Annotated in this window: 48 protein-coding genes and 2 pseudogenes (2 of these 50 only partly in view); 18 read left to right on the top strand and 32 right to left on the bottom strand. The window is 72.4% G+C overall.

Features of this window, described 5'->3' with window-relative positions; genetic code table 11:
* On the bottom strand, nucleotides 1-1154 hold the 5' portion of the coding sequence (locus tag RM590_RS24995) for a helix-turn-helix domain-containing protein (protein WP_311706954.1). The gene continues 622 nt to the left of window position 1, outside the view; 1154 of the gene's 1776 nt are visible here — the first part of the coding sequence; its start codon is at nucleotides 1152-1154; the stop codon falls past the left edge of the window.
* A gap of 464 nt (nucleotides 1155-1618) precedes the next feature.
* Entirely contained in the window at nucleotides 1619-3313 is a 1695-nt protein-coding gene (locus RM590_RS24990) for an MFS transporter (protein WP_311706953.1), read from the bottom strand.
* A 207-nt stretch (nucleotides 3314-3520) separates the two neighbouring features.
* On the opposite strand from RM590_RS24990, the gene RM590_RS24985 reads away from it, so the two are divergent.
* The gene (locus tag RM590_RS24985; RefSeq protein ID WP_311706952.1) at nucleotides 3521-3967 is read left to right on the top strand and encodes a MarR family winged helix-turn-helix transcriptional regulator; all 447 of its coding nucleotides are present in this window, start codon (nucleotides 3521-3523) and stop codon (nucleotides 3965-3967) included.
* A gap of 80 nt (nucleotides 3968-4047) precedes the next feature.
* Here RM590_RS24985 and RM590_RS24980 read toward each other — a convergent pair whose 3' ends face one another.
* The 9 genes from RM590_RS24980 to RM590_RS24940 all read right to left on the bottom strand — a co-directional run bounded on the left by RM590_RS24980 (nucleotide 4048) and on the right by RM590_RS24940 (nucleotide 15196).
* The gene (locus tag RM590_RS24980) at nucleotides 4048-5250 is read right to left on the bottom strand and encodes an IS701 family transposase (protein ID WP_311706951.1); all 1203 of its coding nucleotides are present in this window, start codon (nucleotides 5248-5250) and stop codon (nucleotides 4048-4050) included.
* A gap of 360 nt (nucleotides 5251-5610) precedes the next feature.
* The gene (locus RM590_RS24975; RefSeq protein WP_311706950.1) at nucleotides 5611-6636 is read right to left on the bottom strand and encodes a Gfo/Idh/MocA family protein; all 1026 of its coding nucleotides are present in this window, start codon (nucleotides 6634-6636) and stop codon (nucleotides 5611-5613) included.
* Nucleotides 6637-6673: 37 nt separating this feature from the next.
* Nucleotides 6674-7474 (bottom strand): arylamine N-acetyltransferase family protein, encoded by an 801-nt coding sequence (locus tag RM590_RS24970; protein ID WP_311706949.1) that lies wholly within the window; start codon nucleotides 7472-7474, stop codon nucleotides 6674-6676.
* 14 nt (nucleotides 7475-7488) lie between these two features.
* Entirely contained in the window at nucleotides 7489-8505 is a 1017-nt protein-coding gene (locus RM590_RS24965) for a 3-oxoacyl-ACP synthase III family protein (RefSeq protein WP_311706948.1), read from the bottom strand.
* Between the two features lie 137 nt (nucleotides 8506-8642).
* A complete protein-coding gene (locus tag RM590_RS24960; protein ID WP_311706947.1) occupies nucleotides 8643-10565 on the bottom strand; it encodes an anthranilate synthase family protein in 1923 nt (640 codons plus the stop codon).
* Nucleotides 10562-11254: an isochorismatase family protein gene (locus tag RM590_RS24955; protein ID WP_311706946.1), complete on the bottom strand. Its 693-nt coding sequence runs from the start codon at nucleotides 11252-11254 to the stop codon at nucleotides 10562-10564. The genes RM590_RS24960 and RM590_RS24955 overlap by 4 nt, the downstream gene beginning before the upstream one ends.
* A gap of 203 nt (nucleotides 11255-11457) precedes the next feature.
* Nucleotides 11458-12228, bottom strand: a complete 771-nt coding sequence (locus RM590_RS24950) for a 2,3-dihydro-2,3-dihydroxybenzoate dehydrogenase (protein WP_311706945.1) — start codon at nucleotides 12226-12228, stop codon at nucleotides 11458-11460.
* Between the two features lie 197 nt (nucleotides 12229-12425).
* On the bottom strand, nucleotides 12426-13598 hold the full coding sequence (locus RM590_RS24945; RefSeq protein WP_311706944.1) for a 3-deoxy-7-phosphoheptulonate synthase: 1173 nt from the start codon (nucleotides 13596-13598) through the stop codon (nucleotides 12426-12428).
* A 53-nt stretch (nucleotides 13599-13651) separates the two neighbouring features.
* Nucleotides 13652-15196 carry a carboxylesterase family protein gene (locus RM590_RS24940; RefSeq protein ID WP_311706943.1) on the bottom strand — a complete coding sequence of 515 codons (1545 nt, stop codon included), beginning with the start codon at nucleotides 15194-15196 and terminating at the stop codon, nucleotides 13652-13654.
* A gap of 257 nt (nucleotides 15197-15453) precedes the next feature.
* Here RM590_RS24940 and RM590_RS24935 point away from each other — a divergent pair, with 257 nt between their 5' ends.
* The 4 genes from RM590_RS24935 (at nucleotide 15454) to RM590_RS24920 (ending at nucleotide 20095) form a co-directional block, all read left to right on the top strand.
* A complete protein-coding gene (locus tag RM590_RS24935) occupies nucleotides 15454-16314 on the top strand; it encodes an arylamine N-acetyltransferase family protein (RefSeq protein ID WP_311706942.1) in 861 nt (286 codons plus the stop codon).
* A gap of 63 nt (nucleotides 16315-16377) precedes the next feature.
* A complete protein-coding gene (locus tag RM590_RS24930; protein WP_311706941.1) occupies nucleotides 16378-17955 on the top strand; it encodes a class I adenylate-forming enzyme family protein in 1578 nt (525 codons plus the stop codon).
* Nucleotides 17952-19526 carry an FAD-dependent oxidoreductase gene (locus tag RM590_RS24925; protein ID WP_311706940.1) on the top strand — a complete coding sequence of 525 codons (1575 nt, stop codon included), beginning with the start codon at nucleotides 17952-17954 and terminating at the stop codon, nucleotides 19524-19526. Before RM590_RS24930 ends, RM590_RS24925 begins: the two co-directional genes overlap by 4 nt.
* Nucleotides 19523-20095 (top strand): flavodoxin family protein, encoded by a 573-nt coding sequence (locus RM590_RS24920; RefSeq protein WP_311706939.1) that lies wholly within the window; start codon nucleotides 19523-19525, stop codon nucleotides 20093-20095. Before RM590_RS24925 ends, RM590_RS24920 begins: the two co-directional genes overlap by 4 nt.
* A gap of 65 nt (nucleotides 20096-20160) precedes the next feature.
* On the opposite strand, the gene RM590_RS24915 is transcribed toward RM590_RS24920, so the two are convergent.
* From RM590_RS24915 to RM590_RS24895, 5 genes are all read right to left on the bottom strand, one after another.
* Nucleotides 20161-21318, bottom strand: a complete 1158-nt coding sequence (locus RM590_RS24915; RefSeq protein WP_311706938.1) for a methyltransferase domain-containing protein — start codon at nucleotides 21316-21318, stop codon at nucleotides 20161-20163.
* A complete protein-coding gene (gene tgmB, locus RM590_RS24910; RefSeq protein ID WP_311706937.1) occupies nucleotides 21315-22280 on the bottom strand; it encodes an ATP-grasp ribosomal peptide maturase in 966 nt (321 codons plus the stop codon). The genes RM590_RS24915 and tgmB overlap by 4 nt, the downstream gene beginning before the upstream one ends.
* 21 nt (nucleotides 22281-22301) lie before the next feature.
* Complete coding sequence (tgmA, locus tag RM590_RS24905) at nucleotides 22302-22556, bottom strand: putative ATP-grasp-modified RiPP (RefSeq protein WP_311706936.1); 255 nt, start codon at nucleotides 22554-22556, stop codon at nucleotides 22302-22304.
* A gap of 118 nt (nucleotides 22557-22674) precedes the next feature.
* On the bottom strand, nucleotides 22675-22932 hold the full coding sequence (locus RM590_RS24900; protein ID WP_311706935.1) for a hypothetical protein: 258 nt from the start codon (nucleotides 22930-22932) through the stop codon (nucleotides 22675-22677).
* Between the two features lie 112 nt (nucleotides 22933-23044).
* Nucleotides 23045-23557 (bottom strand): ATP-binding protein, encoded by a 513-nt coding sequence (locus RM590_RS24895; protein WP_311706934.1) that lies wholly within the window; start codon nucleotides 23555-23557, stop codon nucleotides 23045-23047.
* Nucleotides 23558-23915: 358 nt separating this feature from the next.
* Between RM590_RS24895 and RM590_RS24890 the strand changes: the two genes are divergently transcribed.
* Nucleotides 23916-25400, top strand: a complete 1485-nt coding sequence (locus tag RM590_RS24890) for a hypothetical protein (protein ID WP_311706933.1) — start codon at nucleotides 23916-23918, stop codon at nucleotides 25398-25400.
* On the opposite strand, the gene RM590_RS24885 is transcribed toward RM590_RS24890, so the two are convergent.
* The 7 genes from RM590_RS24885 to RM590_RS24855 all read right to left on the bottom strand — a co-directional run bounded on the left by RM590_RS24885 (nucleotide 25393) and on the right by RM590_RS24855 (nucleotide 33655).
* Complete coding sequence (locus tag RM590_RS24885; protein ID WP_311706932.1) at nucleotides 25393-25971, bottom strand: HAD family hydrolase; 579 nt, start codon at nucleotides 25969-25971, stop codon at nucleotides 25393-25395. The genes RM590_RS24890 and RM590_RS24885 overlap by 8 nt on opposite strands.
* Nucleotides 25972-26220: 249 nt before the next feature.
* Complete coding sequence (locus RM590_RS24880) at nucleotides 26221-27450, bottom strand: NAD(P)/FAD-dependent oxidoreductase (protein ID WP_311706931.1); 1230 nt, start codon at nucleotides 27448-27450, stop codon at nucleotides 26221-26223.
* Entirely contained in the window at nucleotides 27447-28757 is a 1311-nt protein-coding gene (locus RM590_RS24875; RefSeq protein ID WP_311706930.1) for an FAD-dependent oxidoreductase, read from the bottom strand. Before RM590_RS24875 ends, RM590_RS24880 begins: the two co-directional genes overlap by 4 nt.
* Entirely contained in the window at nucleotides 28754-30847 is a 2094-nt protein-coding gene (locus tag RM590_RS24870) for a molybdopterin oxidoreductase family protein (protein ID WP_311706929.1), read from the bottom strand. Before RM590_RS24870 ends, RM590_RS24875 begins: the two co-directional genes overlap by 4 nt.
* A 79-nt stretch (nucleotides 30848-30926) precedes the next feature.
* On the bottom strand, nucleotides 30927-31457 hold the full coding sequence (locus tag RM590_RS24865; protein ID WP_311706928.1) for an SRPBCC family protein: 531 nt from the start codon (nucleotides 31455-31457) through the stop codon (nucleotides 30927-30929).
* Nucleotides 31458-31475: 18 nt separating this feature from the next.
* Nucleotides 31476-32657, bottom strand: coding sequence for a 3-hydroxybenzoate 6-monooxygenase (locus tag RM590_RS24860; RefSeq protein WP_311706927.1), 1182 nt, complete (start codon nucleotides 32655-32657; stop codon nucleotides 31476-31478).
* Between the two features lie 11 nt (nucleotides 32658-32668).
* Entirely contained in the window at nucleotides 32669-33655 is a 987-nt protein-coding gene (locus tag RM590_RS24855) for an NADPH:quinone reductase (RefSeq protein WP_311706926.1), read from the bottom strand.
* Nucleotides 33656-33827: 172 nt separating this feature from the next.
* Here RM590_RS24855 and RM590_RS24850 point away from each other — a divergent pair, with 172 nt between their 5' ends.
* Nucleotides 33828-35816 (top strand): FAD/NAD(P)-binding protein, encoded by a 1989-nt coding sequence (locus tag RM590_RS24850; RefSeq protein ID WP_311706925.1) that lies wholly within the window; start codon nucleotides 33828-33830, stop codon nucleotides 35814-35816.
* Complete coding sequence (pcaB, locus tag RM590_RS24845) at nucleotides 35813-37225, top strand: 3-carboxy-cis,cis-muconate cycloisomerase (RefSeq protein WP_311706924.1); 1413 nt, start codon at nucleotides 35813-35815, stop codon at nucleotides 37223-37225. The genes RM590_RS24850 and pcaB overlap by 4 nt, the downstream gene beginning before the upstream one ends.
* 60 nt (nucleotides 37226-37285) lie before the next feature.
* On the opposite strand, the gene RM590_RS24840 is transcribed toward pcaB, so the two are convergent.
* A complete protein-coding gene (locus RM590_RS24840; protein WP_311706923.1) occupies nucleotides 37286-38170 on the bottom strand; it encodes an SAM-dependent methyltransferase in 885 nt (294 codons plus the stop codon).
* An 85-nt stretch (nucleotides 38171-38255) separates the two neighbouring features.
* Nucleotides 38256-39104 (bottom strand): methyltransferase domain-containing protein, encoded by an 849-nt coding sequence (locus tag RM590_RS24835; protein WP_311706922.1) that lies wholly within the window; start codon nucleotides 39102-39104, stop codon nucleotides 38256-38258.
* A gap of 29 nt (nucleotides 39105-39133) precedes the next feature.
* Between RM590_RS24835 and pdxR the strand changes: the two genes are divergently transcribed.
* From pdxR to RM590_RS24810, 5 genes are all read left to right on the top strand, one after another.
* A complete protein-coding gene (gene pdxR, locus RM590_RS24830; RefSeq protein WP_311706921.1) occupies nucleotides 39134-40624 on the top strand; it encodes a MocR-like pyridoxine biosynthesis transcription factor PdxR in 1491 nt (496 codons plus the stop codon).
* Between the two features lie 264 nt (nucleotides 40625-40888).
* Nucleotides 40889-41422, top strand: a complete 534-nt coding sequence (locus RM590_RS24825; RefSeq protein WP_311707003.1) for a sugar O-acetyltransferase — start codon at nucleotides 40889-40891, stop codon at nucleotides 41420-41422.
* 39 nt (nucleotides 41423-41461) lie between these two features.
* Nucleotides 41462-42694 (top strand): MFS transporter, encoded by a 1233-nt coding sequence (locus RM590_RS24820; RefSeq protein ID WP_311706920.1) that lies wholly within the window; start codon nucleotides 41462-41464, stop codon nucleotides 42692-42694.
* Between the two features lie 64 nt (nucleotides 42695-42758).
* A complete protein-coding gene (locus tag RM590_RS24815) occupies nucleotides 42759-43688 on the top strand; it encodes a dihydrodipicolinate synthase family protein (RefSeq protein WP_311706919.1) in 930 nt (309 codons plus the stop codon).
* Between the two features lie 513 nt (nucleotides 43689-44201).
* Nucleotides 44202-45569 (top strand): acetamidase/formamidase family protein, encoded by a 1368-nt coding sequence (locus RM590_RS24810; RefSeq protein ID WP_311706918.1) that lies wholly within the window; start codon nucleotides 44202-44204, stop codon nucleotides 45567-45569.
* 25 nt (nucleotides 45570-45594) lie between these two features.
* Here RM590_RS24810 and RM590_RS24805 read toward each other — a convergent pair whose 3' ends face one another.
* A complete protein-coding gene (locus tag RM590_RS24805) occupies nucleotides 45595-46005 on the bottom strand; it encodes a peptidase inhibitor family I36 protein (RefSeq protein WP_311706917.1) in 411 nt (136 codons plus the stop codon).
* Between the two features lie 65 nt (nucleotides 46006-46070).
* Here RM590_RS24805 and RM590_RS24800 point away from each other — a divergent pair, with 65 nt between their 5' ends.
* Nucleotides 46071-46733, top strand: coding sequence for an AAA family ATPase (locus tag RM590_RS24800; protein WP_394813966.1), 663 nt, complete (start codon nucleotides 46071-46073; stop codon nucleotides 46731-46733).
* A 109-nt stretch (nucleotides 46734-46842) separates the two neighbouring features.
* On the top strand, nucleotides 46843-47964 hold the full coding sequence (locus tag RM590_RS24795) for a sensor histidine kinase (RefSeq protein WP_311706915.1): 1122 nt from the start codon (nucleotides 46843-46845) through the stop codon (nucleotides 47962-47964).
* On the opposite strand, the gene RM590_RS24790 is transcribed toward RM590_RS24795, so the two are convergent.
* From RM590_RS24790 to RM590_RS24780, 3 genes and pseudogenes are all read right to left on the bottom strand, one after another.
* On the bottom strand, nucleotides 47884-48981 hold the full coding sequence (locus RM590_RS24790; protein ID WP_311706914.1) for an alpha/beta hydrolase: 1098 nt from the start codon (nucleotides 48979-48981) through the stop codon (nucleotides 47884-47886). The two genes, RM590_RS24795 and RM590_RS24790, sit on opposite strands and share 81 nt — an antisense overlap.
* A 75-nt stretch (nucleotides 48982-49056) precedes the next feature.
* Nucleotides 49057-50112, bottom strand: a pseudogene (locus RM590_RS24785) (N-acetylmuramoyl-L-alanine amidase); the annotation flags it as partial.
* A gap of 304 nt (nucleotides 50113-50416) precedes the next feature.
* Nucleotides 50417-51199 (bottom strand): annotated as a pseudogene (locus tag RM590_RS24780) (putative protein N(5)-glutamine methyltransferase); the annotation flags it as partial.
* A gap of 454 nt (nucleotides 51200-51653) precedes the next feature.
* Between RM590_RS24780 and RM590_RS24775 the strand changes: the two are divergent.
* Entirely contained in the window at nucleotides 51654-52154 is a 501-nt protein-coding gene (locus RM590_RS24775; RefSeq protein ID WP_311706913.1) for a methylated-DNA--[protein]-cysteine S-methyltransferase, read from the top strand.
* Nucleotides 52155-52186: 32 nt separating this feature from the next.
* Here RM590_RS24775 and RM590_RS24770 read toward each other — a convergent pair whose 3' ends face one another.
* The 3 genes from RM590_RS24770 to RM590_RS24760 all read right to left on the bottom strand — a co-directional run bounded on the left by RM590_RS24770 (nucleotide 52187) and on the right by RM590_RS24760 (nucleotide 54923).
* Complete coding sequence (locus tag RM590_RS24770) at nucleotides 52187-53317, bottom strand: Gfo/Idh/MocA family protein (protein ID WP_311706912.1); 1131 nt, start codon at nucleotides 53315-53317, stop codon at nucleotides 52187-52189.
* Nucleotides 53302-53976, bottom strand: a complete 675-nt coding sequence (locus RM590_RS24765; RefSeq protein ID WP_311706911.1) for a ThuA domain-containing protein — start codon at nucleotides 53974-53976, stop codon at nucleotides 53302-53304. Before RM590_RS24765 ends, RM590_RS24770 begins: the two co-directional genes overlap by 16 nt.
* 362 nt (nucleotides 53977-54338) lie before the next feature.
* Nucleotides 54339-54923: a TetR/AcrR family transcriptional regulator gene (locus tag RM590_RS24760; protein WP_311706910.1), complete on the bottom strand. Its 585-nt coding sequence runs from the start codon at nucleotides 54921-54923 to the stop codon at nucleotides 54339-54341.
* 136 nt (nucleotides 54924-55059) lie between these two features.
* Here RM590_RS24760 and RM590_RS24755 point away from each other — a divergent pair, with 136 nt between their 5' ends.
* The gene (locus RM590_RS24755) at nucleotides 55060-56001 is read left to right on the top strand and encodes an SDR family NAD(P)-dependent oxidoreductase (protein ID WP_311706909.1); all 942 of its coding nucleotides are present in this window, start codon (nucleotides 55060-55062) and stop codon (nucleotides 55999-56001) included.
* Nucleotides 56002-56231: 230 nt separating this feature from the next.
* Nucleotides 56232-56326 carry the 5' end (the start) of a LacI family DNA-binding transcriptional regulator gene (locus RM590_RS24750; RefSeq protein ID WP_311706908.1) on the top strand. 934 nt of this gene lie beyond the right edge of the window, so 95 of the gene's 1029 nt are visible here — the first part of the coding sequence; it begins with the start codon at nucleotides 56232-56234; its stop codon lies beyond the right edge, outside the window.

The following is a 56326-nucleotide window of genomic DNA, read 5'->3' as shown; positions in this document are numbered from 1 at the left end:
CGGGCCCGCTGACCGCCGTCCGCCTGGGCGACGACGATGACATGGGGCTGCCCCAGGTCCAGGCCGAGCCGCTGGGTCCACTGCGCGGTGCGGTAACGTTCCCGCGGCGAGGCGTTGAGCAGCTCCTCCAGCGTCTCGTCCCGCACCTGCGCGTCGGTGGACACCGAGTTGCGGCTGAGCAGGGCGAGCACCGCCGTCGCCCGCGCGACATGGTGCAGAACCGTCCGGTCCGCCTCGGCGAACGACTGGCGGCAGCGCAGGATCAGCGCTCCCAGGTCCTCGCTGCCCGCCCGGACGGGCACGACAGTGATGTCCTCGCCGACGGTGACGACCGCCCGCTCCGCGCGTGCCTCCAGGATCGCCTTGTCCAACTCGTTGCAGTCGTCGGGAATTTCACCGCACTGGGCGATCGTCAGGTCGTTCTCGTCCCGGATCGCCACCGCTCCCCCGAGCACCCCCGCCGTCTCTGCCGCCAGTGCCTGGGCGTCCGCACCGCCCAGCACGAAGTCCACCATGCGGTGGCCGGCGTTGGTGGCCTGCTGCTCCGCCTGCATCTGCGCGCGTAACCTGTCGTAGGCCACCGTCGTGTACGCCACGCGAGCCCGGGCCTCCTCCAGTGCGCGGGACTGCTCCAGCGACGAGGAGGCGTAGTCGGCCAGCGCCGTCATCATGGCCACCTCGTCCGCCGTGTAGGAACGCACATCGCGCTGTCCCGCGTAGAGAACGCCGACGATCCCGTCCATCCCCCGCAGCGGAACCGCCAGCAGCGAGGACAGCCCTTCCGCACGCACCAGATCGTCCAGCGGCGCGGCGCGCGGGAACCGCTCGTCCGCGAAGTAGTCGGAGGTCCACACGGCCGCCCGGCTCCGGGTCGCCTCGGCCCCCGGGCCCGCCCCGCCCGGTAAGAGCAGGTCCGCCGGCACCGCGGAGATCGCGCCGTCGCTGGCGCGCACGGCCGCCACGCCCTGGTCGTCGCACAGGCTGACGAGGGTCACGTCGGCGTGCAGCAGCAGCCGCGCACGGCGGGCGATGGTGGTGAGCAGGGCGTCGAAGCTGCGCTGTTCCCCGAGGTCGCGCACGGTGTCCATCAGAGCGGCGGACGCGTTCTTGCGGCTGTCGAGCTGTCTGAGGCGTTCGTCTATGTGGAGCGCCATCTCCTTGGCTCTTTCCACTTCTTCGAGGGGACGGTGTCCTGGGCCGGTACGGCGCGCCCTCAGCAGCGCATCTTCGAACTCCCCGGGAGATGCTTTTGCTACGAGAAGTTCCAAGAAGGTCTGTTCATAGGGCTGCGCGGCAGTTTCTGGTGACATCACTCTCCGTGCGGGGCAGAGAAATCGACGTGGTCAGAGTCGACGACGGTGATGAGCAAGCGGGGCGCCCCTGCGCCATTCGCGCCAGCATACATCGCGAGCCATGAAATCTCATGAAATATAAGGACTGTGCAGGGGTTTTGTAAAGCCCTTATCGGCGACTGCATACATTCCGGCTCGAAGTGTCGGTCAAGGCCGCCCCGGTGAGGCGGCGCTCTACGTGCGGCACAACCCGCGGGCGTGCTGACGGCGACGGGGGGCACCGTCAGTCCGCGCCGCGGGTTGGCCAGTTCAGGGATTTGCGCTAGCTACACCTCCTGGGGTCGCGCAAATTTCGGCATCATCACCATGAGCAGCGTGACGAGCACGAACAGTCCGGCGATGGCGTACATCCCGATCCGGAAAGCCCGGGAGAACGTCTCCGCCTGCACGTCCGGCGTGTGTTCCTGGATGATTCGCTCGACATCCGCGGCCTGGGCCGCGGAGACCCCCGAGGGCGGCCCGGCCAGGCAGCTCTCGGGTACGACGGTCGGGTCCGTCTCCTCGGCCCGCTCCTCGGCGCATACCCGATACCCGGCCAGGATGTCGTCCTGCACCTGCTCGGTGATGCCGACCGCCGCGAAGTCCTGGCGGATGCCCGGCTCGGCGAAGTCCACACCGGCGCTCGACTGGCCGGGCAGCGCGGAGAGGAAGATGACGCCGATGATGGCGATACCGACCGAGTTCCCGAGCTGCTGCGTGGTGTTGAACGCGCCGGACCCGGCGCCCGCGTGCTCGTGCGGCACGTCGGACAGGGCGAAGTCGATCACCGTGGCGATGACGTATCCCATGCCGAGGCCGATGACGAACAGCGGCGCGATCATGTGGGCGGACGAGATGTCCGTGCCGTACCGGTCGCTGACGAACACGAACAGCAGCGAGCCCAGGATCATCAGGAAGCCGCCGGCGAACAGGACGTTGCGCCCGAACTTCGGCGTCAGCATCTGCACGGCCATGCCGGCGGCCGCGGCCATGCCCACGAAGAAGGGGATGCCCGTGAGCCCGGCGTGGATCGCGGACCAGCCGAGGCCGATCTGCATGAAGAGCGTCCACATGAGGAAGAACGCGCCGAAGCCGACGTTGAACAGCAGGTTGACGCTGAACCCGCCCGTGAAGGAGCGGGAGTTGAACAGGCTCAGCACGATCAGCGGCGAGCCGCCGCGGGCGGTGAGCATGCGCTCGTAGGCGATGAAGACGACGAACAGCACCAGGGAGCCGGCCAGCATGACGAACGCCCAGGCGGGCCAGTCCAGTTCGTGGCCCTGCACCAGCGGGTAGACGAACATCCCGATGGTGGCCGAGGCCAGGATCACGCCGACGACGTCGGGGCGCATCGGGTTGGGCGACTTCGACTCGCGGATGACCGCCAGCGCGGTGAAGATACCGAGGATGCCGATGGGCACGTTGACGAGGAAGATCGGGCGCCAGTCCAGGCCGAAGAGGTCGGCGTCGATGAAGATGCCGCCCAGGATCGGCCCGGAGACCAGCGCCAGACCGCCGATGGCGCCGTAGACGCCGAGGACCTTCCCGCGCTCGTGGGCCGGGAAGGTGACGTGGATAATCGCGATGACCTGCGGGATCATGACCGCCGAGGCGATGCCCTGCACCAGCCGCGCGGTGATCAGCATGCCGGGCGAAGTGGCCACACCACACAGCAGGGAGGCGATGGTGAAGCCGGTGATACCGAGAATGAGCATCCGCCGGCGACCGTAGATGTCACCCAGCCGGCCACCGGTGATGAGGCCGGCGGCGAAGCCGAGTGTGTAGCCGGCGGTGACCCACTGGACGGCCGCGTAGCTCGCTCCGAGGTCACTCTGGATGCTCGGGACGGCGACATTGACGATGGTAACGTCCAGCAGATCCATGAAGGATGCCGTGATCACCACGACCAGGGCCAGCCACCGCTTGGGATCCGGCGGGTCGGCGGCCTCTGGGACGAGTGCTTCCTTGGTGGGCGAGCTCATCAGGACTTCCTGCCCTCTCTCCGAAGGAGTATCTTTTCAGCAAGGCATCTCAATGATAAGTTCTCTTAGTAGTTAAGATAGTGACACGCTATGAGGTTTCGAGGCCATATGTCAAGTACGGGATTCGAGGCGGACTCCGGCTCCAGCGAGGCGCCAGGCCTACACGCTCGGGCCGGAAGGAGCACCGGGGACCCGGAGAGGGACGCCATGCTCCAAAAGATCATGGACGCCGCGCAGAAGCTCGGTCTGTCCACCATCTCGCTCAACAGCGCGGTCGCCCGGTCGCTGGAGATCCATCCCACCGATGCCTGGATCCTGACGTACATGCAGGATCTGCCGCCGGACGCGCCGTTGACGCCGGGTGACCTCGCCCGTATCACCGGACTGACGACGGGCGCGATCACGGGCGTGATCGACCGCCTGGAGGCCCACGGCTACGTCAGGCGCGAGCGGGACCCGGTCGACCGGCGCAAGGTGATTCTCGTCCCCACCCAGGAGAGCGTGAAGGTGGCCAACGCCTTCCAGCCGCTCGTCGAGGGGTGCATGGACCTGTGCCTGAAGTACTCGCCGAACGAGCTCAACGCGCTCCTCACCTATCTGGAGGGCAGCGTGGCGGTCGCCGAGGAGACCATCGGGCGGCTCCGCCAGATCTGAGCGCGCACACACGGTTGTTCCCGTGGGGTGCTCCCCGGGGGAGCACCCCACGGGAATGATCCGTGGGGCCGAGCGGCCGGTCAGCGCCGGCCGGTGTTGCCCAGTACCGACACCACGTGCGCGGCGGAGGCCAGGGTCACGTGGCGGTGCCATCCGCTGTAGGAGCGGCCGGTGAAGTCCCGGATCCCCAGCCGGTCGGCGGTGTCCCGCAGGTCGCGCTCGGTCCGGGCGGTGAGCTTGCTCCGGGTCACCAGGGCGGGCAGCGGCACATCGGTCATGTCGGTCAGCCACAGCTCCGTCGGCCAGCGCCGCCGGTCCTCGCCCACGCCCAGCAGGGCCAGCGAGTCGGCGCCCGAGGCGCGGTGGACCTGGTGCGGCAGCCGGACCCGGAGGGCGAAGGCCACATTGGTCCGCATGGTGGTCGAGCCACCGTGGTGCTCGCGCCACACCACCGGCCGCAGCCGGTTGCGTTCGGCCACCATGATCTGGCCGGCCGGCTGCATGTCGGTGGACCGGCCCAGCCGCGCCGGGTCGGTCACGGTGAGCTGGAAGGTGCTGTTGACCCGGGCCAGGAAGGGCACGCCCGCCGCCCGGAAGCGCCGGACCAGGGTCGGAATGTCCATGCTCCTCGCGTCCACCACGACGGGCCGGGTGGGCAGACCCCACTCCCCGGCCGTCTCCAGACAGGCGTCGATGGTCATGTCGCCGGCGGTCCTGGCGTCCAGGTGCTCGGGGATCGACGCCTGACGACGGCGAGGGCCGTCCTCGAGCCAGGAAGACGAAAGATAAATCCGCCAGTTGACCGGACTGCTGGCCTGTTCGTTCGCGGCCCAGATACCGACGGCGCGCTGTGCATTAAGAATTCGACCGACTTCCGGGACATACTGCCGGTCCACTCCCACCGAATTCTCACCGGCCTTGGGAATGACCATCGGCTGCACGACCCAGGCAAGTGGCGGCGTATTGCCGACCAGATGACGGGCCAGCGCCTGACGCACCGGACCCCAGTCCCATGTCGAACTGCAAACGAAGTGGTGCAGGCTCTGCTCGGTGGCCGAGCCGCCCAACAGCGTCGCGATGTTCCGGATCGACCTGCGTCCCCGCACGCCCAGCAGCCCGCGTAGGTAGTCCATACCCTTTCGGCGTTGATCACTTCGGGGAAGTGACGCAAAGAGTACGGAACCCAGCTCGGCCAGGGCACCGTCATCCCACCACGAACTATGGGGAAGCGGCGACCGCAGGTCGTCAGTAATGCGCTCCGCTATGAGAGTTGTACCGCTCATCGAAACCCCCGCTGGCTGGATGAACTCGCTCTCGTACCCCTCCAGTGTTTCTTTTTAGGCGGCTGTGCCCAAGGTATGGGGGACACCGATTTCGGAGGGGAATCAGGGTGGGAAGCCACTGCTCCGTTCCCGGTCTCACGATGGGTGAGGCGCCAATGTGGCAGTGGGTGCCATGCGTGTCCGGGGGGGTGTGCCCGGACCACCTCCGGGGGGCCCGACCCCCTATGCCGATGGTTGTCGCGGCAACGCCCCCTGTCCGAAGGGGTGTTGGGGGCCGGACACACACGAAGCCGGCCCTGACGACGGGGGAGGTCGTCGGGACCGGCTTCGGGGCGCGCCGCGGTCGGGCCGCGGGCTGGTTCAGGTGAGCTCGACGGGTACGGCGCCCGCGGCGGACTGCTGGAGCGCCGCCACCACGCGGGCCTGGGCGACGGCCTCGGCGCGGCCGAAGGGCGGCGCCGTGCCCGCCGCCAGGGCCGAGGAGACCTCGTCGAACTGGATCCGGGAGATGTGGAAGGGCTCGTCCAGCCGGTAGATCCCCTCGGGGTCGATGGGGACGTACTCCTTCGTCGACTCCAGCAGCGGCACGGGGCCCTGGAGATCGATTTCCACCGACTCCGGGTTCACCGGGAACCACGCCTGCGGGATGACGACCCGGCCCTTGGTGCCCACGATATGCAGGAAGTCGCGCCGCGCCAGGTCCTGGCCGACCACGAACTGGCCCAGCACACCGTTCGGCAGCCGCAGGGTGGCGGAGAAGCTGTGGTCGGCGGCGCCGGGGCCCCGGCGCACCTCCTCGGCGTACACGCGGGTGGGCTCGCCCGCGAAGTACCGGATGGCGCTGACGGCGAAGACACCGAGGTCGAGCATGGCGCCGCCGCCCAGCTCGCGGGAGCGGCGGAAGTAGTCGGGCGGCACGGCGGCGGTGCAGGCGACGTACACGTACATCACGTCGCCGATGCGGCCGGAGTCCACCAGTTCCTTCGCCAGCCGCGTCTGCGGGTGGTGGCGGAACATCACGCTCTCCACGCAGTGTCGTCCGGCCACCTCCGCGGCGTCGAAGACGCGTTCCACGTCCTCGACGGAGAGGCCGATCGGCTTCTCGCACATCGCGTGCTTGCCCGCCTGGAGCGCCTTGATCGTCCACTCGACGTGGTCGACGGGGTGCAGGGCGACGAAGACGGCGTCGACCTCCTCGTCGGCCAGCAGCTCCTCGGCCGATCCGTGGCTCCGGGCTATGCCATGGGCCTTGGCGTACTCCCGGGACTGCTCGGCGTCCCCGGCCCACACGGCGACGAACTCGGTGGTCTCCGACTTCGCGTTCGCCGCCATCGCGACGTTGGCATAACCCTCGGTGACCAGCAGTCCCCAACGCACCTTGCTCACTGCGCCTCCCCTTCCGGGCGGAATCGGCCGCCGCTCATCAGACTCCCTCGGTGGTGACCGGCAGGTCGGGCACCGCGTCGAGCCTGATGCCGTACAGCGTCTCGAACTTCTGCAGGAACTCCGCGTCGTCCTCCAGCACCCGGGAGAACTTGCGCTCGCCGTTCTCGTACTCCGTCAGGACGCGGTTGAACATCGACACCCGGCCGCCGGGGGTCACGATGGAGGCCCACAACTGGGTGGTCGCCGGCGCGTCGGGCGAGGTCCACAGGAACCACAGCGGGCCGTCGAAGTCCTCGATCTCGCGCGGGTGCATCTCCGCGCGCCACCGCAGCACGCCGTTGTGCACCATCTCCAGGTCGCCGTCCGGGCTGTAGAACAGCTCGTACTCGCCGTGCGCGTCCTTCTGGACGCCCCGGCCGCGCAGCCGCAGCGGCTTGCGGCTGGCCCAGCGGAAGCCGACGTCGACCAGGTAGGGCTGGTCCAGCTCGACGCGGAGCACCATGTGGCCCATGAACTGGCCGTGGAACGCGTGCTTGCCGTTGTGCAGCACGCGGGCCCCCAGGATGGTGACCGGGTAGCCGAGCCCCTTCAGCAACAGGGCGAAGGCGGTGTTGAGCTCACCGCAGCCGCCGCCCCGGCGCCGGCGCACGATCTTGTCGTAGAGCTGCTCGTCGCGGAGGCTCGGGAATTCCTTGAGAATGAGATCGACGGTCTCGAACGGAACGGACATCATGTGCCGTTCCTGCAAGTAGCACAGCGCCTCGTAGTCCACCCGCTTGGGGCGTTCGGCGCCAATCCTTTCGAGGTACGCGTCGACGTCGAAATCGAAGTCGCCCATGATTTCTTCCTCCGTCATTTCCAGCGCAGCAGCACGAAGGCGAAGGTCATGCCCGTGCCGATGGCGAACATCAGAACGGTGTCGCCGGACTTGACGGAGCCATTCCGCACCGCCTGGTCCAGGGTGATCGGCGTGGAGGCCGATCCGGTGTTTCCGTACTCCCCCGCGGTGGCGTGCAGACGGGTATGGGTCAGCCCCAGCAGGGTTTCGACACTCTCCACCATCCGCAGATTTCCCTGGTGCGGAACGACGTGGTCGATGTCGTCCAGGGTGACGCCGGCCTCCTCCAGGAACGCGGCGGCCATCGGGGGGACGTTGTCCTCGAAGATCTGCCGGATGCGGCGGCCCTGCATCGACACGTAGTGCAGGCCCTCGTCGACCGTCTCGTACGAGGCGGGCTGCCGGCTGCCGCCGCCCATGACGCCGCCGACCTCGAACTCCACCGCGGCGTTCATCAGCTTCGTCGCGAGCACTCGGCCGTTCTCGCCCTCGACCGCGCCCAGCACCACCGCGCCGGCGCCGTCGCCCCACAGGGCCGCGGTGCGGCGGTCGGCCGGATTCAGGAAGCGGCTGTACGAGTCCGCGCCGATGACCAGGGCGTATCCGCCCGTCACCCGAAGCTGCTTCTCCGCCATCGTGATGGCGGTGAGGAAGCCGCTGCAGGCGGCGTGGATGTCGAACGTCCCCGTCGTCTGCGGGCATTCCAGCGCGAGCGCGACCGCGGACGCGACCGGCGGGCCGATCACGTCCGGGGTCGCGGTACCGACGATGACCAACGAGAGGTCGGCCGCCTGGACGCCGGCGTCCTCCAGCGCCGCCCTGGCCGCGTACAGCGCGAGATCGGACGTCGCCTCGTCGGGCTTCACCCGGCGGCGGGTTTCTATTCCGGTCTTCTCGACGATCCACTCTTCCGTGACACCCGCCGGCCCCGCGATCACATCGTTCGTAATCACATGGGACGGAAGGTACGAGCCGATCCCCAGGACGCCGATGCGAGTTGGGGTCTGGAGACTTTCCTTCGCTGCGCTCATCAACCCGGCTCCTCAATGTTCGTAGGCTCTCCGATCGTGCAATGGATCGAGAGCCGAACCAATGCCGGGACCGGCACTCTGTCAAGTGAAACCGGTGCGGCGCAGCAATTCATCAAGTCCGTTTACCGCGCCGCCAACTACAGCAGACCGCGCAGGAACGAACCGGTGATCCGCGGGCCGTTCTGCGTGAGTACGGATTCCGCGTGGAACTGCATCGACGCGAAACGCGGACCGCGCAGCGCGTGCACATCGCCACTGTCCGGGTCCCGGCAGACCTCGACCGTGCCCACACCGTCGGCCTCGAACTTGTCGTCGGCGCAGCGCGCGGTGAACGTGTTGTAGAAACCGACGCGTTCACGCGCGCCGAACAGGTCGATCTCCTTCTGCACGCCCTGGTTGGGCGGGCGCCGCGGCTCCACGTCCAGGCCCAGCGTCAGGCTGAGCACCTGATGGCTCAGGCAGACGGCGAGGAACGGCCGCCGTTCCTCCAGCAGCACGCGCACCGCGGCGCGCGCCGCCGCGATCCGGGGATCGCCGGTGGCCCGGGGGTCGCCGGGCCCCGGCCCCATCACCACGAGTTCGTGCCCGTCGAACGCGTAGGGCTCGTCGAAGCGGCGGACGGTCACCGCGAGGTCCAGCGACCGGAGCTGGTGGGCCATCATCGCGGTGAACGTGTCCTCGTTGTCCACGATCAGCACGCGCCGGCCGGCCAGTTCGGCCGGGACGGCACTGGGGGTCCCCCCGGACGGAGTCTGGGGGAGGATGGCCTCCTCCCCCGCGTCCTCGCCCAGCCAGAACCCGGCCAGGTGCGTGTTGCGGTCGGCCAGCGCCGTCAGCACGTGGGGATGGCGGTGGAAGCGCTCGGCGCCGCCGGACTCCAGGGCGGCGATCAGCCCGGCGGCCTTGGCGGCGGTCTCGGCGACCTCCGATTCGGGGTTGGAGTGGCGCACGAGCGTGGCGCCCACGCCGATGTTCACCCGGCCGCCGCGGTCGATGTCCGCGGTGCGGATGAGGATCGCGGAGTCCAGCGCCCGGCCGCCGTGTTCGTCCTGTCCGATCAGCGCCATCACGCCGCTGTAGTAGCCGCGGCCGTGCGGCTCGTAGCGGTTGATGACGCGGCAGGCGCTCTCCAGCGGGCTGCCGGTGACGGTCGGCGCGAACATCGTCTCGCGCAGGATGTCGCGCGGGTCCCGGGTGCTGCGGCCCTCCAGCAGGTACTCGGTGTGCGCGAGGCGGGCCATCTCCTTGAGGTAGGGGCCGGACATGCGGGCGCCCTCGTCGCAGATCCGGGCCATCATCTTCAGTTCCTCGTCGACCACCATGTACAGCTCGTCGGCCTCCTTGCGGTCGGCGAGGAAGTCCATGAGCTGGGGCAGCGACGGGCCGGACGCCGGGTAGCGGTAGGTGCCGCTGATCGGGTTCATCACGGCGGCGCCGTGGTGCAGGCTGACGTGCCGCTCCGGGGAGGCGCCGACGAACGTGCGGTCGCCCAGGTGCACCAGGAACGTCCAGTAGGCGTTGGACTCCTGCTCCAGCAGCCGGCGGAAGAAGACCAGCGCCTCGCGCGGCGTGTAGCCCTCGATGTCGGTGATGAAGGAGCGCTTGATGACGAAGTTCGCGCCCTCGCCGACGCCGATCTCGTCGGCGACGACCCGGCGCACGATGTCCGCGTACTCCGCGTCCTCGATGTCGAAGTGCCCGCCGGACAGCCGGATCGGCACGTCCGGGATGCGGGTCAGCGCGTCCGTCAGCGGCACCGTCTCCTGCTCGGCGACGCGCAGCGCCAGCAGCGGCGCGCCGTCGTCCGCGCCGGCGAAGCCGCGCTCGGCGATCTGCCGGTAGGGCACGACCGTCAGCAGGTCGTGGCGCGGCGCGCCGCCGACCGGTTCGGGGACCGGCAGGTCGGCGAGGCGGTCGCACTCACCGACCTCGCCGGTCAGCACCTCCAGGACCCCGGGGGCGCGTTCGGGCCGGTGCAGCAGGGCGAACGCGGCGGGCCGCAGCGCCAGCACCCGATCCAGCAGGTCCTCGCCGCCGGGCGCGCGTGTCGTTGCGCTCATGCCGGCACTCCCCGGCTGTCGGCCGCCGCGGCCACCGGGCGGTCACCGCGAAGCTGCCCGAGCAGCGTCGCGGCGGGGGCCACCACGGCGCAGCGCCCGGCGGCGTAGTTCAGGGTCAGCATGTGCAGCTCCCGGGAGAAGTCGGCGACGGCGTCCGCGGCGAGGAAGGGCTGGATGTCGTGGGTGAACGCCTCCAGGGCGGTGGTGAGGATCCCGACGTGCGCGTACACCCCGCACACGACGAGCTGGTCGCGGCCCCGCGCGCGCATCCGCGCCAGCAGGTCGGAGCGGTGGAACGCGCTGTAGCGCCACTTGGTGAACACCCAGTCGTGCGGGGCCGGGGCCAACTCGTCCACCACCGGCCGGTCGGCCGGGTCGGCGCGCATGCCCGGGCCCCAGAAGTCCCGGAGCAGACCGCGCTGTTCAGGGGTCATGCTGCCGGGCTGGGCGGTGTAGGCGACCGGGATGCCCAGCTCCTGGGCCGCCTCCCGCAGCCGCGCGGCGTTCGCGATCAGTTCCCCGCGGGGGCCGTCCTGCGGCAGCGGCCGCAGGAAGAACCGCTGCATGTCATGGATGAGAAGCACCGCGCGGTCCGGGTGGAGCCGCCACCCCGCGACGTTCTCGGGCACCTCGTCCGCCGTCGGCATGGCATAGCGCTCGACGGCGGGGATGCCGGCCGGAAATCTCATGAATGTCTCTTCCTGTTCGTTCTGCTTGCCGGGAGCGCGGTAGGGCGTGTCCGCAAGGTCGCGTCGCACGCCCGCGGCGTCTGGTGCGTGCGATCGCAAGGCGCCGGATCGCAGCTCGTACTTGGTCGTACTCGCGCGATTCGGCAACGCAGCGAGCGTGCGTGCCAGGCGTCGCGGGATAGACGGGATCTTGCGGATACGCCCTAAGCGCCGAGGCCGGCGCCGCCGTCCACCGTCAGGTCGTGCAGCGTGATGTGGGAGGCCCGGTCGGAGAGGAGGAAGTCGACGGCGTCGGCGACGTCCGTGGGGAGCGCGAGCTTGCCGAGCGGGATGCCCACCCGGAACGCCTCCGGCTTGCCCTCGATGGTGTCCTTGGGGCCCGAGGCGTCCTTCCACATCGAACGCAGCATCGGGGTGTCGGTGGAGCCGGGCGCCACCACGTTGCAGCGGATGCCGTACTTGGCGACCTCCAGGCCCAGGCTCTTGGTGAACATGCGCGCCGCGGCCTTGGACGCGGCGTAGGCGGCCATGCCGCTGCGCGGCGTGCTGGCCGCGTTGGACGCCACAGTGACGATGGCGCCGCGGCGGCGCGGCACCATGCGGCGGACGACGGCCTGCGACATGAGGAACACGCCGGTCGCGTTGACGGCGAACGTCGTGTACCAGTCGTCGGGGTTGAACTCGTCGACGATGCCGAGGCGCAGCACACCGGCGCCGTTGACCAGGTACTCCACCGGGCCGAGCCGCTCCTCGGCGGCGTCGACGACGGCCTCGGCGTCGGCGGCCCGGGAGACCTCGGCGGGCAGTGCCGCGACGGTCAGGCCGTCCGCGGTCAGCTTCTCGGCGAGCTCCTCCAGCTCGGTGACGCGGACGTCCACGGCGGCCACGGCGATGCCACGCTCACCGAGCCTCCTGACGATGGCGGCGCCGATGCCGCCCGCCGCTCCGGTGACTATTGCGACCCGCTGCTCCATGAGTCTCCTAGCGAGGGGACCACCGGCTTCAGCCAGTGGGGGAATCGCTTCCCTGGCCTGTGGTAATTTCTCTTCGTCCCGAAAGGGATCGGTTCGGGCTGGACCGCAGCCTTCGGGCTGGAAGCCCCCCTCCTTCGGGTGGGGGAGCGGAGTCACGAGGTCAACCTCCTTGTGTGCACGGGGACGTGTCGGTCTCATCAGCCCTGCCAGGCGCTGATCGCGGATATCGCCTGATGGGGGTTGAGGCGCGGGTCGCAGAAGCTCGTGTACTTGTCTCCGACCCGGCCCTCGTCGGCCGAGGTGGTGCAGCATTCGGTCACCTCGTCGGGCGTGGTCTCCAGGTGCAGACCGCCCGCGATGCCGCCCTGGGTGCGGACGGCGCACTGGAAGTTGTGGATCTCCCGCTGGAGGACCTCCAGGTACCGGGTCTTCAGCCCCTCGCCGGTGGTGACCGTGTTCCCGTGCATCGGGTCGCACAGCCAGATCGCCGGGTGGCCGGCCGCCCGGACGGCCGCCACCAGCGGCGGCAGCCGCCGCAGCACGGTGTCGGCGCCCATGCGGGAGATCAGCGTGAGGCGGCCCTTCTCCCGGTGCGGGTCGAGGCGTTCGCACAGCCGGAGCAGGGTCCCGGGCTCCATGGTGGGGCCGACCTTCAGGGACACCGGGTTGACGACCTCGGCCAGCAGGGCGACGTGCGCGCCGTCCACCTGGTTGGTGCGCTCGCCGATCCAGGGCCAGTGGGTGGAGCTGATGAAGAGGCGGCCCTCCTCGTCGCGGCGCGTCAGCGGGATCTCATAGTCCAGCAGCAGCGCCTCGTGGCTGGTCCACACGCGGGGGCCGATGGCGTCCTGGCCCTCGGGCTCGTGCCACCCGAGGTGTTCCATGGCCTCGGCGGCGGCGGTGTAGCAGTCGAGCATGCGCCGCGGGTCGGGCTGCCTGCTGACCGGGTCGGGCTCCGGGCTGTTGACCATGTGGCCGCGGAACACGGGGAGTTCGAGGTCACCGACGCGTTCGGTCGGGCTGGAGCGGGGCTTGGCGAACTGGCCGGCGATGCGGCCCACGCGGACCACGGGCTTGTGTGTGGCCATGCGCATGGCACCGGCGAGCAGGTCGAGCAGCCCCGCCTTGCGGGCGATGTAGCCCTTGGTGCACTCTTCGGGGTCCTCGGCGCAGTCGCCGGACTGCACCACCTGGGCCTCGTCGTCGACCACCCGGCTGAGCAGTGAGCGCAGCGCCCACAGGTCACCCGCCCTGATCAGCGCGGGACGACTTCGCAGCTCCGCCCGCACCTGCTCAACGGGCACGGCGGCGTGCCACTCCGGTTGCTGTCGGGCCGGCCTGGAGCGGATGTGACGCGTGATCTCGTCCACTGGAGTCTCCTGGAAGGGGGAATGCGGAGCCCTCGCGGCTGCGGACGGCCGGGTCAGAGGAGACTGCCGGCCTCGTCCCAGAACCGCAGTTGTCGCCGCTTGGGCGTGGTTGCGATGTGTGCCACCCGCTCTCCGCCCAGGACCAGCGTGCTCGGTCGGTCCGGGGAGAAGACCGGCCACTCGGGGACGCTCGTGCCACCGGGGGCGCCGTCGCGGACGAAGGAGGCCACGAGCTCGGCGAAGATTCGGGAGACGCGGCGTTCGAGGGGACCATCGCCGAACTGCTTGACGTTTTCGGGCGTCCCGTGCGACCCGAACAGGAACTTCGAGGTCGCGTCGTGGGGGGTCCCGAAGTGCGGGGGACGTGTCGGGTGGGTGAACTCCATGACGTACTGGGGAGTCCGGCCGGTCCTGGCGTGCCGTTCGGCCAGCTCCGTGATCGGGTGCCGGAAGAGTCCGTCGCCCCAGATCTCGGTCCACAGGGAACGGGGATCGTCGGCCAGCCCCTCGGCCCGGGCTGCTTCCCGGTAGGCGGCCAGGCAGGCGGTGACCCGCTGGTCGGGGACGTGCGGCGTCAGCTTCTCCAGCACGCCGCGCACGGCCCCGCGCAGCTCGGCCTCGTCCGCCGGCGCCGGGGGCGCGGGCGGGAAGGACGGCGAGAGCGGGTCGGTGAAGAACGATCCCTCGGTGGTGTTGTAGACCGTCATCAACGGGATGTCGGGCGTGGGCAGTTCGTGCGCGTACGCGGTCACGGTGCGGCCGTCGAGCACGGGTCCGCGGTATTCGCGTCCGCTGCCCACCAGGCGGTCGCCGGGCGGGCCGGCGAAGGTCCGCAGCCACTCCTCGTGCAGCGCGCCGGCCGGCACCTCGCGCAGCCCCTTGACGTCGGTGCCCAGCCGGGTGGCGATCGTCTCGTAGACGGTGGCCGCGTCCTCGCGGGTGAGCGCGAACGCCGGCTGCCGGGGGTGGGCGGCGCTGATGGCGACCAGTCGCCGTATCTTCCCGCGTAGCTCGGGCAGCAGGGCCAGGTGCCAGGCGGTGGCGCCGCCGGCCGAGGTGCCGCACAGGGTCAGGTTGTCCGGGTCGCCGCCGAAGGCGCGGGCGTTCTCCCGGACCCACTCCAGCGCGGCCCGCTGGTCCTGGAGGCCCCAGTTGGCGCAGTGCCCGGTGTCCGGGTCGGCGAGCTCGTCGTGCAGGCCCCAGCCGAAGACGCCCAGCCGGTAGTTGAAGTTGATGACGACGATGTCCCCGGCCGCGGCCAGCCGGGCTCCGTCGAACGTCGGGACGCTGCCGGCACCGACCTGCCAGCCGCCGCCGTGGACGTAGAGGAACACCGGCCGGGTGCCGGCCGGGTCGGGGGTCCAGACGTTGGCGCACAGCGCGTCCTCGGCGGAGGCCGGCGCGTTCGACTGCACGAAGGGAGGCGAGAAGCGCGAGGCTTCGCGCACGCCGCTCCAGCGGGCCGGCTGCCGGGGGGAGGCGAAGCGCAACTCGCCCACGGGCGGCGCGGCATAGGGGACGCCGCGGAACACGTGGAGTCCCTGCTCCCGCGTTCCGGCGATGCTTCCCGCGCTGGTGCTTACGACTGACTTTGTCATGGCTTAAGCGCTCCCTAAGCGTCGTGTGATGATCCTGCGGTGGCAGACCGCGAGCGTCCAACAGAAAGCACCGGACTTCGTCAGGTGAGAGGTAATCCATCAAGTCACGGGAATCACATCAGGAATCATTCGGACAATTGTCTCGATTTTCTTGTCACTTGACGGATTGCCTGGTGAATCGTTGACCCCTCTTCTTCCGCCGGATGAGGATTTCGAGCCCGTGATGTGCTGACCTCACCGACGGAGGGCTTCTGCCAATGTCCGCGGAAGAAACCTTGCCGGCCGCCTCTCCGGATTCCTCGAACGACTGGGGGACCGAGTCAATCGATCCCGACGCCTATCTGCGGCGCATCGGCTACGACGGCCCCCGGGACGCCACCCGGGAGACCTTCCTCGCCCTGCATCGCGCGCACCGGGGAACCATCGCGTTCGAGAATATTGATGTGGTCCTGGAACGCGGCGTCTCGCTGGATATGACAGATCTCCAGCGCAAACTGGTGACCGCCGGCCGCGGCGGATACTGCTACGAGCACAACCTGCTCTTCGCCGGTGTCCTGGAGCGGTTCGGCTTCCGGGTCAGCCGGCAGCTCGCCCGGGTGCGGCGCGGGACCCGGCAGCTCAGGTACCGGGCGCACGCGGCGCTCGTGGTCACGGTGGGGAACGAGCCGTGGCTGGCCGACGTCGGGTTCGGGGACGAGGGGCTGATCGAGCCGATCCCGCTTTTCCCGGGTTCGATCGCAAAGGCCGGGGACTGGACGTGGCGGGTGGTGCGGGAGGCCGATCAGTGGCTCCTCCAATCGCTGCATCCGGACGACTGGTTCGACCTGTACTCCTTCCGCGACGAGCGGCACTTCGCGGTCGATTTCGAGGCGACCAACTACTACACGACGCACAGCACGCGCTCCACTTTTGTCGGCAAGCTCATCGTGATGCGCGGCACGGAAAACGTGCGGTACCTGCTCAGGGAACGACAGTTTGTCACCTCGTATCCGGACGGCCGGACCGAGCGCGTGGAAAAGACCGACGCGCAGGCCGTACAGGTCCTGCGCGACGTATTCGACATCCGCCTCACCCCCGAAGAGGCATCCCTGCTTCGGCAGCACTTGGCGGCTTCCTGACACAGGGCATGGACGCTCTCCGGACAGGGACCGTTTTCCCGCTCTTATCCTTGAGGAGGCAATATGGTGCTCCACATCCCGGCCAGTAGGAACGGTCTCTATCTGGGCATGGTGCCCGAGAGGGCGGCGGCGAAGCACCCCCATTCGCCCGTCACCCTGGACCACGACATGGACGCCGCGCCCGAGGCCGGCCGCCAGTTGACCGTGGCCCAACTGGCCGATCTCGTGGACGACATGGCCGCCCGGCTGTGGGCCGCCGGGGTCCGCGCCGGCGAGCACATCGCGCTGTACAAGGCGCACAACTTCGACATCTACGTGCTGGCCTGCGCCGCCGCGCGGCTCGGCGCCGTCCCCGCGCTGCTGTCCCCGGCGCTGGACGGGAACACGGTCGTCGCGCTGCTCAAGCGGCTGAAGCGGCCGCATCTCGTGACCGACGAGGGCAAGTTGGCGAACGAGCTGGCCGACGCCCGGCCCGCCGAGCTGACGTCCACCGTCATCGTGCCCGACGGATCGCGCGAGGACACGGTGTCGCTGGCCAAGCTGGCCGGCTCGCCGCGCCGCGAGCCGGTGCTGCTGGCCGGGGACGCCCCGGCGCTGATGACGCACACCTCCGGCACCACCGGCATCCCCAAGCTGGTCGTGCACACGGCGCTGTCGCTGCGCGGCCGTTACCGCCCGCAGGAGCAGTTGGTCCGGCTCATCCGCAAGCCGGAGACCTACGCCATCCACGTCTCGTTCGTGCACTCCCGGATGTACATGGCGATGGCCGTCATGCTGGACCGGGGCAAGCCCGTGGTGGTCGTCGAGCACGGCGAGCCGGAGAACGTCGCGCCGCTGTTCGCCCGGCACCGCCCCGGCATCGTGGAGACCCACCCCAACTCCTTCATGGAGTGGGAGGAGTTGGTCGACCACCCGCTGAAGCCGCTGGCCAACGTCAAGTACTACAGCGGGACGTTCGACGCGATCCACCCGCCGACCATCCACCGGCTGCTGTCGGCCTCCAAGCGCCGGAAGCCGCTGTTCTTCCAGTTCTACGGACAGAGCGAGTGCGGCCCGCTGGTCGCCCGCTGGTACAGCCAGAAGAACGCGCACAAGGCCAACGGCCGCTGCCTGGGCTACCCGCTGCCCGGCATGACCCATGTGCGGGTCGTGCCGCGCGACGGGCAGCGCCCGACGAAGAAGACGCCCGGCTTCATCGAGGTGCTCACCGACGGACGGGCCGTCAACTACTTCGCGGAGGAGGAGCGTTACCGCAAGGAGCTGAACGGCAAATGGTGGCGCACCGGCGACGTCGGCTACCGCGACCGGCTGGGCCGGGTGCACGTGCTGGACCGCGCGGTGGACGTCATCCCCAACGTGGACAGCACCCTTGAGGTCGAGGACGCCGTCCTGGGCCGCATGGAGGAGCTGATCGAGCTGGTCCTGGTGCCCGGCCCCAGCAAGGAGCCGCTGCCCGTGGTGTGCACCAAGGACAACGTGCCGCTGGACCTGGACCGCTGGCGCCGGGCCGTCGCCGAGTTCCCGCAGCTCGCCGACCCCATCCAGATGCCGCTGGCCGAACTGCCGCGCACCGCCACGATGAAGGTGCAGCGCATCGAGCTGGCCCGGCGGCTCAAGGAGCGCCTGGAGCCGCAGGCGTGAGCGGCGACCTCGATGTGCTCATCGTCGGGGCGGGCCCCACGGGCCTGTTCACGGCGTGCGAGCTGCTGCGGCGCGGGGTCAGCGTCCGGCTGGTGGACCGCGCGCCCCAGGCGGCCACGGTGCCCAAGGCGCTGGCGCTGTGGCCGCGCGCGCTGGACCTGCTGACGGACCTGGGCGTGGGCGACGCGGTGCGCCGCGCCGGGGTGCCGGTGCGCGGGTTCAGCTACTTCTCCGACGGCCGGCCGCTGGCCTCCTACCCCATCCCCGAGGGGCTGCGCCCGCTGCACCTGCCGCAGTACGAGACGGAGCGCGTCCTCACCGAACGGCTGCACTCGCTGGGCGGCAAGATCGAACGCGGCGTGCGGCTCCTCACGTTCGACGACGTCGACTTCAGCGGCCGGATCGACGCCACCGACGGCGTCACCGCGGTGCTGGAGCACGGCGACGCAGGGGTGCGGCGGCAGCGCGCCTCGTATGTGATCGGCGCGGACGGCGCGGCCAGCACCGTGCGCGGCGCGCTGGGCATCGGCTTCCAGGGCAGCACCTACGAGCTGTCGTTCGCGCTGATCGACACGCATGTGTCGGGGCATCTGCCGCCGGACCAGTTGCTGTACTACCAGGCGCCCACCGGCACCCTGATGATCGCCCCGCTGCCGGACGGGATGTTCCGCATCCTGTCCGTGATGCCGCGGCAGGGCGCCGAGGTGAGCGCGCCCATGATGCAGCGGCTGCTGGACGAACGCGGGCCGGGCGGGGTCACGATCACCGACCCGGTGTGGCAGACGGTGTACCGGGTGCACGCGCGGACGGCCACCGAGTACCAGCGCGGCCGGGTGTTCCTGGCCGGCGACGCGGCCCACGTGCACAGCCCGGCCGGCGGGCAGGGCATGAACAACGGCCTTCAGGACGGCTACAACCTGGCCTGGAAGCTGGCCGCGGTGCTCTCCGGCGCCTCGCCGTCGTCGCTGCTGGCCGACTACGGCCGGGAGCGGGCCGAGGCGACCGACCGCATCGTCGCGGACACCGACCGGCAGACCCGCGCGTGGATGGCGGGCAGCCGGGCCCGGATCGTGGCGCGCGACGCCGCGTTCAAGCTGGCCGGCCGCACCGGCGTGGTGCCGCGGTTCGTCTTCCCCGTGATGGCGGGGCGGCGCGTGCGGTACTCCCCCACCCGGCCGACGCAGGTGCCGGCCGGGCGGACCCGCTGCCGGCTGCTGCGCGGCGTGCCCGGGCGGCTGCGGGACGGCATGGTCTTCCCGCGCGAACTCGCCGTGGCCTGCGGCTTCGCGGGCCCGAACGCGGGGATCCCGGAGTGGACGGTGGTGGTGCTGCCGGCCGCTCACCACGGCGACCTGGCCGACCGCGTCGAACGCGTCACCGCGCGCTGGCCCGGACTGCGCCATGTGCGGCTGCGCCGCTCGGAGGCGGCGGTCACCGGCTGCCTGGCACCGGGCTTTTATCTGATCCGGCCGGACGGGCACATCGCCGCGCACGGCCACGAGGCGGACGTGCGCCACCTCGGCGCCGAGCTGGAGCGCGTCCTGACCCCCACCGACGGGAGACAACCATGACCGGCGCGACCGGCCCTCGTGTGGCCATCGCCTACCACTCCGGCTACGGCCACACGACGGTGCTGGCCAACGCCGTTCACCAGGGCGCTGCGGACGCCGGCGCGGAGGTGACACTGATCGCGGTGGAGTCCATCACCGACGAGCAGTGGGCCGCGCTCGACGCCGCGGACGCCATCGTCTTCGGCGCCCCGACCTATATGGGCTCGGCGTCGGCCGCGTTCCACGCGTTCGCCGAGGCCACCTCGCCGCGGTGGGCGGAGCGGGCCTGGCAGGACAAGCTGGCCGCGGGCTTCACGGTCTCGGGCGCCAAGAGCGGCGACAAGCTGCACACGCTCCAGTACTTCGCCGTCCTGGCGGCGCAGCACGGCATGCAGTGGATCAGCCTGGGTCTGCTGCCGGGCTGGAACTCCTCCACCGGCTCGGAGAACGACCTCAACCGCCTCGGCTTCTACCTCGGCGCCGCGGCGCAGGCGAACATCGACGAGGGCCCCGAGACGGTCACCAAGGCGGACATCGAGACGGGCCGCCACCTGGGCGCCCGGGTCGCGCGGCTGGCCGCGCGGAGCTGACCGGGGCTGGGGTGGGGCCGCCCGGGTTCCCGGGCGGCCCCACGGCCATTGATGATGCGCGTGAATCAGCTCGGGAGGACCCAGCTCTGCCGGTCCGTTTCGGCGTCTCGCCAGAGTGTGTGAACGCCGTCCGTCCCGACCGCGAGGCCGTAGTTGCCGGGGCCGGGCCGACCGGCGCGGATCCACTGGGCGAAGAGTTCCAGCCGCTCGGCCGCCAGGTCCAGCGGGCCGCCGTGCTCGATGGTCACGGTGGTCTCGCCGGCCAGGGTGACGCGAGCCCATGAACTCGTGGCGGGGTGGATGAGTCCGCAGATCTTCCGCCCCCGCTCCTTGTCGATAAGCGTCATCGCCAGAACGCCCAGTTGATTGAGGCTCACTTCCAGCGCCTCGGCACGCATGAGGTCGTCCAGGTAATCGCCGGCCCCGTCGGATACTTCGGGGATGGGCTGGGTCCGTGAGCGGCCCTCGGCGTTCATGATGAGCCCCGTGTAGGCGGGAGCGGTGTGCGCGACGTGGTCCGCGGCAGGGCGGGCGATCATGAAGGAAGCGCTGTCGGGCAGGAAGGCGCCCGCTGCGGCGCCGTTTCCCTCCACGGTGAGGCGGACGATTCCCGTGCCGATGTTGGTCACGATGATGCCGCCGGGCCGGGTCTGTGCGAGCCAGGCGGCGGGGATGCGCCGGACCCCGCAGGTGGCGAGGATGCCGTCGTAGGGGGCCCGTTCCTGATAACCCGCCGTGCCGTCACCGGTGTTGATCGTCGGCCCATAGCCCAGTCGCGCGAGCTTGTCCCGGGCCGCCACCGTGAGCCCCGGGTCGATGTCCACACTGGTCACGCTGTCACTTCCCAGGTGGTGGCAGAGAAGGGCGGTGTTGTATCCGGTGCCCGTGCCGATTTCGAGAACCCGGTCACCTCGCGAGACGGTGAACGCTTCGAGCATCCGGGCCATGAGCGAGGGGGCACTGGAGGAGCTGATGGGCGTTCCCGCGGTGTCCCGCTGTGTGATGAGACTGGTGTCGGTGTAGCAGGCGTCCAGGAACTCGGGGCTCTCCTGGTGGTAGGTCCGCTCGCCGTCCTCGGTGTGGAGGGAGAACGAGGGGGCGAAAACCTCGCGGGGAACGCTGGCGAAGGCGGTGGTCCAGGCGGGAGAGGACAAGGCACCGCCCGAGGCCATGGCCGCGGTCATGCGGTTACGTGCGTCCTGGGAAGCGGCGGGGGTCATCATCGGGTGGCTCCTTCCAGCACGTCGGCGAGCGCGTGCGCGATGGGTTGTCGGAGTTCGGAAATGAAGCCGAATTGTCCGTTGGGGTTCAGATCGACCAGGTACCAGTCGTCGCTGTCATCAACGAGGAAGTCCAACGCCGCGTATCGCAGTCCGAAGGCACGCATCAGCTCACGTACTCCTCGGGCGATGTTCGCGGGCACCGGACAGACGCGGTAGGTGAGCGACGCGTAATCGCGCCGGAAATCAATGCGCGAAGCTTCGGAGCCCGCGTGTATCTCGGCCGCGAACATGCGGCCGTCCACGGCCGTCAGCCGCACCTCGTACTGCTTGTCGATCCACTGTTGGAACAAGTGCGCGGTGAGCGCCAGATCATCGGTCAGCTCCTCCGCACGGACCTTGTTCGTCCACACCGACTGCTGCTCCCCCTCCGCGGCGCGAGGGCCAGCCGCGTCGAGGGGCTTGTATGCCGCCACGCGTCCCGGCAGCGCGCCGGCGAATTCCCGGGCTCGCAAAGGGTCGTTGGTGATGAGCGTGGCCGGCACTGGCAGTCCGCACCGCAGGGCAGTCGCCAGCGCCACCGGGGCCACTTCCGCGGCGGCGTTGTGCCGGGGGTGGTTCACCCACAGGCAGCGCAACGAGGACAGGACTCCGCTGAACCCGGCACGGGCTTCGGCCCGCGCCCACTCCGCGTCGCCGGGCGAAAGACCCGAGTGCAAGCGGAAGGGACCGGGGCGACGGTAGTAAACGGCGGTAACTGACTGAAGGTTCATGTCCCGGTGCTGACCGCGCCAGATACCCTGCCAGTCGCGCTGGTCCGGACCGATGCGCGCCGTGATGGCGATGCTCTCGGGGAAGTCCCCGGGATCCATCCGGTGAACGGGCACCGAGCGGCGGTTCAGTTCTTCGATCACAAGGTCGGAAACGGCGTCCATCACAGGGCGGGTCAGCACCAGGACGGTCATGAGTTCATCACCTTTCCCGCGTCAGTCCTTGTCGTTGGTCTTGTCGTCGAAGAGCTGCATGTCCTCCTGGGTCTGGGAGACCGTCTCGAAGGCGGACTTCATCGAGGGCGCGTGAATGAACGGCTCCCCCTCCGAGGTAACGGTGACCTGCCGCTCCGGGCAGAGTGAGAGGACAGGGATCAGTCCCTCCACGGAGGACCCGCCGGTCGGAACGGCGAGGGTGAGCCCGAACGGCCGCGAGTGGCGCCTCAAAGGCGCCGATGCGCTGTTGCTCATTGCTTTCTCTCCTTCATCGGTGTTCACACGACCGCCCCGAAACGCGGGACGGAGTCTTCAGACAGGCGTATGCGCGCCGCACGGATCGAGCCGCCGTCGATGGGCGGCGACGTTGCCGCTATCGCTGGAATCTCCTGCGGAGGGATATGCGACGCGCGGCCCACAGCACGGTGGTGGCACGCATGGTGAAGCTCTCTCCGTTACCGAAGTCCAGGCGCTTGCTGCCGCGTGCCATCGTCGTCATGTCCCGGACCGTGTAGATCTGACCGCCAATCGTGAGCTGATCCCCCCGCTGGACGGTCCTGACGTCCACCTCCAAGGCCGTCAGTACGCCGGTCGTGCCGACCTGCGTGATCACGGCGCCCCGGCGGGTCATCAGGCCTGCTCCGCGGTCGAGGCCGACGTGACCTGCCGCGCGTCGGGCCCGCCGACCGCCCTGCGGAGCGGTGCGCCGGTGGAGGCGCCGATGAGTTCCATGTCTCTCCTTCTCACTGAGCCAATCGATCCGGAAGCGGACGAAGTGACCGCCGCGGTCGGGGCGGCAGGCGCAGCGCGGCCCAAACGGTCTTGGCCTGCCGGTCGGTTGAGCATCCCCACGAAGCGGCGAGGGCGTCGATGAGTGCGAGACCCCGGTCGTTCTCATCGCCGTCGGCCGCCTGCCGCACCGATGGCAGCGCCGTGGGGCTGCCATCGGTGACCGCAAGAAACAGCCTGTCCTCGTCAACGGCCAGTTGGACGACCAGACAGGGGGTCTCACTGCCTCCGATCAGCGGCACCGCGTGCCGCAGGGCGTTGCCCAGCAGTTCGGTGATGACGACGAGGGCGTTGTCCTGGAGGCCGCCGCGGTCGGCAAGTCCCCATTCGGAGAGGGCTGTACGAACGGCATGCCGCGCCGTGGGCAGGCTCTCGGGCCTTGCCGGGAGGTACAACTGGGTGTGCTGGACCGCCCCGGGCCCCCTCGGCGCGGTCTGGGCGTTCCCGCCGGTGACCGTCGAGGTCACGTCCGTTGTCTTCCGCGGCGCGAAACGTGTCCCCGCGCCGCGGAACAGCCGCCGGCCCACTGCCTCATCCCCACCCGGAAGGCATGCGGGAGGCGGCGGAGGGATGGACTCGTCAGAGCGGGCACAGTGCACGGGGAAGCTCCTCGGCTGATGCCGACAGCGGCGCGGACATCACCGAGTGAAACGGCTCCGCGACGCTATGACCAGGAAGTTCCCCCGGCGGTTGTTCCGGCAGTCTCCGCGACCGGCACTCCTTCCGGCGGTTTCTCCGGCGCTATTTCCGGCACCTGTTCCCGGGCAGAACTGCCGGTGCCACGAAGGTGGTGTGCAGCCCACCGAGCGCCGCTACGCTGTGTATATGACAGGGGAACCAAGAGAGAAAGCGACGGCAGAGGCGGCAGGTGGCGAGAAACGCAACAACGCGTTGCGTCGGGCGCGGCTGGAACGTGATCTGAGCCAGGAAGAGATCGTGGAAGACCTCAACCAGCTCGCCGCCCGTCTGTACGCCGAGGGCTGCCTTCCCCGGGCAGTCAGCGTCAGCGAAAGGCAGTACCGCACCTGGGAGTCACCGAATCCCGGTTATCCTCACCAGGCGACACGGCAACTGCTGGAAGCCTACTTCCACAAACATGCCAGCGAACTGGGCTTCAAACGGCGGACATCCATGCACGGGAGCGGAGCAGCCCTGATGCCCGGCGCATTCACGTCGGGCACGAGAGACTCCGGCGGTCGGGAGCCGTGGACCGGGCGTTCTTTCGGCGGACATCACGGCGTGCACGAACCAGACCGTTCCGCGCCACTCATGGCTGTGGCGCCCGGCGTAGCAGGTGATCCTACGGACCGTCGCACTCTTGTCGCCCTGACTGGCAGCACCGCCCTGACATCGTTGATCGGAGCCAACAGCGCCAGCGCGGATACCGTCCGCGCCTTCACCCGCCGCACCTCGCACAGTGACCTGGCCCCCCAGGACGTGGAGGATCTGGAACTGGCCGTGCACCGGCTCGGCGCGACCTACTCGGCCCACTCCCCGGCGGAGCTGTGGCCTGTGGCCGCCCGCTACCGCGAGCGGGCCGCCGCGCTGCTCGAGGGTCGGCATACGCTGCGGCAGGGGCGGGCCCTGGCGCATCAGGCGGGGATGCTGTCGGTCGTACTCGCCTGGCTCGCACACGATTTGGGGCGCAGGGACCTGGTGGGCGCACTGTGTGACGACGCATGGCAGCACGGGCGCGAGGCGGATTCCCCCGAGGTATGTGCTTGGGCGGAGGACGTCCGGTGCACCGACGCTCTGTACGACCAGCGGCCGTTGGACGCGCTGACCGCCGCCACCCGCGGCCTGGCGGTGGCCCCTGGGGGCAGTAACGCCGCTGTTCGGCTGTCGGCGCAACTCGCGCGGACCCAGGCCCGCGTAGGCAACCAGGACGAGTTCGCGCGGGCGGCCGGGCGCGCCGAGGTCCACCGCGAGAACATCCCGCTCCACGGTGTTGGCCTGTTCGCCGCCGACGCGGTACGAATCGTTTCCTTCAACGCTTCTTCCCACGGCTGGCTCGGTCAGCACCGACTCGCCAGGGACGCCGCGCAGGAAGCCATCTCTCTGTACGAATCTGTCGCGCCGGGGCGGGCACCGACCCGGCTGGCCATCGCGCGACTGGACCTCGCGCTGGCCCACGCCGCCCTGGGTGAGCCCGAGGCGTCACTGCCCCTTGCCCAGCAAGCCCTGAAGGGTGACCGAGTGGTGCAGTCCATCAGGGACCGCGCCCGCCAACTGGGCCGCACTCTGCTCACTACCTACCCGTCCCTACCGCAGGTCCAGGCCTTCGGCGAGGAAGTGCGAAGTCTCACGTGAACCGGGAGGTCACCCACGCGCGGACATCGACCGCGTCCATGCCCGCAGCCGCGGCGGCGGCCAGCCCTTCATCGGCATCCTCGATGGCCAGGCACCGCTCGGGCGCAACACCGAGCTGCCGTGCGGCGGCAAGGAACAGATCGGGGGCAGGCTTCCCACGCGGCACTGCCTCGCGCGTCACCACCGCCTCGAACAGCGGTGCCAGCCCCGTCGCCTGCAACCCGGTCCTTACGACCTGCCCACCACCGCCGGAGGCGACCGCACGGGGCAGGCCCGCCGCGCGAGCCCGCTTCACCCAGCCGACCACCGTCGGAAACGTGGGCAGGGCCGCTACCTCGCGAACGATCAAGTCGCCGCACGCGGTCAATATCGCCGGGACGGACTCCACCGGTACACCAAGTTCGGCAAGCAGTTCCTCGCCAGAAGTGCCCAGCCGCGCCCGGTACCACTCCTTACGAAGAGTCACGCCGTGTCCGGCCAGGGCAGCGGCCAGCGACCGAAGGTTCAGCGGCTGGGAGTCCACCAGAGTGCCGTCCCAGTCCACAATCAGCGCCTTGTATTCCTCAACCACCGGTCCCACACCGCGCCTCTTCCCCACAGACCTCTCCGTATAAGCCCATCATGGGCACCCCGGCCCTCCGCATGACCGGTCGGCTGGGGGGATTTGCAACGACCCGTCATCTCAGGCCACAGAGACTCGACAGGCCGCTTCGTTGAACAGCTCGGGCAAGCTCCGGGACCAGCGCCTCGACGCAGCTCGGCCGGACGATGGCCCTGGCCGACCTCGTGCGTGGTTGTTCATGGACCGGGGGATCGTCGATCACCGCGTCAACGCCCCGTCCGCCAGGAGTCGTTCGGGCTCCGTGGGCAGGGGGCGGCCGGTGAGGGCCGCCAGGGGGGCGTAGTTCGCCGTGTCGCCGACGAGGGTGCCGCCCAGCAGCGTTTCGGCGTTGGCGTCCAGGACCAGGGACGCGTAGCGCGACCGGGCGTGGTCGGTGTGGCCGAGGCGGAGGGCGCCGGGGGTGGTCGCGTGGGCGTCGCCGAAGCTCGCGACGTCGACGCCCAGGACCTTCAGGGTGGTGGAGGTGTCGATCTCGCGCAGCGGTTCGCCCGGGGGGCCGGTCAGTTGGGCGGCCACCGTCTCGGCCATCCGGTAGCCGGGGGCCAGCAGACCGTACGCGCGGCCGTCGGGGGCGGCGCATTCGCCGATCGCCCAGATTCCGGGAACGCCGGTGCGGCAGTGGCCGTCCACCAGGATGCCGCCGCGTTCGGCGCGGGGCAGGCCCGCGGCGGAGGCCAGGTCGTCGCGGGGGCGGACGCCGGCGGCGAAGATCACCAGCTCGGCGGCCAGCCGCGCGGGCGGGTCACCGGCGAGGGTGACTCCGGCGACCCGCCCGTCCGGGCCGGCGTCCACGGACACGGTCCGGGCGCCGCAGTGCGGCCGGACGCCGAGTGCGGCGATCAGCCCCTTGAGGAGGGTGCCGCCGTCGGCGTCGAGCTGCATGGGCATCAGATAGGGGGCCAGCTCCACGACGTGCGCGGACATACCCAGCCGGCGCAGCGCGTCGGCCGCCTCCAGGCCGAGGAGCCCGCCGCCGACGACGACGCCGGGGCGGCCGGGCACGGCGGCGGCGCGGATGGCGTCGAGGTCGGCCACCGTCCGGTAGACGAAGCAGCCGGGCAGGTCGTGGCCGGGCATCGGGGGCACGAACGGGCGGGAGCCGGTGGCCAGGACGAGCGCGTCCCAGTGGATCGTGGCGCCGTCGGCGCAGTGCGCCGTGCGCGCGCCCGGGTCGATGGCCGTCACCGCGGTGCCGGTGCGCGCGGCGACCAGCGGATCGTTCCGCAACTCCGCGCGCACCAGGCTCAGTTCGTCGATCGTGCGGCCGGCCAGATAGGTGGAGAGCGCGACGCGGTCGTAGGCGGGGTGCGGTTCGTCCGTGACGGCGACGATCCGCCACCGGCCGGCCCGGTCCCGGGCGCGCACCTCCTCGACGAGCCGGTGCCCGGCCATGCCGTGGCCGACGACGAGCAGCGTGCCGCGGTTCACTCGGCCTCCTCGCCCAGGGTGCGGCACAGCCGCCCGATGTCGGCCGCGCAGCCGCCGCAGCCGGTGGTGGCGCGGGTGGCCGCGGCGAGCGCGGCCACGTCCCGCGCGCCGGTGCCGAAGGCCCGGGCGAGCGCGCCCTTGGTGACGTTGTTGCAGCGGCACAGGACGGCGTCGTCGGGCAGTTCGGCGCCGGGCGCGCCACGCCGCGGCGGGGTGCCGAGCAGCATCGCCAACCGGTCGGCGGGCACCGGCAGCCCCCGGTCGTGGAGCTGGGTGAGCGCGGCGATGCCGTGCGGCAGGCCGAGCAGGACGGCGGCGGCCGGCCGCCCGTCGCGCAGCGCGAGCCGGGCGTACCGGCCGCGGGCCGGGTCGGTGAACGTGACCGTCTCGGGCGCGTCGTCGAGCGCGGCCCGGGTCCCGAGCACGGCCAGGTCCAGCCCGGGGGCGCGGGGGCGGAGCACGCCGGGCGGGAACGCGGGGCGGCGGCCGGTCAGCAGCGCGGCGAGCGCGTCGGCCTGGTCCGGGGCGGGCCAGGGCCCGGGCGGCTCGGCGCAGTCGCCGAGGGCGTGGACGGCGGGGTCGTCGGTGGCCAGCCGGTCGTCCACCAGGATGCCGCGCCGCACGGCGAGTTGGGCGGCGCGGGCGAGGGACGTCTCGGGGACGATGCCCTCGCACAGCAGCAGGGCGTCCGCGTCGAGCACCTGCCCGTCGTCCAGGGTGAGTTTGCCGGGCGTGAACTCGGCGGGCGCGCGGCCGGTGAGCAGCTCGACGTCCCGCTCGGCGAGGTGCCGGGCGACCAACGCGCCGGCGACCTCGTCGAGTTGGTGGTGCATGGGGTGGGCCGCCCGGTGCACGACGGTGACATGGCGGCCGGCCCGCCGCAGGGCGAGCGCGGTCTCCACGCCGAGCACGCCGCCGCCGAGGACGACGGCCCGGCCCGGCGCGGCGCGTTCGGAGTCCTCTGCGGTGCGCGGGGCCAGGACGCCGTCGCCGGGGCGCCCGCAGGCCCCGGTGAAGCCGGGCAGCGGCGGCACCAGGGGCCGGCCGCCGGTGGCGAGCACCAGCGCGTCGTAGCCGATCGCCGGGCCGGCGGTGTGCACCAGGCGCCGGGCCCGGTCGAGGCCGGTGACGGGGGTGTTCGCGAGAACCCGGGTGCCGGCGGGGTGGCCCGGCCCGGCGTCCCGGTGGCCGGCCGGCCAGGCCGACCGGCCCACCACGGTCAGCGGCCCGTCGTGGCCCAGCCGCCGCAGCCGGCGGGTCAGCCGGGCGGCGGTGGGCCCGTCGCCGACGATCACCACGCCGTTCATGCGGGCACCGGGCAGGGGTCTATGCGCACCGCGCACACCTTGAACGCGGGCATCCGGCTGACCGGGTCCAGCGCGGTGCTGGTGACCAGGTTGGCCCGGCCCGGGCCCGGAAAGTGGAAGGGCAGGAAGACGGTGTCGGTGCGCAGGGTCGCCGTCACCCGGACCCGGGCCAGCATGGTGCCGCGCGCGGAGGTGACGCGGGCGAGTTCGCCGTCCCGCACCCCGGCGCGGTCGGCGGTGTCGGGGTGGATCTCGACGAACGGCTCGGGCGCCGCGTCGTTCAGCTCGGGCACCCGGCGGGTCTGCGCGCCGGACTGGTACTGGGCCAGCACCCGCCCGGTGGTGGCGTACAGGGGGTAGTCGCCGTCGGCGTCCTCGGCGGCCTCGCGGTGTTCGACGGGCGCGAGGCGGGCCCGGCCGTCGGGGTGGGCGAAGCGGTCCAGGAACATGCGCGGGGTGCCCGGGTGCGGCGGGGCGCCGGGCGGCCCGGCGGGGCACGGCCAGTGCAGGGCCTCGCCCGCGTCCAGCCGGTCGTAGTCGATGCCGGAGTAGTCGGCGCGGCCGCCGGCCGAGGCGCGGCGCAGCTCGTCGAAGACGGCGCGCGGCTCGGCCGGGTAGCGCTCGGCGGGCTCGCCGAGCCGCACCGCGAGGTCGCGCAGCCAGGTCAGGTCGCCGCGCACGCCCGGCGGCGGGTCCAGCAGCCGGCGGCGGCGCAGCACGCGGCCCTCCAGGTTGGTCATCGTGCCCTCCTCCTCGGCCCATTGGGTGACCGGCAGGACGACGTCCGCGTGGCGGGCGGTCTCCGAGGCCACGAAGTCCGCGACGACGAGCAGTTCGAGCCCGGCGAGACGGCGCGCGACGTGCGCCGCGTGCGGGGCGGAGACGATGGGGTTGGAGCCCAGGACGAGCAGCGCGCGGGGGCCGCCCGGGGTGCCCAGCGCGTCGAGGAGTTCGTAGGCGCTGCGGCCGGGGCCGGGCAGGGAGTCGGGGTCGACGCCCCAGACGCCGGCGACATGGGCGCGGGCGGCGGGGTCGGTGATGGCGCGGTAGCCGGGCAACTGGTCGGCCTTCTGGCCGTGTTCGCGGCCGCCCTGCCCGTTGCCCTGGCCGGTGAGGCAGCCGTAGCCGCTGCCGGGCCGGCCGGGCAGCCCGAGGGTCAGGGCGAGGTTGATGTAGGCGGCGACGGTGTCCACGCCGGTGCTGTGCTGTTCGGCGCCGCGGCCGGTCAGCACGTAGGCGCGGTCCGCCTCGCCCAGCAGCCGCACCGCCGCGCGCTGGTCGGCGGCGGGCACGCCGGTGATGCGCTCGACGCGTTCGGGCCAGGTGTCGGCGGCCAGCCGCCAGGCGGCGTCGAAGCCGGTGGTGCGCCGCGCGAGGTAGTCGTGGTCGGCCAGGTTCTCGTCGACCGCGGCGTGGAACAGGCCCAGGGCCAGGGCGAGATCGGTGCCCGGGCGGGGCCGCAGATGCAGCGCGGCGCGCTCGGCGGTGGGGGTGCGGCGCGGGTCGATGACGACGAGCCGGGCGGCGTTCAGGTGCCGCATCAGCGGCGGCATGGTCTCGGCGGGGTTGGCGCCGGCCAGCAGGATGACGTTCGCCCCGGCCAAGTCCGTGACGGGGAACGGGAGTCCGCGGTCGAGTCCGAACGCGGCGGTGCCGGCCGCGGCGGCGGACGACATGCAGAACCGGCCGTTGTAGTCGATCTGACTGGTGCCCAGCGCCAGCCGGGCGAACTTGCCGAGCAGGTACGCCTTTTCGTTGGTCAGCCCGCCGCCGCCGAACACGGCGACCGCGTCGGGCCCGTACCGCCGCCGGATGTGCTTCAGCCGCGCGGCGACGGTGTCCAGGGCGGCGTCCCAGCCGACCGGGGTGAACTCGCCGTCGGCGCCGCGCAGCAGCGGCGCGCGCAGCCGGCCGGGGGTGTCGAGCAGTGCCGGCGCGGTCCAGCCCTTCTGGCACAGCCCGCCGGCGTTCACGGGGAACGGGGCCGGCCGGACGGCGACTTCGCCGTCGCGGCGGCTGAGTTCGGTGCCGCACTGCAGGGCGCAGTACGGGCAGTGGGTGGCCACGGCCAGGGCGGTTTCGGGCGGCACGCTGGTCTCCGTTCGGGGAAGGCCGTCCTTCCGCCCGGAGGGGGGAAGGCGGAAGGACGGCAGCCTCGTTCCGGCCGGTTCAGCCCTTCTCGACGATTATCTTGACGCGCTCGACGGTGGCCCGGACGTCCTCGCCGAGCTTGGCGTTCCACTCCTTCACGAAACGCTCCCGGCCGGCCTCGTCCAGCCCGGCGAAGATCTTGGCCAGGCCCTCGGTGAGCCGGCCCAGCCGGTAGTGGTGGACGAGGACACAGCCGTCGCCGTCCGGCCGGATCTCCCAGGACCAGGTGCTCTCCTGCTGGCCCCGGGTGCTGTTGAGGATCACCCAGCGGAAGACGCTCGGGCGGACGGCCTCGACGACCAGGGCCTCGGTGGACCAGTGGCCCCGGATGACCGGCGCCCACTGCACGACCTCCGGCTTGCGCAGGTTGTCGCCGCGGAAGATGGAGCCGACCCGACCGGGCCGGCCCTCGACCCACTCGCCGCCGGTGCACTCCGGGCTCCACTCGCCGCTGCGGCCGAGGTCGGTGACGGTGTCGTAGACGGCTTCCGGGGAGGCGTCGATGCGGATCTCGGCGCGCACCTCGAACGTCGTTCCGTTGCTGGTCATTTCAGGACTCCTCCGAATTCACACCCGCACGCAGTCGCGCGCGCCGTGCAGCCAGTCGACTGTGTAATAGAGATCCGTCTCGGACATGGCCGAGATCGTGGCGTTGCGTTCCTTGGCGGCGACGCCCGCCGGGTGGTAGACCTGGCGGCCCATTTCCCGGGCGACCAGTTGGGCCTTGGCCGTCCGGTCGCGTCGCGCCGTGTTGTAGCGAAGGAGCCGCCGTGGGATCGAATCCGCGGGGCAGTCGAGGAGGTCGCCGAGGAAGACCGCGTCCTCCAGTGCCATACAGGCGCCCTGAGCGGCGTACTGAAGCATCGGGTGGGCCGCGTCGCCCACCAGGGCGACCCGCCCGTCCACCCACACGTCCACCGGGTCGCGGTCGCACAGGACCCAGCACTTCCAGTCCTCGCCGAGCCGCAGCAGCCGCGCCGCGACGGTGCCCAGTTCGGGGAACTGGGCCAGCACGTGGGCGCGTTCGGCGGGCTGCCCGGCCACCGCCTCGGTGGCGCCGTCGTCGCGGGTGGCCGCGAGGTTCAGGTAACGCCCGCCGCTGATGGGGTAGTGGACGAAGTGCCACTTGGGGCCGGCCCACAAGGTGACGGCGTTGGAGCGCAGTTCGTGCGGAACGCGGTCCATCGGGATGACGGAGCGGTAGATCGTGTGCCCGGAGACGCGCGGCTCGCCGTCCCCCAGGAGCTGCTGGCGGACGGTGGAGCGAATGCCGTCGGCGCCCAGCAGCGCGTCCCCGGCGACGTGTTCGCCCGTGGTCAGCACGGCCTCGACGGACGTGCCGTCCTGCTCGTAGGCGGCCAGGCCGCTGCCGGTGCGCAGGGTGACGCCGGGCAGCGCCCGGCAGGCGTCCAGCAGCGGCTGGTAGAGGTCGGTGCGGTGGACGACGGCGTAGGGGTTGCCGAAGCGGGTGCGGTAGGCGTCGGTGAGCGGCATCGCGTTGATCGGCTCGTCGGTGGTGCCGTCCATCAGCCGCAGTTCGTCGATGAACACCGCCCGGTCGCGCACCGCCGCGCCGGCGCCGAGCCGGTCCAGGGCGGCGAACGCGTTGGGCGCCAGTTGGATCCCCGCGCCCAGCTCGGTGAACTCGTCGCGGCGCTCCAGCACCGTGACCCGGTGTCCGCGGTGCGCGACGGCGATGGCCGCCGCCAGTCCGCCGATGCCGCCGCCGGCTATGAGCACGTGTGCCATGGGAGTTCCTCTCAGCGGTCCAGGTCGGGGCGGACGATCAGCCGCATGCCGCGCAGGGCGCCCTTCTCCATCCGCCGGTGCGCCTCGGCCAGTTGGCTCAGCGGAACGCGCTCGGTGCGGCGCGGGCGCAGCCGCCCGGCGGCCAGCAGCCGGTTGAGAACCGTGGCGGCGTCGGCGAGTTCGGCTGTGGTGGCGTGCGAGATGACGAAGCCGTGGATGGTCGCGTCCTTCATGTAGAACGGGCCGACCGGGAGCACGGGCCGAGCGGCCACGCCGGCGAGCAGCACGATCCGCCCGCGGGGGGCGAGCAGTTCGACCGCGGCGGTCAGGTCGTTGGTGCCGAAGGCGTCGATGTGCAGGTCGATGCCGTCCGGGCAGGCGGCGCGGAGCCGGTCGGTGAGATCGGGCGCGTGGTAGTCGATCACCTCGGCGGCGCCGAGCGAGCGGCAGTAGTCGGCGTCGCGCGGGGACGCGGTGGCCACCACCCGGGCGCCGGCGTCGGCGGCCAGCACCAGCAGGGCGCTGCCCACGTTGCCCGCGGCGCCGGCGACGAACACGGTCTCGCCGGGCCTGACCCGGCCGTGCGTGAAGAGCGCCAGATGCGCGGTGCCGCCCGGGTGGACGACCGTGACGGCGTCCTCGGGGTCCACGCCCGGCGGCAGGTGGTACAGCCGGTCGGCGGGGACGACGGCCCGCTCGGCGGCGGCGCCCTGCCGCCCGGCGTGGCCGAGGCTGTTGCACCACACGAGGTCGCCGGGGCGGAACCCGCTCGCGCCCGGCCCGGCCTCGGCCACGGTGCCGACGAGGTCGCGGCTGAGCACGAGGGGGAACGGGACGGGGGTGCGGAAGACGCCGGATCGCACGAAGGTGTCCACCGGGTTGACGGTGGTGGCGATGACGTCGACCAGCACGTCGGTGGGGCCGGGGAGCGGATCGGGCAGCTCGCCGTGGCGAATCTCGTCCGGGGAGCCGAGTTGTTCGATGTAGGCGGCGCGCATGTTCCGATCCTGCACCGGCCGCCGGGCCGCGCCGTGCATTTCCCGGCGAATTCGTCAGGTCACTCGGGAATCCCGGGGGAACTTGACGGACCCGGGCGGCATTCATTGACCGGCTCCCGGGCGCCGCTGCGAGGATTTCCCAAATTACCGGCCCCGAAATGGAGTATCGCTCATGAGCGGCTGCGTGGAAGTCTGCATTGTCGGTGGCGGCCCGCGTGGATTGTCCGTCCTGGAGCGGCTGTGTGCCAACGAACGCCACACGCCGTCCGGCTCCGCCGTGATCGTGCACCTGGTGGACCCCGCGCCGCCCGGCGCCGGTCGGGTGTGGCGGGCGGACCAGTCCCGGCACTTGCTGATGAACACCGTCACCTCCCAGGTGAGCATCTTCACCGACCCCAGCGCCCGCATCGACGGGCCGATCGAGCCGGGGCCCAGCCTCTACGAATGGGCGCGGCAGCTCGCGCTGCTCGGCCCGCTGGGCGGCCGGGGCGACTACTCCGAGGAGACGCTGGCGGAGGCCAGGGCGCTGGGCCCGGACTCCTACCCGACCCGCGCGCTGTACGGCCACTACCTCAACGACTGCTTCCGGCGGATCGTCGCGGACGCCCCGCCGCAGGTCAAGGTGCATGTGCACCGGTCGCGGGCGGTCGCGATGGCCGACACGCACGGCGTGACGGGCGGCCCGCAGGGCGTCCGGCTGGAGGACGGCACCCGGCTGAACAACCTCGACGCCATCGTGCTCGCGCAGGGCCATGTGCCGGCCCGGCTGACGCCGCGCCAGGAGCGCACGGCGGCGCTGGCCCGCATCCACTACCTGACCTACATCACCCCGGTGAACCCCGCGGAGGCCGACCTCGACCCCATCGCGCCCGGCACCCCGGTGCTGCTGCGCGGCCTGGGCCTGAACTTCTTCGACTATCTGGCCCTGTTCACGCACGGCCGGGGCGGCACGTTCTCCCGCGAGGCCGACGGCCGGCTGCGCTACCACCCCTCGGGCCGTGAGCCCCGGCTGTTCGCCAGCTCCCGGCGCGGCGTGCCGTACCACGCGCGCGGCGAGAACGAGAAGGGCCCGCACGGCCGTTACCACCCGCGGCTGCTGACCGTGGAGCACATCGCGCGGCTGCGGCAGCGCGCCGAGGACGGCGAGCGCGTGCGCTTCACCACCGATCTGTGGCCGCTGATCCGGGCCGAAGTGGAGAGCGTCTACTACGCGACGCTGCTGACGGCGCGCGGCCGGAAGGCGGACGCCGAGTCGCTGGCGGAGCGTTACCTGGAGCTGGCCCCGACGGGCGAAGTCGGGGAACTGCTGGACTCGTTCGGAATACCCCGCGCCGAACGGTGGGACTGGGAGCGCATTTCCCAGCCGTGCGTGGGTCAGAATTTCACCGATCGCGACGCATTCCGCGCCTGGCTGCTGGATTATCTGGCCCGGGATGTGCGGGAGGCCAGGGCCGGGAATATCAGCGGGCCGCTGAAGGCCGCGCTCGATGTGCTGCGGGATCTGCGCAACGAGATCCGGCTGGCCGTGGACCACGGCGGGCTGGAGGGGAACTCGCACCGCGACGACCTGGAGGGCTGGTACACCCCGCTCAACGCGTTCCTGTCGATCGGTCCGCCCGTCACCCGCATCGAGGAGATGATCGCGGTGATCGAGGCGGGCGTGCTGGAGCTCACCGGCCCCGGGACCAAGATCACCTTCGACGCGGCCGACCCGGCGTTCGTCGCCGAGTCCGAGGCCGTGCCGGGGCCCCCGGTCCGGGCCCGGGCGCTGATCGAGGCGCGGCTGCCGGAGCCGGACCTGCGGCGCACCGAGGACCCGCTGCTGCGCCATCTGCTGGCCACCGAGCAGGCCGGCCCCTACCGCATCCCGGGTGAGTGCGGCACGAGTTACGAGACCGGCGGGCTGGCCGTCAGCGAGCGGCCCTACCACCTGCTGGACGCGCGCGGCCGGGCCCATCCGCGGCGGTTCGCGTTCGGCGTGCCCACCGAGTCGGTGCACTGGGTGACCGCGGCGGGCATCAGGCCGGGCGTCGACTCGGTGACGCTGGGCGACTCGGACGCCATCGCGCGGGCCGCGCTGTCGCTGCCGCCGGTCGCGCACGTGCCGAGCCAGGTGCGGCCCGCGTCCGACGACACGGACCTGACAGGGGTGATCGTATGAGCGACGCACCCGCCGACACCGTGGCGCTGCTGGACACGGGCCTGCTCTCCCCGGTGCGGGCCGGCACGCCCGTCGAGGCGGCGGTCGGCGACCGGGCGTGGTTGCAGGCCATGCTCGACGCGGAGGCCGCACTGGCCCGCGCCCAGGCGCGGCTGGGCACGATCCCCGCCGACGCGGCGCGCGTCATCAGCCGGCTGGCCCGGGCCGAGCTGCTGGACCTGCGGGCGCTGGCGCTGGCCACCCGCGAGACGGCCAACCCGGTCGTCGGCCTGGTGCAGGCGTTCACCAAGGTCGTCGCCGGCACCGACCCGGCCGCCGCCGAGTTTGTGCACCGGGGCTCGACCAGCCAGGACATCCTGGACACCGGCGCGATGCTGGTGGCCGCCCGCGCCCTGGAGATCATCCGGGCCGATCTGGCGCGCTGCGTCGGCTCGTTGGCCGATCTGGCGCGCGCCCACCGGAACACGCCGATGGCCGGGCGGACGCTGGCGCTGCACGCGGTGCCCACCACGTTCGGCCTGAAGGCGGCGGGCTGGCGGGAGTTGCTGCGGGACGCCGACCGGCGGCTGGAACGGGTGCTCGCCGAGGGGCTGCCGGTCTCGCTGGGCGGCGCGGCCGGCACGCTGTCCGGCTATCTGGAGTACGCGCTGATCGACGGCGCGGCCGAGGCCGATCCGGGGCTGTATCTGGACCGGCTGGCCGAGGCGTTCGCGGCGGAGACCGGCCTGGCGGTGCCGGTGCTGCCCTGGCACGCGCTGCGCACGCCCATGGCCGACCTGGCGGGCGCGCTGGCGTTCACCGCCGGGGCGCTGGGCAAGATCGCCGTGGACGTGCAGACGCTGACCCGCACCGAGGTCGGCGAGGTCGCCGAGCCGGCCGGGGCGGCGGGGCGCGGCAGTTCCTCGGCGATGCCGCACAAGCGGAACCCGGTGCTGGCCACGCTGTTGCGCAGCGCCGCGCTGCAAGTCCCGGCGCTGGGCGCGGCGTTGACGCAGTGTCTGATCACCGAGGACGAGCGGTCGGCCGGGGTGTGGCACGCGGAGTGGCTGCCGCTGCGCGAGTGCCTGCGGCTGACCGGCGGTGCCGCGCACACGGCGGTGGAGCTGACGGCGGGCCTCGAGGTGCGTGCCGGGCGGATGCGCGTCAACCTTGACCTGACCGGCAGTCAGGTCGTCTCCGAACGAATCGCCGCCCGCCTCGCGCCCCACCTCGGGAAGGCCGCGGCCAAGCGGCTGCTGACCGAGGCGTCGGCGACGGCGGCCGAGTCCGGCATCCCGCTGGCCAAGGTGCTGGCCACGACCCCGGAGCTGGCCGGCCGGTTCGACGACGCGGAGCTGGCCGGGCTGTGCGACCCGGCCGGCTACACGGGCGGCGCCGGCCCGCTGGTGGACCGGGCGCTGGACACCTGACGGTTCCCGATCATCCGTAACGCGCGGCGGGCCCAAACCGGTTGGGCCCGCCGCACTCGTTCAGCCCGCGTCGGCGAACGGCTTGCGCGCCATCCCACCGGCCATGAGCAGGCCGCTGTGGTCCAGCGGCTCGCTCACCGGCGTGTCCGGCCGCCACAGCGGCAGCGGCACCACGCCCGGCTCGACCAGCTCCAGGCCGTCGAAGAAGCCGGTGATCTCCTCGGTGCCGCGCAACTGCCCCCGGCCCAGGGACCGGACGAGGACGTCCTCCAACTCCCTGGCCTCGGGGAAGGAGTTGCAGAAGTGCGTGAGGAAGAGGTGACTGCCGGGCGCCAACGGGGCCTTGTACGCGTCCACCACGGCGTGCGGGTGCTCCTCGTCCAGGATGTGGTGGACGACGGCGAGCATGAGCAGCCCGATGGGCCGGGAGAAGTCGAGGAAGCCGGTCACCCCCGGATGGTTCAGGACGTGCTCGACGTCCAGCATGTCGGCGGTGATGACCCGGGTCCGCTCGTCCTGGGCCAGCAGCGCCCGGCCGTGGGCCAGCACGATCGGGTCGTTGTCGACATAGACGACGCGGGTCGCGGGGTTGACCGCCTGCGCGACCTGGTGGGTGTTCTGCGCGGAGGGCAGCCCGGAGCCCAGGTCGAGGAACTGGTCGATGCCCTGCTCGGCCAGGTACCGCACCCCGCGGATGAGCAGGTCCCGGTTGACGCGGGCGCTGGCCACCCCGGCCGGTGAGATCTTCCGGCCCGCCTCCACGACGGCGCGGTCCACCTCGTAGTGGTCCTTGCCGCCGATGGCGGCGTCGTAGACCCGGGCGATGCTGGGCTTGGTCGTGTCGATCTCCACCGGCTCGTAGTCGACCGCGAGCCCCGACCAGCTCAACCCGTAGTCACGCGCCGGCTCGGCCACCGCCCCGTCCCCGTCCGTCCGTTCGGCCATGAATCAGCCAACTCCCTTGACATTCCGTCCCGTTCGGGAGAGCAGTCTGGCACGGGGAAGGGCTCGCCCGGAGGGGCGAATCCGGTCACCGCGCCGGGTTCACGGCGTGCCCCTTGACGAACGTGTAGTGGAACGTGCCGCCGTCCTCCGCCGTCCGGCGCAGATCGGCGATGCCCCGGTCCAGATCGGTGCGCGTCATCAGGCCGGCGGTCAGCGCCTCGTCCCGGACGGCCTCGACCATGGCGATGAACGTGTTGCGGGTGAAGCCCTCCACCAGCGCGGGCCGGGTCCGGTCGGCGTAGACCGTCCGCGGCCGGACCACCACCTCCGCGTAGCCGGCCGCCGACAGCAGCGGCTGCACCTGCCGCCCGATGAGCGCGTTGCCGCCGGCCCGCGCCTGGAGCTGGATCTGGCAGTCGACGGCCGCCCGGGCCCAGGCGCTGTCCGGGTGGAAGAACGCCGACCCGTGGTCGCCCTCGATCACCGTGATCGTGCCGCCGGGCCGCAGCACGCGCCGCAGCCCGGCCAGCGCCCGGCCGGGGTCCCACAGGTGCTCCAGCACGAAGCACACGAAGACATGGTCGAACGAGGCGTCGGCGAACGGCAGATCGCGCAGGTCCGCGCGGTGGAACTCCACATCGGCGTCCCGGGCGTGCGCCGCCACCCGGTCGCGCGCCCGCGCGAGGGACGCCTCGGAGATGTCCACCGCCACCAGGCGCGCCCCCGGGCTGCCGCCGACCAGGTGCACCGTCTGCGCGCCCACCCCGCAGCCGACCTCCAGCACGCGGCTGCCCGCCGGATAGCGGGTGCCGGCGTGCAGCAACGCCGCCAGCGTGTCGGCCTGATCGCCCAGCCGGCGGGTCTCCCGCTCGGAGTACCCGTGCACATAGCCGGGCCGTATCGCGGCGGTGGGCGCCGTTCCTTCCGTCTCCATGCCCCGACCCTGCCGTCACAATGGCCCGCATGAACAGGTCCAATGAGGGCACGGTGGACCGGTCCAAACCGTCCGGCTCCGACTTCCTCCAGCTCAACGCCGAGGACGCGCCGCCCGGCGGGCTGTCCGACTGGCTGGCCGGGCACCTACGCCGCGCCGTGGCGGACGGCCGCCTGCCGGTGGGCAGCCGGCTGCCCGCCACCCGCGTGCTCGCCGCCGAGCTGCACGTCTCCCGGGGCGTGGTCACCGAGGCGTACCAGCGCCTGATCGAGGACGGGCACGCCGCCGGACGCGGCCGGAACGGCACGGTGGTCGTCGCCGCCCCGGCGCCACCGCCCCCGCACTCGCCCGGTCGACCCCAACCCGCCCCGGCCGCCGACCTGTTCACCGCGCCGGGCACGGACGTCTTCGACGCGCTGCGCGACCGCCCGGCGCGAATCGACCTCTCCCCCGGCGTGCCCGACCTGGCCGCGTTCCCCCGGGCGGCCTGGCTGCGGGCCGAGCGCGCCGTGCTCGACGGCCTGGCCGCGGCCGGCCTCGGCTACGGCGACCCCCGGGGCACCCCCGAGCTGCGGCGGGCCGTGGCGAACTGGCTGGCCCGCTACCGCGGCATCCGCGCCGACCCCGGCGAGGTGCTGATCGTCGCCGGCACCTCGCAGGCGTTCGGCCTGATCGCGGAGGTGCTCACCAGCGCGGGCCTGACCGAGATCGCCGTGGAGGACCCCGGCTCGCTGGGCGCGCGCCAGCATCTGCGCCACCGCGGCCTGGCCACGCCACCCGTCCCGGTCGACGCCGACGGGCTGCGCGTCGACGCGCTGCGCGCCACGGGCGCGCCCGCCGTGCTGCTGACGCCCGCCCACCAGTTCCCCACCGGGGTGGTGCTCGGCGGCGGGCGGCGGCGCGAGCTGATGCGGTGGGCGCGGACCGGCGGCCTGATCGTCGAGGACGACTACGACGCCGAGCACCGTTACGACCGGCCGCCCGTCCCCGCGCTGCGCTCGATGCTGGCCGAACACGTCTGCTACGCGGGCAGCGTGTCCAAACTCCTCGCGCCCGCGCTGCGGGTGGGCTGGATCCTGGCGCCGCCGCGGCACCGCGAGGCGCTGGTGGCCGCCAAGCGGTTCGCCGACCTCGGCAACGCCGTGCTGCCGCAGCTCGTCCTGGCCCGGCTGATGGAGTCCGGCGAGCTGGAACGGCACCTGCGGCTGCTGCGCCGCCGCCACCGCCGCCGGCGGGACGCGATGACCGCCGCGCTCGCCGCGCGGCTGCCGGGCGCGGTGGTGCACGGCGCGGCGGCGGGTCTGCACCTGCTGGTCACCCTTCCGGGCGAGGTGGCCGACACGGACCTCGCCGCGGCGGCGCTGGCGCGCGGCGTGAAGACACAGCCGCTGTCCTGGCACTGCCAGCGGCCGAACCGGCCGGGCCTCGTGCTGGGTTACGCGGCCAGCCGGGTACCGGACATCACCGAGGGCGTCGCGGTGCTCGCCGAGGTCCTGCGGGAGCTGCGCCACTCCCGGTGAGGCAACGGAAGCGCATCAGGTTCTGTCGAACGCATATGCAAAATGTGTACACCAGTTCCGCTAATCTCCCTCGGACGGCGCCGCCGCGCTGGCCCGCCAGGACGGGACGCGTGATGTTCCTGGATGCTTACGACCGTAAACGCCGCATAGATTGACAGCCGTCCTGGATGGCACCGTCCCGGCAGATATGACACTGTGCCCTTCTCGATCTCTCTTCGCTCCACCGAATTCGAGGAGACATCCGTGACCAGCCAGAAGGAGCGCATGCTCGCCGGGCAGCCGTACCTCGCGGACGACCCCGAGCTGGCCGCCGACGGCCTGCGCGGAGCCCTGCTGAGCGAGCGCTTCAACGCCACCTCCGCGGCGGACCCCGAGGGCCGCCGGGCCGCGCTCGCCGAGCTCCTCGGCGAGCTGGGTGAGGGCACCGAGGTGCGTCCGCCGCTGCGCGTGGACTACGGCTACCGGATCACGATCGGCCCGCGCACGTTCGTCAACTTCGGCGCTGTCTTCCTCGACGTGGCGCGGATCACCATCGGCGCCGACGTCCAGATGGGCCCCCATGTCCAGTTGCTGACCCCGACCCATCCGGTGGAGCCCGAACCGAGGCGCGCCAAATGGGAGGCCGCCGAGCCGATCACCATCGGCGACAACGTCTGGCTCGGCGGCGGCGTCATCGTCTGCCCCGGGGTGACCATCGGCGAGAACACCGTCGTCGGCGCGGGCTCGGTCGTCACCAAGAACCTGCCGGCCAACGTCGTGGCCGTCGGCAATCCCGCCAGAGTCGTCCGCGATCTCTGAAGAACCACACCAGTTCCGTTCCGGAGAACCACCTTTTTCATGACCACCGACATATCCTTCCTCGAACGACGCTCGAAGTTGTGGCGTTATGGCTTGTTCGCGCTCTTCGTCATCACCGGTGTCGCCCTCGCGTCCTGGGTGACGCGCACGCCCGCCATCCGCGATGAGATAGGCGCCTCCACCGCCGAGATGGGCCTCGTCCTGTTCGGCCTCTCGGTCGGCGCGATGGCGGGCGTCCTCACATCCGGCTACCTCGTCGCCCGGCTGGGCGGCCGGCCCGTCGCCGCCATGGGCATATCCCTCGTCTGTCTGGGCCTGCTGGTCCTCGGCTCCGGCGCGGCGGCCGGCGCCGCGCCCGGGGTCTTCGCCGGCCTGATGCTGTTCGGCGCCGGCAGCGGCCTGATGGAGATCGCGCTCAACGTCGAGGGCGCCGCGCTGGAGAAGCTGCTCTCCCGCCCCGTCCTGCCCGCCCTGCACGGCTGCTTCAGCGCCGGCACCGTCATCGGGGCGATGCTCGGCATCTGGCTCACGAGCATCGACTTCCCCGTCTCCTGGCACCTGTGGGTCGTCGGCGCGCTCTGCACGCCGATCGCCCTGTGGGCCGTGCGCCAGATCCCGGCGGACACCGGCAAGGAGAGCGCCGAATCCACCGACACCCCGCGCCTGACGGCCGCCGAGCGGCTGGCGGTCTGGCGTGAACCGCGCGTCCTCATGCTGGGCCTGATCGTGCTGGGCATGGCCCTGGCCGAGGGCGCGGCCAGCGACTGGCTTCCGCTGATCATGGTGGACGGCTACGACCTGGGCTCCACCGCCGGCTCCCTCGTCTACACCCTGTTCGCCGCGTCGATGGCCGTGGGGCGGTTCAGCGGCGAGTTCTTCCTCAGCCGCTTCGGCCGCGTCATCGTGGTCCGCACCAGCGCGGTGTTCGCCGCGGCGGGCATCCTCGTCGTCGTCTTCGCCCCGCATCCGGCGCTGGCCGCGGCCGCCGTCGTGCTGTGGGGGCTCGGCGCCTCGCTCGGCTTCCCGGTCACGCTGTCCGCGGCCGGCGACGAGCAGCACCAGTCCGCCGCCCGGGTCAGCGCGGTCGCCACCACCGGCTACCTCGCGTTCCTCGCCGGCCCGCCCGCGCTGGGCCTGCTCGGCGAGCACGTCGGCCTGCGCAACGCGATGCTCGCGGTCGCCACGGCCGCCGTCGTGGCCGGCCTCCTGGCCCGGGCCACGGCACGGCCCCCGGCGCCCAAGTCCGTTCCCCGGGTGCGCACTCCGGCGTGACGGGAGCACTGTCACTACGCCCGCCCCCACCGGGCGGGCGTAGCATGGCGCGGCGGAGGCTCCCATGTTCACACTGAACTCCCGGACGCTGACCGGCATCTGGTCCACCGTGCTGCTGCCCGTCGCCGAGGACGAGACGATCGACTTCCGCCGCCTGGAGGTCGCCCTCGGCACGGTGCTGGGCGCCGGGGTGCACGGCGTCTACACCAACGGCACGGCCGGCGAGTTCCACACGCTGTCCGAGCCGGAGTACGACCAGTTGCACGAGCTGGTGGCCGGGCGCTGCGCGGCGGCGGGCATCCCGTTCCAGCTCGGCGCCTCACACCCCAGCGGCCAGTTGTCCCTCAGCCGGATCCGCCGCGCCGCCCGGCTCCGCCCCGGCGCCATCCAGATCGTCCTGCCCGACTGGCTGCCGCTGCACCCCGCCGAAGTCCTCGCCGCGCTGGCCCGGATGGCGGAGGCGGCCGACGGCGTGCCACTCGTGCTGTACAACCCGCCCTACGCGAAGACCCGGGTGGGCCCCGGACTGCTGGCCCGCATCGCGGAGGAACGCCCCGAGGTCATCGGCGTCAAGGTGCCCTCGGTGGAGGTGGCCACCGGACTCACCGACCGGTTCGCGGTGTTCGTCGCGGGCCACACCCTGGCCACGGCCCACCCGGCGGGCGCGGCCGGGTCCTACTCCAACGTCGCCTGCATGAGCCCGGCCGGCGTGGTGCGCTGGTACGAGATGATGCACACGAACCCACCGGCCGCACGCGAACTGGAGGCGCGGCTAAGGGACTTCCTGGACCACCACATCGCCCCCCTGGCGGCGGACGGCTACTGCGACCCCGCCCTGGACAAGACCCTCTGCGCCATCGGCGACTGGTCCCAAACCGGCACCCGCGTCCGCTGGCCCCACCGCTCGGTCCCCGAGTCCGCGATCCCCGCCCTGCGACAGGCGGCCCAGCGGGCCGTCCCGGAACTGCTGGTGGACCCGGTGGGCTCGAACTGAGCGTCAGCCGACAGGGCCTTGGCTGGCAGCCGGGGCGGGGCACCTACGACGTGATCGCGCACGAACGCCTGCGGATCGCGAGCATGGTCCGCACCCCGAAGGCCAGGCCGGACCCCGGGACGCCCGGCAGCTTCCTGCTCAACGGCGCTGCCGCGAAGGCCGGGTTGAACAGGAGCATTCACGGCACCCGACGTGGCCACACCGCCAGCGCCGACCAGGTGGGCGCACTCAACGCCGCTATCAGGGCCGGGCTGGTCCTTCCTGACGTGGCCTGGCCACCGACAGGAGAAGCCCGCCGGATCCATCCAGAGGGAGGAGTCACTGTGCTGCACTCCGTGCGCGTCCGGGCACGTTCGGCTGGAACGGGTGTTTCCGTCAGGTGTCGGTGAACGGCCCTCCGGGGGCGGTGTGTTTCGGCCGGGTGAGAAGTTCGGGTCGTTCTCGGTGCGGCCCGGGACGGGCCGGGTGGCGCTCTTAGGGTGGCGGCGCACCACCGGGAACAGGAGAAACACCATGCACACCCCCGCCCAGACCCGTGATCTGCTCATCGCCGCGCTGGGACGCCGCGGCTTCCTGCGCGCCGCCGGCGCGGTGACCGCCGCCGGATCCGCCGCCGCCCTGGCGGCGGGCGGCGAGGCGCGCGCCGCGGCGCCGTCCCGGACGCCCTACCCCCGGGAGATCCTGCAGCCCGGCCGGGGTCCGATCGACGGCGACCACTATCTGCCGTCGCTGCCCGACCAGATCCGCTGGGGCTATCTGCCGTCCGTGGACGCGGAGCCGGTGCTGCGGATCCGCTCGGGCGAGACGGTGACCGTCGACTCGGTCTCGCACGAGGGGCTGCTGGAGGACCAGGGCCGCGACCCGGTCGCGTACTTCGGCGGGCACGAGGTGCCGGCCGGGCAGGTGCTGAGCGACGCCGTGGCCATCGCCCGGGACTACGCGCGCGCCGAGCGGGACTTCGACGCGGACGGCCCGCACGTCATCACCGGGCCGATTCATGTGGCGGGCGCCGAGCCGGGCGATGTGCTGAAGGTGGAGCCGCTGTCGCTGCTGCCGCGCGTGCCCTACGGCGTGATCTCCAGCCGGCACGGGAAGGGCGCGCTGGCCCGGCAGACGGACGGCGGGGCGCCGGCCGGGATCACGGCGGCGGAGGTCATGCCGCCGGTGGCGACCGACGGCCGGCCGGGCGGCGACCCCGCGGAGTACGGGAACGTGTCGGTGTTCACGGCGATCCGCCGCGGCCGGGGCGGTGCGCTGAACGGGGTGCTGCCGCTGGGTTCGCGGGGCGAGGTGACGTTCCCGCTGGGGCCGCACATGGGCACCATGGGGGTCGCGTTCGCGGCGGGCGAGGCCCTGAACGCGCCCGAGCTGAACTCCATACCGCCGAACCTGGGCGGCGGGAACATCGACATCAACCTGCTGCGGCAGGGCTCGGCGTTCTACCTGCCGGTGTTCGCCGAGGGCGCCCTGTTCTACACGGGTGACCCGCACTTCGCAATGGCGGACGGCGAGGTGGCGCTGACGGCGGTGGAGGGCTCGCTGCGGACGACGTTCCGGCTGACCGTCTGCAAGCCGGGCTCGGGCGACGCGCCGTCGGTGGCGTTCCGCTACCCCTTCGGCGAGACGGCCGACGCCTGGCTGCCGGTGGGGCTGTCCGACCCGGACGGCGGCCGGAACGGCCAGGTCAACGACCTGGACACGGCGATGCGGCGGGCCGTGGTGAACGCGCTGGACTTCCTCGAACACGACCTGGGCATGGACCGGGCGGTGGCGTACGCGTATCTGTCGGCGGCGGCCGACTTCCACATCTCGCAGGTCGTGGACCGGACGGTGGGCGTTCACGCGGTGATCGACAAGGGCCACTTCGGCGGCGGCCGGTGATCCCGGCCACCGCCACGGCCGGCTACTAGTCGGCGACCCAGACGCTCTTCGCCGCGAAGCTGCCGAGGTCGCTGATGCTGCCGCCGGCGGGCACCTGGTACGGCCCGCCGAGGCAGTCGTCGTTGGCGAACAGGGCGGCGCTGGCGTCGTTGGTGTTGATCGCCGACCGGGCCCGGTCGCCCCAGCCGTGGTCGACGAGGCTGACACAGGTGCCCCCGGGGACGGCCGAGCTGACGGTGAACAGCTCGCCGGTGAAGTCGGTGCCGTCGAAGAGACACAGCGCGCCGCTCACGTTGCACTCCGCCGCACTCGCCGCGGCCGGCGCCTGCGCGGCGGCCGGCCCGCCGGTGAGGGCGACGAGCGTCGCCGTGATGGCGCCGCCGACGATGAAGGTGGCCTTGCTGCGCGCTGATCTCGCACTCTCACGCTTGAACATGGACTTCCGGGTCCTTCCTCGGGTGCCTGACGAGGGCCGGAACCGGCCCTCTCGGAAGAGATCGGATGGCGAAAAGCCAAATCCCATCTGAAACTCGATCGCCATCCGTCACGTCGTGGTCATATATGCGCATGACCGGTCGCGTTCACACCCGGCCACCGACTTTCCGGAACGACCGCCCCCGGCGGCGTCCCCTGCTCGTCATGGTCAGCGGTCCCCCCGGCAGCGGGAAGTCATCCCTCGCCCGGCGGCTCGGCGAGGAGACGTGCCTGCCGGTGATCTCCCGCGACGCCGTCAAGGCGGGCATCTGCTTCACCAGCGGCGGCGTTCCCGACGACATCGCCGCGCGAGCGGCCGAGGCGTTCTGGTCGACGCTGCGGGATCTGAGCGGGGCCGGCGTGAGCCTGGTCGCCGAGTGGGCGCTGCGGCGCGGCCGGGCCGAGGAGCGGCTGGCCGCGCTCGACGCCGTCGCGGAGGTCCGGCTGGTGATCTGCCGGGCACCGCGTGAGGTGCTGGAGCGGCGGGTGCGGGACCGGCTGGCGGAGGGGCCGCACCGGCGGTGGCCGTTTCCCGACGCCGCGGTTCTGGCGGGGCTGCGCGACGGCTCCCTTGCGCCGGCGGAGTTCGAGGGGCTGGACGCGCCGTTCCCGGCGCACACCGTGGACACCGGTGACGACGGCCCGCCCTCGCTCGACCGCCTGCTCGCCTTCCTCGCCGGGGACGGGTGAACGCGCTCCGGCGACCAAAGTCGCGGGCTGGCGGCGGGTGTCATCCGAAGGTCTCGGATTCGTTCGCGGGTGCGGCGGAGGGGCGCGGCGGCACGTAGATTCGGGGAACATGCGCCGTCTCCGTTTCCGTCGCGACTGGCTCGTCGACCTGGGGCTCTTCGTGTTCGTGGTCGGCTTCTCGCTGGTCCTCGCCGACGGTGCGGTGTCCGGGCACGAGCGGTCGCCGGCCCAGGTGGCCTTCGACGACATCACATGGCTGCTGAGCTGTCCCGCGGTGTTCCTGCGGCGGCGCTGGCCCGTGCAGCTCGCCCTGGCGCTGCTGGTGACCGGCGCGTTCGCCCACTTTGTGACGGCGGCCACCATGGTGGCGCTGTTCACGGTGGCGGTGCACCGCCCGCCGCGCGTCACGACCTGGGTCGGCGGGCTCGCGCTGGCCCCCCTTCCGGTGGTCATCGCCCGGCAGGTAGCCGAGCCCGAGGTGCTGTCCGCCACGCGGAGCCTGGTCTACTTCGTGCTGATCGCCGCGTCCATCGGCTGGGGCCTGTTCGTGCGCTCCCGGCGGCAGTTGGTCCTCTCGTTGCGCGAACAGGCCGAACGGGCGGCGGCCGAGGCGCGGCGGCAGGCCCGGGAGGACATCGCGCGGGAGATGCACGACGTGCTCGCGCACCGGCTGTCGCTGCTGAGCGTCCACGCGGGGGCGCTGGAGTTCAACCCGGGCGCGCCGCCCGAGGAGGTCCGGCGGGCCGCGGGCGTGATCAGGGACAGCGCGCACCAGGCGCTGGAGGATCTGCGCGAGGTCATCCAGGTGTTGCGCGCCCCGGACGACGCCGGCCGCCCGCAGCCGGTGCTGGCGGACCTGGAGCTGCTGGCCGCGGAGTCGCGCACGGCGGGCATGCGCGTCGACCTGCGGCAGCGCGTCGCGGACCCGGGCACCGCGCCGCCGGTGGCCGGCCGCACCGCGTACCGCATCGTGCAGGAGGGCCTGACGAACGCGCGCAAGCACGCGCCGGACGCCCCGGTGACCGTGACCGTGAGCGGCGGGCCCGGCGACGGGCTGACCGTCGAGGTGCGCAACCCCGCACTCGGCGGCTCCCCGACCGCCGTCGTGCCGGGCGCCGGACAGGGCCTGATCGGCCTCTCCGAACGCGCCTCACTCGCCGGCGGACGGCTCCAACACGGCCTCGCCCGGGAGGACTTCCACCTGACCGCGTGGCTGCCCTGGCCCGGGTGAGACCTCGCCGGCGGGCGCCGGAACGGTGGTGGCGGCGCCGACGGCACGCGCCAGCATGGGCAGAGAAAGGGCGAACTCGCGTTCCCAGTAGGCATAGTTGTGGCGTCCCGGCCCATACAGGTGGGCGGTCACGGCCACACCCTGTCGCCGCGCCCGGTCGACGTACGCCTCGGCCATGCCCTCGAACTGCGCCTCCAGCGCGTCGAACGGGGCGTTCGGGTCGTCCAGCGGGCCCGGCGTGCCGTCGCCGTTGGAGACATAGACCGGGAAGCCGGCCGGGATGTTCCGCAGCACGTCACAGGGGTTGTGCGCGGCCCAGATCCCGGCCTGCGCCACGGGGTCGCCCCACATGGCATCCGGGTCGTGGCCGTGGTCGACCAGGCGCCGCCGCACCGCCGCGGCGTCCAGCCGGGTGTCGAGCCGGCCGCTGTAGGAGGCGGCGGCCCGGAAGAACTCCGGGTACCGCCCGGCGTATTCAAGGGCGCCGGTGCCGCCCATCGACGCGCCGGCCACCGCGCGCCGCGGCCCGGCGCGCACCTCGCGCGCCAGCAGCGGGGGCAACTCGCCCAGGTGGAACGTCTCCCAGGCGGGCGGCCCGCCCCGGCCGCCGTTCCACCAGTCGCTGTAGTAGCCGACGGCGCCGCCCTCCGGCATCACGATCAGCGCCTCGGTCCCCGCGGTGATCTCCGCCACGTCGGTGAGCGCGGTCCAGCGGTCCCAGCCGCCGTTCTTGTTGCAGCAGCCGTGCAGCAGATAGATCACCGGCCAGGTGCGCGCGGGCTGGTCGTCGAAGCCCGGCGGCAGCAGGATCCGGGTCTTCACCCGGGCGCCGACGGCCGGGGAGTCGATCGTCAGGTCCAGGGTCCGCTCACCGCTCCGTTCGCGGGCGACGACAACGGCCTCGCCCACCGGGAGGACCGCGCCGGCCGGCGAGCCGGCGAGGACCAGCGCGACCGCCAACAGGCCGCTGAGCAGGGCGAGTCGGGCCCGCCGGGGGAACGGGAATGGCTTGAGCATGCTGCTTTCCGGAGGGCGGGAGGGGGACGGACGGGCGGCTCAGACGGGGAGCGTGGCGGCCGGACGGCCGAGCGCGCTGCCCGGGGCGGTGTCGACCAGCCGCAGATAGTGCTCCCAGTCCCAGTGCGGCCCGGGGTCGGTGTGGTCGTTGCCGGGGACCTCGCTGTGGCCGACGATGTGCGCCCGGTCCCGGGGGATGCCGTAGCGGTCGCACAGATGCCGGGTGAGCACGGCCGAGGAGCGGTAGAGCGCCTCCGAGAACCAGGTGGCGTCCTCGACGTAGCCCTCGTGCTCGATGCCGAGGGAGGAGTCGTTGGCGGACTTGGCGTGCCAGGCCGTGTCGGCGTCGCGCACCATCTGGGTGATCTCGCCGTCGGAGGAACGGATCACGTAGTGGGCGCTGACCTCGGCCAAGGGGTCGCGGAACCAGTCGATGGTGCCGTCGTAGGTGCCCTCGGCGACATGGATGACGACGGTGGTGATCGCCGCCTCCCGGCCGGGCCGGTAGTTGGCGGAGTCGGCCGGGATCCAGCGGGCGGCCGGGTAGTCGGTGGCGGCGTGGTCGCCCGGGTCGGCGGCGGCCAGGGCGGCGCGGTGGGGCCGGACGCGGACCGTCTCCCCGGCGGGCGTCCGCGCGGCGATGCCCCGGGAGAGATACGCGTAGACGCCGTCGGCGTAGAACCGCGCCGAGGCGTCGTCCGAGGCGCCCGAGTACCGAGCGACCGCCGGGTACCAGGCGGCGATGTCGCGCCGTTCCCCGCCGGTGAGTCCGAGGTCGTCGGCGTAGGCGCGGAGCACGGCGGCGGCGCCGCGGATATTGGCCGCGGTGTTCCGCCGCAGGCCCGCCCCGGAGGCGCCGGTGAGCCGGGCGGCGAGGTCGAGGGAGCGGTGGCGCGGGTTGCTGACCAGGTGCATCACGCCGTAGCCGTTCGCGTGGCTGGGCCGTCCGCCGTGGTCGTCGAGGCGGGTCTCGGAGTAGCCGACCGCGACGATGAGGTCGCGCGGCACCTGGTAGGCCGCCGCCGCTTCGGCGAACGCCGCGTTGACCGGGCCGGGCGCGGACCGGCCGGCCGGCGCGGCGGCGGCGGGCGGGGCCGGGAGAAGGAGAACGGCCGCCAGCGCGCCGCCCAGGACGCCGTACCGCGTGCGCCGCGCACGCCTCGGGGACGAAGGGGCAGGGGACACGGGTTCCCTCCTGGGCGGGTCGGAAGGTGATCACACCGGACAGGCGTGAACCTCACCCATGTCACCGGCCCGGGGCCGCACCTGCGTCACCGACTCACGGAGATTCACCACCCAGAGTGAACGCGAACGTGCCGCTTGACCCGCCGCGCCCGGTCGGACGGCTCGGGCAGCAGGCGCACGCGGCCGATGTCGTCGGACGAGAAGTGGATGCCCAGGACCGTGACGCTCCATCGTTCTCCATGCGGGGATCACGAGTTCCGGTGAGCACCGTGGCGTGGTGTTCCTCCGAGGTGAGCACGCGTGTCGCGAGTCCCGCGCGGCGGAACGTCTCGACGGCGCCCGGCACCTGCCGTTCGCTCGTCTCGACCAGCAGATGGCCGCCGGGCGCCAGCCAGCGCGGGGCCTGGGCGGCCACCCGGCGCAGGACGTCGAGGCCGTCCGCGCCGCCGTCCAGCGCGGCCCGCGACTCGTGGTCGCGGGCCTCCGGGGGCAGCAGCGCGACGTCCGCGCTGGGCACATAGGGCACGTTGGCGAGCAGGATCTCGACGCGGCCCGCAAGCGCGGCGGGCAGCGGGTCGAACAGGTCGCCCCGGTGGACCCGGCCGCCGGCCGCCGCGACGTTGCGGCGGGCGCAGGCCACGGCGGCGGGGTCGACGTCGGCGGCGTGCAGCTCGGCGCGGCCCAGCAGCGCGGCCAGGGCGGCGCCCAGCGCGCCCGATCCGCAGCACAGGTCGAGGACGACGGCGCCGGGCCGGGCCAGCGCGGCGGCGGTGCGCACCAGGAACTCGGTGCGGCGCCGGGGCACGAACACCCCGGGGTCCACGGCCATCCGCAGACCGCAGAACTCGGCCCAGCCCAGGACGTGTTCGAGCGGGAGCCCGGTGGCGCGCCGCTCGACCATGGCGGCGAGCCGGGCGGGGGTGGTGGCGGTGGCCAGGAGCAGCCGCGCCTCGTCCTCGGCGAAGACACAGCCGGCGGACCGGAGTCTGGTGACGATGGCGGCGTGGGAGAGGGGAACAGCGGGAACCGACATGCGGAGCCTTTCGGAATGCCGTCGGGCACTCCCTCGGTCACCTATGCCGGGTGGACCGCTCGGCCGTGAGGAAGGAGGACCCGGCCTTTACTCGCGGTAATGGGTCTCACCTCCTCGGTTGGGACAGTTGTCCACTGCAGGGGGAACAACATTACACCGAGGGCCTCGGGTGTCCGTCATCGAACATCATTGCCCCAGGAAGTACGGGGCACGCCTCGCGTAACGTGCCAGGCATCAACCGCACCACGGGCACCGTGAGTTGCGGACGTCGAACGCGCGTCGGGAGGAAGGTACGGCGATGCGGCTTGCCCGCTTCCTGTTGTTCTGCGGCTGTTCCACGATCCTGGGCGCGCTGGCGTTCGCCGTCGCGTCCTGCGCGGTGACGCGCTGAACCGCCCGGGTCCACCGGCCCGGCATCATGGAGCCGGCCGACCGCACCGGGAAGGACGCCGTCATGGGTATGACGCATACGATCGTCGATTCGCCGCTGGGCGAGCTGACGGCGGTCGCGGAGGACGGGGCGCTGATCGCGCTGTACTTCGAGGGACATCTGCGCATGCCAGATCCGGCGACGTTCGGGCCGCGCACCGACGAGGGGTTCGGGGAAGTCCGGCGGCAGCTCGCGGCGTACTTCGCGGGTGAGCTGACCCGCTTCGACCTGCCGCTGGCGCCGCGCGGGAACGCGTTCCAGCAGAGCGTCTGGCGGCTGCTCCGCGAGATTCCCTACGGCGAGCGGCGCTCCTATGGCGCGCTGGCCCAGGAGTTGGGCGATCCGGCGCTGGCGCAGGCGGTGGGCATGGCCAACGGGCGCAACCCCGTGTCGATCGTCATCCCCTGCCACCGCGTGGTCGGGGCCGACGGGGCGCTGACCGGTTACGCGGGCGGGCTCCACCGGAAACGGTTCCTGCTGGACCTGGAGGAGCCCGCCGGCGTCCGGGCCGGCCGGCTGTTCTGAGGGCGGCCGGCCCGGGTGCGGCGCCAGGCCGTTCAGTCGACGGCGGGCGGCACCGGGCAGTCGGCGTTCACCTCGACGCGGCGGCCGGTGGCGGCCGACTCCAGCAGCGCCTCCATGGCCTCCAGGACGTGCAGGCCCAGTTCGCCGGAGGCCCGGTGCGCCGTTCCGGTGCGCAGGGCCCGGGCCATGTCGGCCAGGCCGACTCCGCGGCCGGAGACGGCGTAGCCCGCGCTCGGCGGCAGTTCGCGCCACTCGCCGGCGCCGGCCGGGTGCAGGGCGACCGGGCCCTCGAAGTTGTTCGGGTCGGGCACGGACAGGCTGCCGCCGGTGCCGTGGACCTCGATCCGGGGCAGGTGGGCGGCGTGCGTGTCGAAGCTCATCAGCAGGGTGGTCAGCGCGCCGGAGGTGTGGCTGAGCACGCCGGTGACATGCGTGTCCACCTCGACCGGGAAGCTGTGCCCGGCCCGGGGCCCGGAGCCGATGGTGCGCCGCTCGGTGGCGCGCGAGGCCGCGCCGGTCACGGCGGTGATCGGGCCGAGCAGATGCACCAGGGCGCTGAGGTAGTAGGGGCCCATGTCCAGCAGCGGACCGCCGCCGGGCCGGTAGTAGAACTCCGGGTCGGAGTGCCACGCCTCGTGGCCCGGGCTGGTGAAGAACGCGGTGGCGGCGACGGGTTGGCCGATGTGCCCGGCCGCCACGGCGGCGCGGGCCGTCTGCACGCCCCGGCCCAGGACGGTGTCCGGGGCGCAGCCCACGCGGACCCCGGCGGCGCGGGCGGCGGCCAGCACGGCGGCGCCGGACTCCCGGTCCGGGGCGAGCGGCTTCTCGTTGTAGACGTGCTTGCCGGCGGCGATCGCGGCCAGTGCCACGTCGGCGTGCACGGCCGGGACGGTCAGGTTGAGCACGAGGTCGACGTCCTCGGCGGCGTACAGCTCGTCGGGCGTGAGGGCCCGCACGCCCCGGCGGCCGGCGGCGGCCTTGGCGGCCCGTTCCGGGTCGAGGTCGGCCACGGCGGTCAGCGCCAGTCCGGCGGCCCGGCCGTGGTCGTCGAGGTGGCCGAGGTAGGCGCGGCTGATGACACCGGCGCCGACGACGCCGATCCGCAGCGGCGTCGTGGGCTCGGCGGGGGTCGGGTGTGCCTCGGTGGTCAGCGGGCCGCCCACAGCAGTCCCCTCTCGGTGAGTTCGCGCACGGCGGGGTCGGTGAGGTCGTCGAGCTTGTGGCCGATGACGCTGATGAAGACGCGGCCGGCGCCCCACTGGCGCGTCCACACGGCGGGCGAGGTGACGCCCCGGGCCGCCGCCGGGATGCCGTCGTCGGCGGCGAACGTGGTGGTGGCCAGCACATCGATGTCCGGCGCGGTGTGCACGAGGTACTGCTCGGTGTGCACGGGCAGGGTGGAGGGCAGCCCGCGCAGCACGGGGTGGTCGGCGCGGGCGGGCACCACATCGACGGTGTGCCGGACGAACTCGGGCGGGTGCATGACGAACTGTCCGCCGGTCAGCCACTGGTACTCGGTGTTGTCCCGGAACGCGTCGCAGATGCCGCCGTGCCAGCCGGCCAGCCCGGTGCCGGCCGCGACGGCCGCGGCCAGGCCCGCCGACTGCTCGCGGGTGATCTCGCCCATCGTCCAGCACTGGACGACGAGGTCGGTGGCGGCGAGCGCGTCGGCGTCGAGATAGGAGTCGAGAGTGTCGGAAACGGTCACCTCGAAGCCGCGCTCGCGCAGAAACGGGATGAAGAGATCGGTGGCCTCGACAGGGACATGGCCGTCCCATCCGCCACGGACGACGAGGGCGCGGCGGGCCGGTGGGGAGTGCACGAGATGGCGGCCTTTCGAGCGGGGAGCAAGGATGTCTATTCACACACGATCGGACAATCTCGCGCATGCTAGGCGGCTCCCCGGCACGGGTCAACGGTGCCCCGGGGGCGGCGCCGGTGGTCAGCGGACGACGGCCCTCGGGGAGCGGGTTCGGTGCGAGGGGTGCGCGGGGGTCCACGGCGGTCGGCACGGCCGTGGGCGCGGTGCTCACCGCGCGGACGGCGAGACCTCCGGAGACTGAATCGTCGGCGACCGGCACCGAGTTGAGCAGGTCCTCCGCACGGCGCGCCCCGGCCGAGGCGCCGGCGACGGCCTCAACACCCCGTCCCCGCAAGGTGGTTGACGGCCCCTGGGCGACGGCCTCAGCGGTTGCCCGTCGGGTGGTGGCGCAGGCCGTCCATGAGCAGGTCGAGGAGGCGCCCGGCCCGTGCGCGCTGTCCCGGCTCCCCGGTGGCCAGCGCCACTCCGCCCAGGCCCGCGAGCAGGTCGGCAGGGTCGATGTCCGGGCGCAGGTGCCCGGTCTCGGCGCCGGTCCGCAGCAGCGTCCCGACGGCGGCGGTGAGCTGGTCGCGGCTGGGCGCGTACGGGTCGCCGCCGGAGGCGATGACGGCGCGCAGGGTGTCGGCCATGCCCCGTTTGGTCGTCATGTAGTCGACGAAACGAGCCATCCAGGCGCGCAGCGCGGCGTCCGGCGGCCGGTCCCCGAGCAGGTCCGGCACGGCGTCGCACAGCCGCGCCAACTCGTTGCGGTAGGCGGCCTCGACGAGTGCCTCGCGGGTCGGGAAGTGGCGGTAGAGCGTGCCGATGCCCACGCCCGCGTCCCGGGCGATCGCCTCCAGCGTGACCTCCGGGCCATCCTGGGAGAACGCGCGGACGGCGGCGTCGAGCAGCCGGGCGCGGTTGCGCCGCGCGTCCGCCCGCAGCGGTCGGTCGCCGGTGGCCGGCACATCTCCTCCTGGGCCCGTCGCGGCTTGCCAAGCGGAGAAACCTCCGCTTAGCTTCGGCCGTAACGGAGGACCCTCCGGTTCTTATCGTACTGGCGGCGGATCCTCCGCGCTTCGCCGAGTCGAGACGGGATCCACCATGACCGCGACCACCCCCATCACCACCCCGTTCACCGCCGCCTCCACCGCCGCCGAGGTGGTCAGCGGGATCGATCTCACCGGCCGCCGCGCGGTGGTCACCGGCGGCGCCTCCGGCATCGGCGTCGAGACGGCGCGCGCCCTGGCGGGCGCCGGCGCGGAGGTGACCCTCGCAGTGCGGAACCTCACCACGGGCGGGCGCGCGGCCGAGGACATCATGGAGTCCACCGGCAACCGGCGGCTGGCCGTCGCGCCGCTGGACCTCGCCGACCAGGAGTCCATCGCGTCGTTCGCCGCCCTGTGGGACGGCCCGTTGCACATCCTCGTGAACAACGCGGGCGTGATGGCCGCCCCGGAAACCCGCACCCCGGAGGGATGGGAGCTCCAGTTCGCCACCAACCACCTGGGCCACTTCGCGCTCACCACCGGCCTGCACGAGGCACTCGCGGCGGCGGACGGGGCGCGCGTCGTGTCGGTGAGCTCCGCCGCGCACCTGCGGTCGCCGGTCGTCTTCGAGGACATCCACTTCCGCCACCGCCCCTACGAACCGTGGGCCGCGTACGGGCAGTCCAAGACGGCGAACGTGCTGTTCGCGGTCGAGGCGTCCCGGCGCTGGGCGGACGACGGCATCACGGTCAACTCCCTGATGCCCGGAACGATTCGCACCCGGCTCCAGCGGTATGTCACCGAGGACGAGCTGACGCGGCTGCGCGCCGAGAGCGGCGGCGAGGCGTCCTGGAAGACGCCCGAGCAGGGCGCGGCGACGTCCGTGCTCGTCGCGACGTCGCCGCTGCTGGAGGGCGTCGGCGGCCGGTACTTCGAGGACTGCAACGAGGCGCCGCCGCACCGCCCGGGCACCCGCACCGGCGTCGCCGACTACGCGCTGGACCCGGCGGCGGCGGCGCGGCTGTGGCAGGTGTCGGCGGAGATGCTGGCCGGTTAGGGCCCGCGCCGGAGAACGCGCTGGTGGCGGGCGGGAACCCCGTCCGGCGGCGGGGAGTTGGGGCATTGACAGGGTCTCGGGGCCACCCGTAGGTTTGCCGCGCCGCGTGAACGGTCACGGCGGCCGTTCGCGGACTTTCCCGTCACCAGGTGGAGTACCGGCATGACCGTAGCCTCTCGGCTCGGCGACGCGCCCGGGGCGCGTCGCGCGCTTCCGGCGGGTGCGACGCGATGACCGCGCCCGAGCACGGCGAGCCACCCGTCTCCCCCGGCGGCCGGGTGACGATCCGCGATGTCGCGCGGCGGGCCGGGGTCTCCCGGCAGAC

This window comes from Streptomyces litchfieldiae (assembly GCF_031845365.1).
Taxonomy (GTDB): Bacteria; Actinomycetota; Actinomycetes; order Streptomycetales; family Streptomycetaceae; genus Streptomyces; species Streptomyces litchfieldiae.
This window is presented reverse-complemented; position numbering and strand designations above follow the sequence as displayed.

What these genes read in the sequence shown, in the direction of transcription:
- RM590_RS24950 (WP_311706945.1), bottom strand. Translation starts at nt 12,228, where the DNA reads ATGGAGCAGCGGGTCGCAATAGTCACCGGAGCGGCGGGCGGCATCGGC.
- RM590_RS24965 (WP_311706948.1), bottom strand. Translation starts at nt 8,505, where the DNA reads ATGAGCGCAGCGAAGGAAAGTCTCCAGACCCCAACTCGCATCGGCGTC.
- RM590_RS24800 (WP_394813966.1), top strand. Translation starts at nt 46,071, where the DNA reads ATGGCGAAAAGCCAAATCCCATCTGAAACTCGATCGCCATCCGTCACG.
- RM590_RS24915 (WP_311706938.1), bottom strand. Translation starts at nt 21,318, where the DNA reads ATGATGACCCCCGCCGCTTCCCAGGACGCACGTAACCGCATGACCGCG.
- RM590_RS24825 (WP_311707003.1), top strand. Translation starts at nt 40,889, where the DNA reads ATGCTCGCCGGGCAGCCGTACCTCGCGGACGACCCCGAGCTGGCCGCC.
- RM590_RS24820 (WP_311706920.1), top strand. Translation starts at nt 41,462, where the DNA reads ATGACCACCGACATATCCTTCCTCGAACGACGCTCGAAGTTGTGGCGT.
- RM590_RS24815 (WP_311706919.1), top strand. Translation starts at nt 42,759, where the DNA reads ATGTTCACACTGAACTCCCGGACGCTGACCGGCATCTGGTCCACCGTG.
- RM590_RS24805 (WP_311706917.1), bottom strand. Translation starts at nt 46,005, where the DNA reads ATGTTCAAGCGTGAGAGTGCGAGATCAGCGCGCAGCAAGGCCACCTTC.
- RM590_RS24920 (WP_311706939.1), top strand. Translation starts at nt 19,523, where the DNA reads ATGACCGGCGCGACCGGCCCTCGTGTGGCCATCGCCTACCACTCCGGC.
- RM590_RS24970 (WP_311706949.1), bottom strand. Translation starts at nt 7,474, where the DNA reads ATGGGCGACTTCGATTTCGACGTCGACGCGTACCTCGAAAGGATTGGC.
- RM590_RS24960 (WP_311706947.1), bottom strand. Translation starts at nt 10,565, where the DNA reads ATGAGCGCAACGACACGCGCGCCCGGCGGCGAGGACCTGCTGGATCGG.
- RM590_RS24850 (WP_311706925.1), top strand. Translation starts at nt 33,828, where the DNA reads ATGAGCGGCTGCGTGGAAGTCTGCATTGTCGGTGGCGGCCCGCGTGGA.
- RM590_RS24860 (WP_311706927.1), bottom strand. Translation starts at nt 32,657, where the DNA reads ATGGCACACGTGCTCATAGCCGGCGGCGGCATCGGCGGACTGGCGGCG.
- RM590_RS24985 (WP_311706952.1), top strand. Translation starts at nt 3,521, where the DNA reads ATGCTCCAAAAGATCATGGACGCCGCGCAGAAGCTCGGTCTGTCCACC.
- RM590_RS24940 (WP_311706943.1), bottom strand. Translation starts at nt 15,196, where the DNA reads ATGACAAAGTCAGTCGTAAGCACCAGCGCGGGAAGCATCGCCGGAACG.
- RM590_RS24755 (WP_311706909.1), top strand. Translation starts at nt 55,060, where the DNA reads ATGACCGCGACCACCCCCATCACCACCCCGTTCACCGCCGCCTCCACC.
- RM590_RS24935 (WP_311706942.1), top strand. Translation starts at nt 15,454, where the DNA reads ATGTCCGCGGAAGAAACCTTGCCGGCCGCCTCTCCGGATTCCTCGAAC.
- RM590_RS24955 (WP_311706946.1), bottom strand. Translation starts at nt 11,254, where the DNA reads ATGAGATTTCCGGCCGGCATCCCCGCCGTCGAGCGCTATGCCATGCCG.
- RM590_RS24990 (WP_311706953.1), bottom strand. Translation starts at nt 3,313, where the DNA reads ATGAGCTCGCCCACCAAGGAAGCACTCGTCCCAGAGGCCGCCGACCCG.
- RM590_RS24900 (WP_311706935.1), bottom strand. Translation starts at nt 22,932, where the DNA reads ATGACCCGCCGGGGCGCCGTGATCACGCAGGTCGGCACGACCGGCGTA.
- RM590_RS24810 (WP_311706918.1), top strand. Translation starts at nt 44,202, where the DNA reads ATGCACACCCCCGCCCAGACCCGTGATCTGCTCATCGCCGCGCTGGGA.
- RM590_RS24855 (WP_311706926.1), bottom strand. Translation starts at nt 33,655, where the DNA reads ATGCGCGCCGCCTACATCGAACAACTCGGCTCCCCGGACGAGATTCGC.
- RM590_RS24980 (WP_311706951.1), bottom strand. Translation starts at nt 5,250, where the DNA reads ATGAGCGGTACAACTCTCATAGCGGAGCGCATTACTGACGACCTGCGG.
- RM590_RS24865 (WP_311706928.1), bottom strand. Translation starts at nt 31,457, where the DNA reads ATGACCAGCAACGGAACGACGTTCGAGGTGCGCGCCGAGATCCGCATC.
- RM590_RS24795 (WP_311706915.1), top strand. Translation starts at nt 46,843, where the DNA reads ATGCGCCGTCTCCGTTTCCGTCGCGACTGGCTCGTCGACCTGGGGCTC.
- RM590_RS24890 (WP_311706933.1), top strand. Translation starts at nt 23,916, where the DNA reads ATGACAGGGGAACCAAGAGAGAAAGCGACGGCAGAGGCGGCAGGTGGC.
- RM590_RS24775 (WP_311706913.1), top strand. Translation starts at nt 51,654, where the DNA reads ATGGGTATGACGCATACGATCGTCGATTCGCCGCTGGGCGAGCTGACG.
- RM590_RS24930 (WP_311706941.1), top strand. Translation starts at nt 16,378, where the DNA reads ATGGTGCTCCACATCCCGGCCAGTAGGAACGGTCTCTATCTGGGCATG.
- tgmA (WP_311706936.1), bottom strand. Translation starts at nt 22,556, where the DNA reads ATGAGCAACAGCGCATCGGCGCCTTTGAGGCGCCACTCGCGGCCGTTC.
- RM590_RS24835 (WP_311706922.1), bottom strand. Translation starts at nt 39,104, where the DNA reads ATGGAGACGGAAGGAACGGCGCCCACCGCCGCGATACGGCCCGGCTAT.
- RM590_RS24790 (WP_311706914.1), bottom strand. Translation starts at nt 48,981, where the DNA reads ATGCTCAAGCCATTCCCGTTCCCCCGGCGGGCCCGACTCGCCCTGCTC.
- RM590_RS24840 (WP_311706923.1), bottom strand. Translation starts at nt 38,170, where the DNA reads ATGGCCGAACGGACGGACGGGGACGGGGCGGTGGCCGAGCCGGCGCGT.
- pcaB (WP_311706924.1), top strand. Translation starts at nt 35,813, where the DNA reads ATGAGCGACGCACCCGCCGACACCGTGGCGCTGCTGGACACGGGCCTG.
- tgmB (WP_311706937.1), bottom strand. Translation starts at nt 22,280, where the DNA reads ATGACCGTCCTGGTGCTGACCCGCCCTGTGATGGACGCCGTTTCCGAC.
- RM590_RS24875 (WP_311706930.1), bottom strand. Translation starts at nt 28,757, where the DNA reads ATGAACGGCGTGGTGATCGTCGGCGACGGGCCCACCGCCGCCCGGCTG.
- pdxR (WP_311706921.1), top strand. Translation starts at nt 39,134, where the DNA reads ATGAACAGGTCCAATGAGGGCACGGTGGACCGGTCCAAACCGTCCGGC.